Source organism: Effusibacillus sp. SKA8 (assembly GCF_058273125.1).
On the sequence record NZ_JBZCSF010000002.1, the window covers coordinates 112,665 to 169,350 of the forward strand.

The 56,686-nt window shown below is 54.4% G+C and carries 56 protein-coding genes, 1 other RNA gene, 3 pseudogenes, 1 CRISPR repeat array and 1 other annotated feature (2 of these 62 only partly in view); of the genes and pseudogenes, 24 read left to right on the forward strand and 36 right to left on the reverse strand.

From position 1 onward, the window contains the following. Positions 1-156: the 5' portion of a spore germination protein gene (locus tag AC4ED1_RS02825; RefSeq protein WP_490935889.1), read on the reverse strand. The gene continues 63 nt to the left of window position 1, outside the view; only the first 156 of its 219 coding nucleotides appear in the window; the start codon lies at positions 154-156; the stop codon falls past the left edge of the window. 119 nt (positions 157-275) lie between these two features. Between AC4ED1_RS02825 and AC4ED1_RS02830 the strand changes: the two genes are divergently transcribed. The 4 genes from AC4ED1_RS02830 to AC4ED1_RS02845 all read left to right on the forward strand — a co-directional run bounded on the left by AC4ED1_RS02830 (position 276) and on the right by AC4ED1_RS02845 (position 1,250). After that, positions 276-497 carry a spore germination protein gene (locus AC4ED1_RS02830; RefSeq protein WP_490935890.1) on the forward strand — a complete coding sequence of 74 codons (222 nt, stop codon included), beginning with the start codon at positions 276-278 and terminating at the stop codon, positions 495-497. A gap of 4 nt (positions 498-501) precedes the next feature. Beyond that, complete coding sequence (locus tag AC4ED1_RS02835; RefSeq protein WP_490935891.1) at positions 502-846, forward strand: hypothetical protein; 345 nt, start codon at positions 502-504, stop codon at positions 844-846. Then, positions 788-997 carry a hypothetical protein gene (locus AC4ED1_RS02840; RefSeq protein WP_490935892.1) on the forward strand — a complete coding sequence of 70 codons (210 nt, stop codon included), beginning with the start codon at positions 788-790 and terminating at the stop codon, positions 995-997. Before AC4ED1_RS02835 ends, AC4ED1_RS02840 begins: the two co-directional genes overlap by 59 nt. A 124-nt stretch (positions 998-1,121) precedes the next feature. Continuing rightward, positions 1,122-1,250, forward strand: a complete 129-nt coding sequence (locus AC4ED1_RS02845; RefSeq protein ID WP_490935893.1) for a hypothetical protein — start codon at positions 1,122-1,124, stop codon at positions 1,248-1,250. Positions 1,251-1,387: 137 nt separating this feature from the next. Here AC4ED1_RS02845 and AC4ED1_RS02850 read toward each other — a convergent pair whose 3' ends face one another. Further along, entirely contained in the window at positions 1,388-2,146 is a 759-nt protein-coding gene (locus AC4ED1_RS02850) for a class I SAM-dependent methyltransferase (RefSeq protein WP_490935894.1), read from the reverse strand. 389 nt (positions 2,147-2,535) lie between these two features. Here AC4ED1_RS02850 and AC4ED1_RS02855 point away from each other — a divergent pair, with 389 nt between their 5' ends. Further along, a complete protein-coding gene (locus tag AC4ED1_RS02855) occupies positions 2,536-2,835 on the forward strand; it encodes a hypothetical protein (RefSeq protein ID WP_490935895.1) in 300 nt (99 codons plus the stop codon). 70 nt (positions 2,836-2,905) lie between these two features. Here the strand turns inward: AC4ED1_RS02855 and AC4ED1_RS02860 are convergent, their stop codons facing one another. Together AC4ED1_RS02860 and AC4ED1_RS02865 are read right to left on the reverse strand one after the other, a co-directional pair. Beyond that, positions 2,906-3,085 (reverse strand): hypothetical protein, encoded by a 180-nt coding sequence (locus AC4ED1_RS02860; RefSeq protein ID WP_490935896.1) that lies wholly within the window; start codon positions 3,083-3,085, stop codon positions 2,906-2,908. A 12-nt stretch (positions 3,086-3,097) separates the two neighbouring features. Beyond that, positions 3,098-3,973: a diacylglycerol/lipid kinase family protein gene (locus AC4ED1_RS02865; protein ID WP_490935897.1), complete on the reverse strand. Its 876-nt coding sequence runs from the start codon at positions 3,971-3,973 to the stop codon at positions 3,098-3,100. A gap of 240 nt (positions 3,974-4,213) precedes the next feature. On the opposite strand from AC4ED1_RS02865, the gene AC4ED1_RS02870 reads away from it, so the two are divergent. Next, on the forward strand, positions 4,214-5,302 hold the full coding sequence (locus AC4ED1_RS02870; protein WP_490935898.1) for a class II aldolase/adducin family protein: 1,089 nt from the start codon (positions 4,214-4,216) through the stop codon (positions 5,300-5,302). 52 nt (positions 5,303-5,354) lie between these two features. On the opposite strand, the gene mnmH is transcribed toward AC4ED1_RS02870, so the two are convergent. Next, on the reverse strand, positions 5,355-6,413 hold the full coding sequence (mnmH, locus tag AC4ED1_RS02875; protein ID WP_490935899.1) for a tRNA 2-selenouridine(34) synthase MnmH: 1,059 nt from the start codon (positions 6,411-6,413) through the stop codon (positions 5,355-5,357). Between the two features lie 132 nt (positions 6,414-6,545). On the opposite strand from mnmH, the gene AC4ED1_RS02880 reads away from it, so the two are divergent. The 4 genes from AC4ED1_RS02880 to AC4ED1_RS02895 all read left to right on the forward strand — a co-directional run bounded on the left by AC4ED1_RS02880 (position 6,546) and on the right by AC4ED1_RS02895 (position 8,279). Next, positions 6,546-7,121, forward strand: coding sequence for a hypothetical protein (locus AC4ED1_RS02880; protein WP_490935900.1), 576 nt, complete (start codon positions 6,546-6,548; stop codon positions 7,119-7,121). 108 nt (positions 7,122-7,229) lie between these two features. Next, complete coding sequence (locus tag AC4ED1_RS02885; RefSeq protein WP_490935901.1) at positions 7,230-7,535, forward strand: YqkE family protein; 306 nt, start codon at positions 7,230-7,232, stop codon at positions 7,533-7,535. A 58-nt stretch (positions 7,536-7,593) separates the two neighbouring features. Then, the gene (locus AC4ED1_RS02890; RefSeq protein WP_490935902.1) at positions 7,594-7,932 is read left to right on the forward strand and encodes a histidine triad nucleotide-binding protein; all 339 of its coding nucleotides are present in this window, start codon (positions 7,594-7,596) and stop codon (positions 7,930-7,932) included. Next, entirely contained in the window at positions 7,920-8,279 is a 360-nt protein-coding gene (locus tag AC4ED1_RS02895) for a DUF1811 family protein (protein WP_490935903.1), read from the forward strand. Before AC4ED1_RS02890 ends, AC4ED1_RS02895 begins: the two co-directional genes overlap by 13 nt. A 124-nt stretch (positions 8,280-8,403) precedes the next feature. Here the strand turns inward: AC4ED1_RS02895 and AC4ED1_RS02900 are convergent, their stop codons facing one another. Beyond that, positions 8,404-9,285 carry a fumarylacetoacetate hydrolase family protein gene (locus AC4ED1_RS02900; protein WP_490935904.1) on the reverse strand — a complete coding sequence of 294 codons (882 nt, stop codon included), beginning with the start codon at positions 9,283-9,285 and terminating at the stop codon, positions 8,404-8,406. Between the two features lie 112 nt (positions 9,286-9,397). After that, complete coding sequence (locus tag AC4ED1_RS02905) at positions 9,398-10,825, reverse strand: hypothetical protein (RefSeq protein ID WP_490935905.1); 1,428 nt, start codon at positions 10,823-10,825, stop codon at positions 9,398-9,400. Between the two features lie 242 nt (positions 10,826-11,067). Between AC4ED1_RS02905 and AC4ED1_RS02910 the strand changes: the two genes are divergently transcribed. From AC4ED1_RS02910 to AC4ED1_RS02925, 4 genes and pseudogenes are all read left to right on the forward strand, one after another. After that, positions 11,068-11,220 (forward strand): peptidoglycan DD-metalloendopeptidase family protein, encoded by a 153-nt coding sequence (locus tag AC4ED1_RS02910; protein ID WP_490935906.1) that lies wholly within the window; start codon positions 11,068-11,070, stop codon positions 11,218-11,220. 21 nt (positions 11,221-11,241) lie between these two features. Beyond that, positions 11,242-11,499: a DNA alkylation repair protein gene (locus AC4ED1_RS02915; protein WP_490935907.1), complete on the forward strand. Its 258-nt coding sequence runs from the start codon at positions 11,242-11,244 to the stop codon at positions 11,497-11,499. 32 nt (positions 11,500-11,531) lie between these two features. After that, positions 11,532-11,783: pseudogene (locus tag AC4ED1_RS02920) on the forward strand (enolase C-terminal domain-like protein); the annotation flags it as partial. A 179-nt stretch (positions 11,784-11,962) separates the two neighbouring features. Further along, positions 11,963-13,008 (forward strand): annotated as a pseudogene (locus AC4ED1_RS02925) (YeiH family protein). Here the strand turns inward: AC4ED1_RS02925 and AC4ED1_RS02930 are convergent. The 6 genes from AC4ED1_RS02930 to AC4ED1_RS02955 all read right to left on the reverse strand — a co-directional run bounded on the left by AC4ED1_RS02930 (position 12,989) and on the right by AC4ED1_RS02955 (position 19,003). Then, on the reverse strand, positions 12,989-14,773 hold the full coding sequence (locus AC4ED1_RS02930; protein WP_490935908.1) for an adenine deaminase C-terminal domain-containing protein: 1,785 nt from the start codon (positions 14,771-14,773) through the stop codon (positions 12,989-12,991). The pseudogene AC4ED1_RS02925 and the gene AC4ED1_RS02930 sit on opposite strands and share 20 nt — an antisense overlap. Positions 14,774-14,890: 117 nt before the next feature. After that, the gene (locus AC4ED1_RS02935; protein WP_490935909.1) at positions 14,891-16,276 is read right to left on the reverse strand and encodes a sensor histidine kinase; all 1,386 of its coding nucleotides are present in this window, start codon (positions 16,274-16,276) and stop codon (positions 14,891-14,893) included. A gap of 5 nt (positions 16,277-16,281) precedes the next feature. Further along, positions 16,282-16,965, reverse strand: a complete 684-nt coding sequence (locus tag AC4ED1_RS02940; protein ID WP_490935910.1) for a response regulator — start codon at positions 16,963-16,965, stop codon at positions 16,282-16,284. Continuing rightward, entirely contained in the window at positions 16,962-17,672 is a 711-nt protein-coding gene (locus tag AC4ED1_RS02945) for a hypothetical protein (RefSeq protein ID WP_490935911.1), read from the reverse strand. The genes AC4ED1_RS02940 and AC4ED1_RS02945 overlap by 4 nt, the downstream gene beginning before the upstream one ends. A 9-nt stretch (positions 17,673-17,681) precedes the next feature. Continuing rightward, positions 17,682-18,248 (reverse strand): TlpA family protein disulfide reductase, encoded by a 567-nt coding sequence (locus tag AC4ED1_RS02950; RefSeq protein WP_490935912.1) that lies wholly within the window; start codon positions 18,246-18,248, stop codon positions 17,682-17,684. A gap of 32 nt (positions 18,249-18,280) precedes the next feature. Continuing rightward, entirely contained in the window at positions 18,281-19,003 is a 723-nt protein-coding gene (locus AC4ED1_RS02955) for a cytochrome c biogenesis CcdA family protein (RefSeq protein ID WP_490935913.1), read from the reverse strand. Between the two features lie 152 nt (positions 19,004-19,155). Between AC4ED1_RS02955 and AC4ED1_RS02960 the strand changes: the two genes are divergently transcribed. The 4 genes from AC4ED1_RS02960 to AC4ED1_RS02975 all read left to right on the forward strand — a co-directional run bounded on the left by AC4ED1_RS02960 (position 19,156) and on the right by AC4ED1_RS02975 (position 23,029). Next, complete coding sequence (locus AC4ED1_RS02960; protein ID WP_490935914.1) at positions 19,156-20,694, forward strand: multicopper oxidase family protein; 1,539 nt, start codon at positions 19,156-19,158, stop codon at positions 20,692-20,694. A 168-nt stretch (positions 20,695-20,862) separates the two neighbouring features. After that, entirely contained in the window at positions 20,863-21,270 is a 408-nt protein-coding gene (mntA, locus tag AC4ED1_RS02965) for a type VII toxin-antitoxin system MntA family adenylyltransferase antitoxin (protein ID WP_490935915.1), read from the forward strand. Next, entirely contained in the window at positions 21,267-21,674 is a 408-nt protein-coding gene (gene hepT / locus AC4ED1_RS02970; RefSeq protein ID WP_490935916.1) for a type VII toxin-antitoxin system HepT family RNase toxin, read from the forward strand. Before mntA ends, hepT begins: the two co-directional genes overlap by 4 nt. Positions 21,675-21,754: 80 nt before the next feature. Next, on the forward strand, positions 21,755-23,029 hold the full coding sequence (locus AC4ED1_RS02975) for an MDR family MFS transporter (protein ID WP_490935917.1): 1,275 nt from the start codon (positions 21,755-21,757) through the stop codon (positions 23,027-23,029). Positions 23,030-23,075: 46 nt separating this feature from the next. Here the strand turns inward: AC4ED1_RS02975 and AC4ED1_RS02980 are convergent, their stop codons facing one another. The 6 genes from AC4ED1_RS02980 to trxA form a co-directional block, all read right to left on the reverse strand. Then, positions 23,076-24,344 carry a (Fe-S)-binding protein gene (locus AC4ED1_RS02980; protein WP_490936088.1) on the reverse strand — a complete coding sequence of 423 codons (1,269 nt, stop codon included), beginning with the start codon at positions 24,342-24,344 and terminating at the stop codon, positions 23,076-23,078. An 88-nt stretch (positions 24,345-24,432) separates the two neighbouring features. After that, a complete protein-coding gene (locus tag AC4ED1_RS02985; RefSeq protein ID WP_490935918.1) occupies positions 24,433-25,902 on the reverse strand; it encodes an FAD-binding oxidoreductase in 1,470 nt (489 codons plus the stop codon). Between the two features lie 143 nt (positions 25,903-26,045). Then, entirely contained in the window at positions 26,046-26,753 is a 708-nt protein-coding gene (locus AC4ED1_RS02990; RefSeq protein WP_490935919.1) for a FadR/GntR family transcriptional regulator, read from the reverse strand. Positions 26,754-26,884: 131 nt separating this feature from the next. Further along, positions 26,885-27,751, reverse strand: coding sequence for an S-layer homology domain-containing protein (locus tag AC4ED1_RS02995; RefSeq protein ID WP_490935920.1), 867 nt, complete (start codon positions 27,749-27,751; stop codon positions 26,885-26,887). Between the two features lie 105 nt (positions 27,752-27,856). Further along, positions 27,857-28,801: a 4-hydroxy-3-methylbut-2-enyl diphosphate reductase gene (locus AC4ED1_RS03000; RefSeq protein WP_490935921.1), complete on the reverse strand. Its 945-nt coding sequence runs from the start codon at positions 28,799-28,801 to the stop codon at positions 27,857-27,859. A gap of 86 nt (positions 28,802-28,887) precedes the next feature. Continuing rightward, positions 28,888-29,193, reverse strand: coding sequence for a thioredoxin (gene trxA, locus AC4ED1_RS03005; protein ID WP_490935922.1), 306 nt, complete (start codon positions 29,191-29,193; stop codon positions 28,888-28,890). 192 nt (positions 29,194-29,385) lie between these two features. Here trxA and cls point away from each other — a divergent pair, with 192 nt between their 5' ends. Next, positions 29,386-30,828, forward strand: coding sequence for a cardiolipin synthase (cls, locus tag AC4ED1_RS03010; RefSeq protein WP_490935923.1), 1,443 nt, complete (start codon positions 29,386-29,388; stop codon positions 30,826-30,828). A 34-nt stretch (positions 30,829-30,862) separates the two neighbouring features. Here cls and ytvI read toward each other — a convergent pair whose 3' ends face one another. From ytvI to AC4ED1_RS03025, 3 genes are all read right to left on the reverse strand, one after another. Further along, positions 30,863-31,966: a sporulation integral membrane protein YtvI gene (ytvI, locus tag AC4ED1_RS03015; RefSeq protein ID WP_490935924.1), complete on the reverse strand. Its 1,104-nt coding sequence runs from the start codon at positions 31,964-31,966 to the stop codon at positions 30,863-30,865. 164 nt (positions 31,967-32,130) lie between these two features. After that, positions 32,131-32,958, reverse strand: coding sequence for an inositol monophosphatase family protein (locus tag AC4ED1_RS03020; RefSeq protein ID WP_490935925.1), 828 nt, complete (start codon positions 32,956-32,958; stop codon positions 32,131-32,133). A 120-nt stretch (positions 32,959-33,078) separates the two neighbouring features. Further along, positions 33,079-33,582 carry a low molecular weight protein-tyrosine-phosphatase gene (locus AC4ED1_RS03025; protein WP_490935926.1) on the reverse strand — a complete coding sequence of 168 codons (504 nt, stop codon included), beginning with the start codon at positions 33,580-33,582 and terminating at the stop codon, positions 33,079-33,081. 110 nt (positions 33,583-33,692) lie between these two features. On the opposite strand from AC4ED1_RS03025, the gene AC4ED1_RS03030 reads away from it, so the two are divergent. Then, positions 33,693-34,400 (forward strand): peptidylprolyl isomerase, encoded by a 708-nt coding sequence (locus AC4ED1_RS03030; protein WP_490935927.1) that lies wholly within the window; start codon positions 33,693-33,695, stop codon positions 34,398-34,400. A 56-nt stretch (positions 34,401-34,456) separates the two neighbouring features. On the opposite strand, the gene AC4ED1_RS03035 is transcribed toward AC4ED1_RS03030, so the two are convergent. From AC4ED1_RS03035 to AC4ED1_RS03055, 5 genes are all read right to left on the reverse strand, one after another. Continuing rightward, positions 34,457-34,927: a hypothetical protein gene (locus AC4ED1_RS03035; protein ID WP_490935928.1), complete on the reverse strand. Its 471-nt coding sequence runs from the start codon at positions 34,925-34,927 to the stop codon at positions 34,457-34,459. A gap of 71 nt (positions 34,928-34,998) precedes the next feature. After that, the gene (locus tag AC4ED1_RS03040) at positions 34,999-35,976 is read right to left on the reverse strand and encodes an electron transfer flavoprotein subunit alpha/FixB family protein (protein WP_490935929.1); all 978 of its coding nucleotides are present in this window, start codon (positions 35,974-35,976) and stop codon (positions 34,999-35,001) included. A gap of 47 nt (positions 35,977-36,023) precedes the next feature. Beyond that, positions 36,024-36,782, reverse strand: coding sequence for an electron transfer flavoprotein subunit beta/FixA family protein (locus AC4ED1_RS03045; RefSeq protein ID WP_490935930.1), 759 nt, complete (start codon positions 36,780-36,782; stop codon positions 36,024-36,026). A 64-nt stretch (positions 36,783-36,846) separates the two neighbouring features. Next, positions 36,847-37,440 (reverse strand): fatty acid metabolism transcriptional regulator FadR, encoded by a 594-nt coding sequence (gene fadR / locus AC4ED1_RS03050; RefSeq protein WP_490935931.1) that lies wholly within the window; start codon positions 37,438-37,440, stop codon positions 36,847-36,849. A 210-nt stretch (positions 37,441-37,650) separates the two neighbouring features. Then, entirely contained in the window at positions 37,651-39,141 is a 1,491-nt protein-coding gene (locus tag AC4ED1_RS03055) for an alkaline phosphatase PhoX (protein ID WP_490935932.1), read from the reverse strand. Between the two features lie 191 nt (positions 39,142-39,332). Here AC4ED1_RS03055 and AC4ED1_RS03060 point away from each other — a divergent pair, with 191 nt between their 5' ends. Next, positions 39,333-39,917, forward strand: coding sequence for a beta-class carbonic anhydrase (locus tag AC4ED1_RS03060; protein ID WP_490935933.1), 585 nt, complete (start codon positions 39,333-39,335; stop codon positions 39,915-39,917). Positions 39,918-40,171: 254 nt separating this feature from the next. Next, positions 40,172-40,858: a zinc metallopeptidase gene (locus tag AC4ED1_RS03065; protein ID WP_490935934.1), complete on the forward strand. Its 687-nt coding sequence runs from the start codon at positions 40,172-40,174 to the stop codon at positions 40,856-40,858. Between the two features lie 93 nt (positions 40,859-40,951). Here AC4ED1_RS03065 and AC4ED1_RS03070 read toward each other — a convergent pair whose 3' ends face one another. Continuing rightward, positions 40,952-42,256 (reverse strand): protoglobin domain-containing protein, encoded by a 1,305-nt coding sequence (locus tag AC4ED1_RS03070; RefSeq protein ID WP_490935935.1) that lies wholly within the window; start codon positions 42,254-42,256, stop codon positions 40,952-40,954. 306 nt (positions 42,257-42,562) lie between these two features. After that, positions 42,563-42,757, reverse strand: a non-coding RNA gene (gene ssrS / locus AC4ED1_RS03075) — 6S RNA. 222 nt (positions 42,758-42,979) lie between these two features. Between ssrS and AC4ED1_RS03080 the strand changes: the two genes are divergently transcribed. Next, positions 42,980-43,828, forward strand: coding sequence for a polysaccharide deacetylase family protein (locus AC4ED1_RS03080; protein ID WP_490935936.1), 849 nt, complete (start codon positions 42,980-42,982; stop codon positions 43,826-43,828). 8 nt (positions 43,829-43,836) lie between these two features. Here AC4ED1_RS03080 and AC4ED1_RS03085 read toward each other — a convergent pair whose 3' ends face one another. From AC4ED1_RS03085 to proB, 6 genes are all read right to left on the reverse strand, one after another. After that, complete coding sequence (locus AC4ED1_RS03085) at positions 43,837-44,616, reverse strand: HD-GYP domain-containing protein (RefSeq protein WP_490935937.1); 780 nt, start codon at positions 44,614-44,616, stop codon at positions 43,837-43,839. Positions 44,617-44,911: 295 nt separating this feature from the next. Further along, positions 44,912-46,975, reverse strand: coding sequence for an ATP-binding protein (locus AC4ED1_RS03090; protein WP_490935938.1), 2,064 nt, complete (start codon positions 46,973-46,975; stop codon positions 44,912-44,914). Between the two features lie 344 nt (positions 46,976-47,319). Further along, positions 47,320-50,379 (reverse strand): phosphodiester glycosidase family protein, encoded by a 3,060-nt coding sequence (locus AC4ED1_RS03095; protein ID WP_490935939.1) that lies wholly within the window; start codon positions 50,377-50,379, stop codon positions 47,320-47,322. A gap of 150 nt (positions 50,380-50,529) precedes the next feature. Next, a complete protein-coding gene (gene proC / locus AC4ED1_RS03100; RefSeq protein ID WP_490935940.1) occupies positions 50,530-51,390 on the reverse strand; it encodes a pyrroline-5-carboxylate reductase in 861 nt (286 codons plus the stop codon). Positions 51,391-51,405: 15 nt separating this feature from the next. Continuing rightward, positions 51,406-52,695: a glutamate-5-semialdehyde dehydrogenase gene (locus AC4ED1_RS03105; RefSeq protein WP_490935941.1), complete on the reverse strand. Its 1,290-nt coding sequence runs from the start codon at positions 52,693-52,695 to the stop codon at positions 51,406-51,408. Then, the gene (gene proB / locus AC4ED1_RS03110) at positions 52,692-53,804 is read right to left on the reverse strand and encodes a glutamate 5-kinase (protein WP_490935942.1); all 1,113 of its coding nucleotides are present in this window, start codon (positions 53,802-53,804) and stop codon (positions 52,692-52,694) included. Before proB ends, AC4ED1_RS03105 begins: the two co-directional genes overlap by 4 nt. Positions 53,805-53,840: 36 nt before the next feature. Beyond that, positions 53,841-54,072 (reverse strand) — a binding site (T-box leader). A gap of 132 nt (positions 54,073-54,204) precedes the next feature. Here proB and AC4ED1_RS03115 point away from each other — a divergent pair. Then, positions 54,205-54,414: pseudogene (locus AC4ED1_RS03115) on the forward strand (helix-turn-helix domain-containing protein); the annotation flags it as partial. 49 nt (positions 54,415-54,463) lie between these two features. Continuing rightward, positions 54,464-56,162: a CRISPR direct-repeat array (repeat unit 36 nt; unit sequence GTGCCAATCATCTTCATTTCCGCAACTTGTTCAAAC). 359 nt (positions 56,163-56,521) lie between these two features. On the opposite strand, the gene cas2 reads toward AC4ED1_RS03115, so the two are convergent. Then, a protein-coding gene (gene cas2, locus AC4ED1_RS03120; protein WP_490935943.1) for a CRISPR-associated endonuclease Cas2 crosses the window boundary here: on the reverse strand, positions 56,522-56,686 show its 3' portion. Its footprint extends 129 nt past the window's final position; the window shows 165 of its 294 coding nt (coding positions 130-294); its start codon lies off the right edge, out of view; the stop codon is at positions 56,522-56,524.

Sequence of the window (56,686 nt, forward strand, 5' to 3'; positions counted from 1 at the left end):
GTTATATGTGGACGGAAAATCCCCCGTGTTGAAGGAGCCGGATCCGGCGTATGTCTTGGTCGCCGTTTTTGGGGCAATGATTACCACATCACCGACATGGACCACTCCGCCGCTACCTACGCTGACGACTTTCAGAGCGCCGACAATTGCTGGCATGCGGGCCCCCCTTTCGGGCAGGATGGTTCTCTTCTACTGTACGTAGGCAACCCGGTTTTGGGCACCATTTTCTGTTTCTTTCCATAAAATGTCTAGCAAACGAAAGGAAGGTGCCATTCATGTCTGCTGTTATCGGAGGGATCCGCTTCGTCAGTGTAGGAACGGGCGGACAGTTTCAGGCCGGTGATGCGGCGGCGATTCTGCCGAAAACCGCGACAAAAACCTATGCCGGGTCGGGCAATTTCAATACGGGGGATGCCGGCCGCACGGTGAACCTGTTCAATGCCACCAATACCAACGATCAGGATGCGTTGGACAGCAACATCAACACGTTGCTGTGATTCTATGGCGATCTATCGGAATCGTCAAAAAGTCGTACGCGTGAAGGCGATGAAAGTCAACCTGGTATTGATAGGCGGGGTCCTGCAGGTTGGCGACGTGCGGCAGGTGTTGCCGTTTGCCCGCTCCTATTCCGCCGGAGGACCGCGGGGAGCCGCCAGTTTTATCACGCGGGCGCGGCATATTTTTTCCGCAACCCGGCTTCATTACGCGGAACAGGAGGATTCGCAGGCGGTCGACTTCAATTTTGTCGGCGGCCAATTGCTGGTGCAGAAACAAAAGGAGGATTCGGATGACGATCCAGATTCACATGCAAGTCCAGAACGGGGATCTTCACCTCGGTTATTTTAAGATCAACGCGGTTTCCAACTCGGCCGTCGTCATACTCGGCGATGCCGAAACGGTTCGCGCCGAATCGGTATCGACGTCAAGAGGTGTGGTGGGGCCTTTGATTGCTCCTGTAGTCGCTCCCGCTCTCGGCGCATTGGGGGCGGTCAGCTAACGGGCCTATTTTTCACGCAAACGGGGCATGTGCGGAAAAATCCCCGGAACTAGACGGGTGTACGTTGCTTCCGTTCACCTATCCGCATTTACTGGAGTGAGACTATCACAAAGGAGGAACTCGCATGGACGGATATGTGGGCGCTTTTGGGGGTTACACCCGTTGGGCGGTCGTGTTCCTGATCATCTTTGTCTTGTTCATCCTGCTCGTTCCTGCCGCAACCACCGTTTGCACCACGACTCCTGTCTACTAGTCGGCTGGAAGAAATCAGCCTGTTTGTGCCCGGGTATAGGCCAGTGGCGGGAGCGGTGGCAGATCCTTGATCATAATGCGGCAAAAAGCCCGGACGAAATCCGGGCTTTTTGCTTTTCGCTTAGAATTGTTGGCCCGTCAGTTGCCGGTTTTCACATTTCTTCGGCCTTGCTGCTTTGTGCCAAGAAGGACTCCATACCCGAGATATTCCGCATAACGCGTCATAACCGCCGCATTCCGCTCCATTAAAGCTCGAACACGGGGATCGGTATACACATCTTCATCGATCTGCTGGCAGGGGTCCGGATGGGCCCATTCGTCCGCCATCACCCCGGCAAGCGGAACCGCCGTCGGCTTCCACACCCCTACCTCTTGAAAATTCGCGGTACGCAGCAGTGTGATCCACTCGTCCAAACTGGGCACCTGTTTGGCTCCATAAAGTTTTCGGATCGCTTCGCCCGCTTTTCGGGGAAGGCATTTGATCGCCATCATCTCACGGTCGTACAAACGGCCTCCCGACCGCAAAACCCGGTAGTATTCGGATATGGCCCGCATGGCGTCAACAAAAACGGTCACCGATTCCGCCAGTACAACATCAAACTGATCGGCAGCAAAAGGAAGCCGGCATGCGTCCCCTTCCACCCACCGAACCTGGACTCCTTCAAGTTCCGCCCTTCTTCGCGCTTTCGCCAACATCAAAGGACGGATGTCCAGCCCCGTCACATCACACCCCTTACGTGCCAGATAACAGGCCGTTCTCCCCGTTCCGCATCCGACTTCCAGCACGCGTTTGCCCCGCCGGATTGAAAAATGGGAGAGAAACTCCAAGGTCGCCGCAAACCCGCCCGGATGGGCGCTGCCAACACCTTGCCGGGCCAACATGTCTTGATAATTCATAACTTCCTCCCTTTGCAACAAACATTTTTCTTTTCGCAAACGAATAAAAGAGGCCGGCATGCCACCGACCTGCTTGCTGTTTGTTAATATACGGGAACTGTCTTGCATACCCTGGCGTAACCGGGCACCAGCAGAAAGAACAAGACAAAGATAATCAGGAACACCACCGCCCACCGGGTATAGCCCCCGAAAACACCATACATCCGGTTTCCTCCTTTCCCTGTTCTCTGTTTATAGTTAATTCCGATTTAAGGGCTGCCGCCACGGACGGATGTCACGGACCACGGATCTATTTTTTGATTGATTCCCTGCAAAATCAACAGGAGCGGAACGCTTGCACACCGGATCTTACGTAGGATGTAAGTGAGAATTCAAAAGGAGGGACACAAATGCCTGTTACTTATGAGTACGCGCTTCAATTTGTGGGACAGCCGGTGGTTGCACATTGCAACAATGGCAAATATTACGGCATTGTCCGCAGAGTGGCGCGGGACGGAATCTGGTTGGAACCTCTGCCGCGAACAGTCGTGCCAACCAGCGCGGAATCAAAAGAAGCAGACGCGACCCCGGCTGACCGGCCAGGACCGCCACAAGGGGAAAATGTGTTTTTCGCCAGACCGTTCTTGCCGTTTTTCTTCCTTCCTTTCTTTGTTTTGCTTGCATTGACGCCGTTTTTCTTTTGGTGGTAAAAAACGCCTTCCACCCCAAAAACGGCAAAACACCAGCGAAGCAAATTCCTTCGTTGGTGTTTTCATTTCGTCACTTTGCCATAAAAGCCGCCAGAATCGGCAGACCGATCGTGATAATCGCCGCCAATATCTGCAGCCATATCCCCCGGCGCCGGACTCCTTTCAGTTGAAACGTCACGCCTTTTCGCAAAAGCCAGTCCCCCACTACCGCACAGACAATTGCCCATAAAGTAAGCAGCATCAGCCGCATGTTCTTCGCCCCCTACCGCATGACATTCAACGCTTGCGATCGAATGGCAATTCGAACCGGAGTTTTGCCCAGAATCTCCCCGTCCCCGTGAATGGGAACTGCCGGGTCTGTCCAAACGCGAACCGCTTTTCCCTTTAAACATAAAACGTTGGGATGGAGTACATGTTTTCCCGAGAACACGGAGGGAAACAGCTTTAACAGTTCCAGACCGGACATGTTATGGACGACGCAAACATCAAGCAAACCGTCGTCAGGTCTCGCGTCAGGGCAAATGATCATCCCTCCGGCGTAAAACTTTCCGTTTCCGACAGCAACCAGCCAGCAATTCCGAAAGACGATCGTCCGGTCATCAATATCCAAACATAAAGTGAAGGGAGGAAACCTAAAAATGAGCTTCAGCATACCAAGTACATACGCGAACGCACCGGCCCTTTTCTTCCAGGGCAACCGATTGAGATCCTCCGCCACCGCCCCGTCAAATCCAATTCCGATGACCCCGGCAATATAGGCTCCGTCCAATTCCAGAAGATCAACAGGTTTTTGGGTTCCGGCCGACAGGCGCCTCACCGCCAGAAAAGGATCGCGCGGAATATTCAATATTCTTGCCAGATCATTGCCCGTTCCCGCAGGCAGCACCCCGAAAACGGCACTTTGGCCGGCAATGCCATTCACCACTTCATTGGCGGTTCCGTCACCTCCCACCGCGACCACCCGCGAATATTGATTCTCTGCGGCTTGCCTCGCCACTTCAATCGCTTCCTTGGGGCGTGATGTGAAGTGAACATCATAGCGGATTCCGAAGATTTGCAGATACCGCTGAAACTGTGGCCAGCGTTTCTTCGTCCTGCCTTTTCCAGCACACTCGTTGACAATCAACAATGTTTTCATCGGCTTTGTTCCTTTATTCCTTATGTGGATACTAGGAGCAGTTATTTCCCGATAAGGCAAATCTCATACCATCAGGAATTTTCTGACGGCCATCCACACGGGCTGTTCACCGATTTGCCCGAAGATTGAAAATGATTGCGAGAAAACACGGCTGAATTTTTGCATTCTGTTTTTTTCGCCGCTGAACGGGAAATACTGTTATTTGTTGACAAACGATTGGAATTCAGCAGGAGGTACCCAATGGCGTTTTATTCTTTTTCAGGAGAATTGCGCAGCGACTTTCAGAAATGGTTCGCAGACCGGCTCAACCGGAAACTTGCCGCGAAAGGATACCGTTTGGCCGAAACTTCACAAGACAATATCCGTCTGGTGCTGAACTTCACAGATCCGTACTCCCCGCGACCCTATCGGCGAAAAGCGCAAGCCACATATGTCGTGACAATCGTGGAAACCGCCGAGCTGCCGGACAGTGTTCTCAAGCACGGATACCCGATTTTGATTCGGTCATTGTCAAACTTGTTGATTTACATTGTGCGTACGCCCGAAATGCTTGAGACATATTTTGTGACACTTGAGCAAGGATACTACAGGATTCCTTACCAAGAAGGCCAGGAAGAAGCGTATTTCGATAAAATTTTCGAACGGTTGGAACCCCTTGCTTCTTCCAATTTGATTATTGACAACGACTTTTACCCGGATCTTCCGGAAGAACTGTGGGAAGGCGACGAAATCACCGAACGGATTCGGCAGGCGGGACGGAAAATTGAAGCGATGAACCTCTGGCCCGCTCCTTTCCCGATCCAGGAAATCCTGCCGCCCGAAGACTTCCGGCATGTCAAGCGGTTGTACGGGATTGGCGGGCTTAGCTACGGGAATCTGAGTGCCCGCAAGGACGAAACCCGTTTTTGGATGAGCGGAAGCGGTGTGAACAAAGGCGATCTGAAAAAAATCGGTCAGGACACCCTCTTGATTAAAGGGTTTGATGCGGAACGGAACACCATGCTGTTAAGCGTCCCGCCAAACGTGCAGCCGCGCCGCGTATCGGTGGATGCGATCGAACACTGGATGATCTATACGGAACATCCGCAAGTCGGGGCCATCGTTCATATTCACGCGTGGATGGAAGGAATCCCGTCCACTCAAATCAATTACCCCTGCGGCACGGTTGAACTCGCCAAAGCGGTAGCAGAACTCGTTCGTCAATCGGAAAACCCGGCACGGGCGATTGTCGGGTTGAAAAATCACGGATTGACAATCACGGGCACAGATCTTGACGATATTTTCGAACGCATCGAGGGCCGCATTATCCCCCAGGTTCCAATGACATAAATTTCCACCCATCGAACAAACACCCGGACATCGATCCGGGTGTTTTGGCACCTCACCCGGTTGGCACGATCTCCAGGCCCAATTTCTCGCGAATGGTCCGCTTGACCGCTGCCTTGCACTTGTCCAGATCCGTTGCGTCCAATGTCACAAAATCTTTTGCGTACCGCTCCATGGTATATTTGTAACGGGGATCGTAGTACTTGACCAGAAGCATTTCCGTTAAATCCGCAAACCGGTTCCCGGCAATCGCCTCCCAGCCGAGTCTGCGGTCTTCTGGCGACAATTTTTTCTCGATCGAGCAGAGCGCCCCGCTGACTTTCTCCTTGAAATCCGGGTCTGCGACGATATATTGGTCGAGCGTTCGTTTTACCCGAACGTCAAGCGGCGCCTCAAGCAGGATATGCAGCCCCTTTTCTTTCGCTTCCAACAGAAACTCCGGCAAATTGACGCGGCCAACCCGCTTGCTTTCCGCCTCGATGATGATGTAGGGGCTGTGTTCCAACTCTTCAAGCCGTTCCAGCAGCAACGAATCAAACATCCGCTGATTGCGCGGTTTTTCCCCGATCGAACCGAAAGCGGACCCTTTATGCCCCGCCATCCCTTCCAAATCGACCACCGGTTCCCCGTCTTCGGCGAGGCGCCTTAACAATTCCGTTTTTCCGACTCCGGTCATTCCGTGAATGACAACACACTCCGCCTTTAATTGAAAATGGGCCAACCGCGCCGTGACGCTCTCCCGGTATCCCCGGTAACCGCCATCCAGCCGGCACACCGGCATCCCCATCAAATCGAGCACCGTTGCAACGCTCTTGCTGCGCATGCCACCCCGCCAGCAGTATACTACCGGTTGCTTGTCGCCCGCGGCTTCTTCGACCGCTTTGACCAAATCCGGCAATTTGGCCGACGCTATGCGCAGTCCAAGATCTTTCGCCTGCCGCTGGCCGATCTGTTTGTACACCGTGCCCACTTGGGCCCGCTCTTCATCGTTGAAAATCGGAATGTTCACCGCGCCCGGAATGTGGGACTCCGCGTACTCCCCTTCCGAGCGGACGTCGATCAACACCACGTCTTTACGTTTTTTTATGTCGTCAAATCGCACGTCTTGAAACATGTTGCTCATCCTTTGAACGAAATCGTGTGAATCATCGCTGATCCCATTATACACGAAAATGACCGACCACCCTGAAACACCCCCCGGCGGTTCGCATACAATGTTGTACTTCACGGATCGGTGGTGGCGAAAGTGACGGAACGCCGGTTGAAAGCGCTTGTGCTGCTGTATCTTTTGTTGTCGTTTGTCGGAAGCTTTCTATGTATGGCCTTTTTAAAAAGCGGAGCGTTAAACGGCATCATCCCGAATTCCTTCAATCTTTCCCGCGTCGGGTATTACCCGTATTACGCGTTCGCCGGCGCGATAGGCGGCACGTTGTACTGCCTGCGCCTGTTTTACTGGCATAACATCCGGGGGAATTTGAACATCCACAAATGGTGGATCTGGTACTTGCTGCGCCCCGTCATGAGCGCGGGAACCGCCGTCATGACCATAATTCTGTTTCGGAGCGGAATCCTCTTGCTCGACATCCGGCAAGACCCGCTGGCGGTGATCGGTCTTTCCTTTTTGATCGGATACGGGTTCGGTAAAGTGATGGATAAATTGGACGGACTGGTTGAAACGTTGTTTAACGGACAGCCGGATCCCGGCAAACGACCGGGAGAACCGGTCAAAGGACAGCCGGCGGAACCCTCGGGTTCCGGCCGATCGAAAGGGGCCAACGGATCAAACGACCCCGACCAGCCGATCCGGCAGTTGAAACCATAAACGCCCTCGGATAAGCAGGCACCGCATCCCTCCTTCGGATTCCGATTCTCCTAGAATACCTCCCGTGAAACTGCTATAATGTGGGATAGCAATAACGAGGTGACGATCATGGCGAAGAAAAACCGACCCCGCACCGGCCGGAGTCCCGCTTCTCCCCGGGATGTCCGGGCGGAACACGGCCCTCTCGGCCCCCAACCGGCGGCAAAACCGGCAACGCTGGAGGAAAGGCTGCGCCCGGAAATCCTGGAGAAACTGAAGTCCCGGCAAGCGGAACTGGAAGCGGAAGAAAACCGCCGCAAAGAGGAGCAGAGGCGGCGGGAGGAAGAGTTGCGCAAAGCGGAGCGGAAGCGATTGGAAAACGATTTTGAGCATCTGTTGAACAACAGCGATCTGGATTGGCGGAAGTTTAAATGATGGAAACCCTGTAAATAATGGAAATCCTTCATAACTACATAACGAGGAAGTGATGCGCGTGGACTGTATTTTTTGCAAGATTGTGAAAGGAGAAATTCCTGCAAAGAAGGTGTATGAGGACGACCGGGTGGTGGCGTTTCACGACATCAAACCGATCGCCCCGGTGCATGTGCTCGTGATTCCGAAGAAACATATCCCCTCCGTTCTGGACATTCAGGAAGAGGACAAGGAACTGATCGGCCACCTGCATCTGTGCCTGCAGAAAGTGGCAAAGGAAATGCAGGTGGATCAGTCCGGTTTCCGTGTCGTCACCAACACGGGAAAGCACGGCCAACAGACGGTGTTCCATCTGCACTACCACGTGATTGGCGGACGCCAGCTCGAGTGGAAAATGTAACCAGTTTGACGGGGCCTATGGAAGCAAAAAAACGGTTAAGCGAAATGACGCCCGAAGAATTACGGGAAGAAATGGAGCGGTTGAAACGGCGGGGACTCGAACTGTTTGACGCGGGAGATTTTGCAGAAGCGATGGCGCTTCGCACCCGCTGGTATCTGGCCGCTTCTTATCTGATGGACCCGAAAACGATCGAAATCGGCGGCCAATATTTTATCGAAGGGGAACCGGGCGGCGTGTTTACCATCACGCATCTTGAGGGAGTGATGGCGCACGGAACCATGTCCAACAATCCGCTGCCCGCCGCTTATCCGATTGCAATGCTGACGAAAGATCCGCCAATCGACTGAAATCCGCTGAATTCCGTTGAAAGAATCGAGTAGGAGGGGGCGGCACAAAACCGCGGGCTTTTGATTGTCCGCCTCTTCCATTCCGGCGGCATGAATCTCAGCGACATGCCGGACGCCCTTCTTCTTACTTCACCCGGTTCCGCAGAACCCCGATTCCCTCGATCTCAACCTCAACCACATCGCCGGCTTTCAACAGACGCGGCGGCTGGAAGCCCATTCCCACTCCGGCCGGCGTGCCCGTTGCGACGATATCGCCCGGCTCCAGCGTGGTCCCTTCCGTAATCGTCGCGATCAGCGTCGGAATATCAAAGATCATCAGCGACGTATTGGCGGACTGCCGCACTTCGCCGTTCACCCGCGTCCACAAATTCAGATTTTGCGGGTTCGGCAGTTCGCTTTTATAAACGAGCGCCGGTCCCATCGGGCAGAACGTGTCGAGGCTCTTGCCGAGCAGCCACTGGGTATGGCGGAACTGTTTGTCTCTGGCGGACACGTCGTTAATGATCGTATAACCGAAGATATAATCGTATGCGTCCTCTTTCCTGACGGATTTTGCCCGCTTGCCGATGACAACCGCCAATTCGCCCTCATAATCCACCTGTTCGGTGACGCCGGGATGACTGTCGATCTCCTCTTCCGGACCGATGACCGACGTCGGGGCTTTTGAGAACAGGATCGGATGCTGCGGCAGGTCGCCCGTTTTCATTTCCTTCACATGCTCAACGTAGTTCTTCCCGACGCAGAAAATATTTTTGCGCGGGCGCGGAATCGGAGCTAGCAGACGGACGCCGGACAAAGGCAACCGGTACCCGCCGCCAGCCGCTTTTTCAATCTCCCGTACCACCGCAAGCGCCTCGTCCCCCGCCTCTATCAATTCAACAAGAGTGTCCGGCAGCCGGCCTTCGATACCCAGGGCCTGTTTGGCCGCATGGAGATCCAGCACGCTTTCGCCAACCAGAAGCCCGATTTTTGCCAACCCGTTTTGTTCAAAAGTGACAAATCGCATAAAACATCCCCTATTCCAGTTGAGTTTCATCGGTTTGAAACCATACGCTTTAAAGTTCGTGCAAGCGAGTCATGATTCCTCTCCGTTCCGTCCAATTTCCGCCAAAAAGTTGCTAAACGCCGCTCAGGAACAGGTAAACCGGCAGCAGCACGCTTAAGGCGATCGCATAGGCGAGATTCCACTTGACGGACACCTGCAGCAGATCCTTTTGCAAAAAATTTGCCGTCAGATTGCTTACCGCGCTGGCGGGTGAGATCGCAATCGAAATACCCCAGCTTCCCAACAGCAGCAGTGCAAAAAACAGAGAAGACATGCCGATGGCCGCCGGATGGATTCCCGTCACCAGAACCGTAACCGGGATCATCGGATGCAGCCCGATAACCGCACCGATCGTCACGATAAGGATGGTAATAACGGAAAACCACAACACCAACGACCCGTGCGGCAGCCCCAACATTTTCACAACGTACTCCCCGAGACGCGCTTCCCCGACGGCCCCGCTGAAAAAGCCGGCCGTCAAAAACAACACCAGTTCTTTTTTTAAAGCCGGAAGCGAGGTGGAAACATGCATCTTCAAGCCTTGCCGGTAGGTTGCCAGCGAACGGGCTCCCATGCACCACAGCAGCGGGTAAAGGACAGCAGCCAAGCAGATAATCAGGACAACCGGAAGCGCGAGCCATTTTTCCAGGATCAGTATGATGGCAACCGCCGATGACAGATAGAATCCCAACTGCCGGACGGAAGCTGCAGCCGCATTCGGGTTGCAGGCATGTTCGGACTTTCCGGCCGAACCGGCCTCGCCGCTTGTTTGAGACTCGCTGCCCGCTTTAAACTCGCCGGCCGAATCCCTCGCTACCGGCGCAAGCTGGCGAAAACGCGGTCGCTCAACCAAAAAGCTGACGACAAAACTGACCAGAACGAATCCGATGGCATACGGCGCCAGCCGTGTCCATTCAACCCCTGACTGCGAAACCACCAGAGCGACGGAGAAGAAGTAAGGCGACCAATAATTCGCCGTCGCAAATCCCCGGATCAGGGACACGCCCAACAAGCGTTCCGACCGGACAACCGGATGCAAGGACGCAAGCTGATACACAATTGCCACCGAACCGATGTTCACCACCACGCCCAACAAATGCGTCAGCAGTTGCGTTCCCAGAAAAAATGACGACGCACTGCGCACATGCCGCTTGTAAACGCTTGTCAAAGCCTCTACATACCGTTCCGATTTGACGGGAATTCCAAACAGCGGGGCAAATACAAACAATGTCACTAAAGCCGCGTTTAGCGAGGCTGCCGTCAGCCAGACCGAAACGCTTGCGCCGGTGCGGAGCAGGATGAAAGCCCCCAGCAGCAGAAACGCCACCGAAAAATAAAGCGTGGCACCCTTTATCTGCGGCAACACCTTTGCAATAAAAAGGACGACAAGAACACCCAGCCCCATTTTTAAAAATTGCAGATCCGTCAACTGGACGGCAATGTACCCCAAAGCCAAAACAACAATCATGAACAGGTCAATCCGGTTCCCCACGGTTTCCATTAACTCATCCGCTTCTTCATAAAAATCCCATATTCTTCACATACTTGATGATGTTTTAGTTCGCGCAAACGCTTGGCAATTCCTTTATCGGCGGATTGGCAAAGCCAATCCGGACACGCGCTCCCCGACCGCACAAAGTGAACAGCCCCTGAAAACGGCTGTTTTCAAGGCTGTTTTCCAATACGGCATTTTGGGTTTGCCGGTGGTGCTGGCATCGAACCGACCCGTTTGGTCGTGGGCGGATGACCATCTACGGTCACATGTACACAAGCGGCGTGAAGGTAAAGCCCGGACAAACCGTGCGGAAAGGAGAACTGATTGGCAGGGTGGGTGCTGCCGGACCGTCCCTCCGTCAAGTCGACCATAATCTTCCGAAACATTGGAAATCATATTGAAAAAAGAAGGGAAGCTGCAAAATGAACACCCCTTATCTGTGTCCGTCATGCAGAAGCAACAGGACCCGTTTTGCGATACTGGAGCAAATTCCGGTCTATGTCAAATTGGATCCCGACACCGGAGCCCTGCTGCAACAGTACGACAGGGAGCATTTGGAACCGTTCCATCTGCCGTATCAAGGAACCCCGCGCCGTGTGCAGTGTGGAGTCTGCGGCCTGATTGAAGACGAGCAGACGTTTGTGACCATGGCGCAAAGCCAGCCGAAAATTCCGCAATAGTGGTTTGAGGAACCGCTGCCGATGAACCGCCCGGCGGTATTGATATCCTAAACCTGGACGTGATGCACCACACCGGGATCGACGGTTACCGGGACACGCTGCAGTTCGGGCGGCATTTCGGAATCAGGGTGTCGCCGCACTCTTTCGACGGCGGGTTGAGCCGCTTGTATACGCTGTTTGCCCAGGCCTGCCTGCCGCCCTGGAGCAAAATGGACGGCAACGGCATCGAGCCGGACCGGGAGATCCTGAAGGCATACCGATGGGATGGAAATACTTATGTCTGACTGCCGTTATCTTCCTTTTCCGGGTACACTTTTCAAAGTAAACCGATTTGAAAATATTTAAATAAGCTCCTTGAATCATCAGAATAACAGATTGCAATTTCTCTTTCCCGCAGTTCCTGTTGTACCCTTAAGACACGCAACCGCAACTTTCGGTCAAGAATGGAAAGGGGACGTGTCGAATGGAACATGCAGGGAATTCGGCAAAAAAGAAAAAAACGGGATCGACCGGATGGTGGCAGGGTGTGTACTTAACCCTGATTTTGGCGCTCGCAGCCAATATGATCGCCACTCTGCCGCCGTTTACAATGCTCGGTCCGATGCTGACCGCAATTTTGCTTGGGATCGCCTGGCGTTCCGTGCTGGGGATTCCCGGTACCGCAGCAGCTGGAATCTCGTTTTCCGGCAAAACTCTGCTGCGTCTCGGGATCGTTCTGCTCGGGGTTCGGTTCAATCTGGCGGATATTTTTCATGGCGGGCCAAAGATATTGGCCATCGCCGCCGCCAATCTCGCCTTCGCACTTGTCGTCGTATATTGGATCGCCAGATGGTTTCATGTCGAAAAAAGACTGGCCATGCTGACAGCGGCAGGCACAGCCATTTGCGGGGCCGCAGCCGTGGCGGCCATCGCCCCCAGGTGAAAAGCAAAGACGAGGAAACGGCGGTCGGGGTTGCCGCCATTGCCATCTTGGGGACGATTTTTACCGTTGCGTATACGCTTTTGTTCCCGGCATTCGGGCTGAACGACACGGCGTTCGGAGTGTTTGCCGGGGCAACCCTGCATGAAGTGGCACACGTAATTGCCGCCGCAGCTCCGGCCGGTTCCACCGCTACCGACATGGCTGTCATCGTGAAACTGATTCGCGTGATCCTGCTCATTCCGGCGGCACTCATCATCGGGTTCCTGATGAACCGTTCAGAACAAAAACCGGAACCAAAAAAAGAAGGAGCGGTCCAAATATCGAACCGCCTCCCCGTTCCCTGGTTCATCTTCGGTTTTTTGGCGATGGGTGCGATTCACACCCTGGGGATTACGCCGGCGACTGTCATCCCGCCGCTTGTAAATGTCGCAGGTCTTTTGATGGCTATGGCAATGGCCGGCATCGGGCTGAACGTGGACATTGCCGTTTTCCGGCATCTGGGGGCAAGGACGCTTGCCGGCGGGTTTATCGGCTCCGTTTTGCTCTCCCTGCTAGGATTCGTTCTGGTCAAGACCTTCGGCTTTTAGGCTCTTTTAGAATCTTCCCGTCCTTGACATGCAGGACGCCATCCGGCGTCAGGCGGACCTCTGGAAGATGTGTGGACGACACAAACAGCAGCGTATAAATCGGGTCGTAATGCGTATGTCCGCGCTCCTGCAAGAGTTTTTCGAAGACCTTGACCTGGCGGATTATTTCCTCCATTTCCACCGCCGTCATGCTACCCGCGATCGGCAGTGCCAGCTCGAAAAGCACATTTCCGTCTTCGATCATGACGATCCCGCCACCGATTTGCAAGACGCGGTTCACAGCCTGCGCCATCGCGGCCCGATTCTGCCCAGTCACAAAGATTCCTCGCGAAGCGGTGTAAGAACTGGCCAGACCCTCTAGGCGGTCCGCCATCCCCGTCAATTTCGCCTCGACAATCCAGCTTCCGTCCCGCCCCAGCAAAGCGGCATGCAGCAGTCCGGCCCCCTCCGGTTCCGAAGCGGCAATCTCACTTCCGGCGCCACTTTTGATGCCGTTTCCGACACCGATCCCGCTTCCGGCCTGCAAACGCGTAATCGCCGGATTTTCCAGGCGAATGACAGGCAAATCTTCTGTATCTGAAAAATCGGTTGCCGACATGCGCCATGTTTCTCCAATCCTGCGAAGTCCATATCCTTCCCAATCCAGCCGCGGCCACGCTTCGAGCAGCCGGCCGCCGCACGCCATCCACCGCCCTTCCGCCAAAACCCTGACGGGAGTGGGACGATCCAAGTCCTCAAGGACCAGAATGTCAGCCAGTCTCCCGGGCCCGATCCCCCCGATCTCCCCGTCCAGCCCGTAATAAGTTGCCGGATTGATGGTCACCAGTTGATAAGCGGTAACGGGGTTCATGCCCGCTTCCATGGCAATTTGCAGCATGTGATCCGTATATCCGTCTTCCAAAAAAGCAGGGGTCGACCCGTCCGTTGTCATCATCATCCGCTTCATATCGCCCTTGTAATCGGCAAGCCCCTTTACAATCTCCGGCAAATCGGGGCGCAGCGAACTGTAACGAAGCGTTGTCCACAAACCGATTCGCAAGCGCCGCAGCGCCTCCTCCGCCGTCGTTGCCTCATGATCGGCCGTCACTCCGCCTGCGGCCAGCATGGAAAGCGTTTCAAGGGAAGCCCCCGGCAGATGTCCTTCCAACCGTTTTCCGACGCGCTGGGTTTCCCATATGTTTTCCGCCATTTCCACGTCACCGTTCAACAGTTGGGGCCAGGCGGTCAATTCCCCCGCCTGTACGACCAGCGGGTGGGACAGCAGACGCTGCATCCGGTTCGGCTCGAAAAAACGCTTGAATTCCTCGGAATGCGTCTGCGGGTCCAATCTTGCGCTCCAAAGCATTTTGATGGGCCATCTTCCCATTTCTTCGATCATCCGGATAAAAATCTCCTCTTCCGTCAGCAAGTACAGGCCCATATTGTCGTTGACCAGCGTGGTGGTCCCGTGCGGCAGCACAAACCGCGCGAGCGAGTCCGGGTTGTAGATTTGGAACGGGTGACAATGCGGTTCGATATATCCCGGGCAGAGGTAGTATCCTGTCAAATCCGCAATTTCTGTCTCCGGCCCCACCATCCGGTCGGATGCCCCGATATAGGCGATATGCCGGCCTTTGACCGCCACATTCGCTTTCTGCAATTCTCCCGTGTACACATTGATGACCGTCGCTCCCTGCAGATACAGATCCGCTTTTACTTTTCCCTTTGCGACTCCCAATAACGAAAAATATGTATCCCGGTCAAACGGCCGTACTCTTCTTTGCATCCGTAATCCCCCTTTACAATAGATTACCAGGAAACCCGGCGGCTGGCGAATTGTCCGGCGGCAAAAAAGGCCGGAAACATTGACCGAGTGCTGCCCGACCGGTTGAAATGACCGGAATCAGTTCTTCCGCTCCCCGGGCAGCCGGATGAAAAACGAGGTTCCTTTCCCCGGTTCGCTTTCCGCTTCAATCGTTCCGCCGTGCGCTTCGACCAATTTTTTCACGATGGCAAGGCCGATTCCCGCCCCGCCCGTCGAGCGGGCACGCGACGGGTCGACCCGGTAAAACCGCTCAAAAATATAAGGCAAATGTTCGGGCGGAATCCCGCGTCCGGTGTCCGCAACGGTGATGAGGATCTGATCTCGCCCTTCCCGTCCGATCCGGACAGTGACCTCGCCGCCCGTATCCGTGTATTTGAGTGCGTTTTCCAACAGGTTCAGCAAGATCTGTTTCCATTTGTCCCGGTCGATCATGGCGCAGAAGGAACCCTCCGCTTGCAGCCGGAGCGCGACGCCTTTTTGCGAAAACGTGGCTTCCATCAATTGCAGAACAGAACGGGTGGTTTCGGTGATCTCCTCCCGCCGCCGGTTCAGCTGCAAACTGCCGCTCTCCGCCCGGGAAAGCGATTCCAAACCCGCGACCAAGCCAATCAGCCGTTCCACCTCTTCGTGACAATCCTGAAACTTTTCCGGCGTTGGTTCCCACACGCCGTCGATCAAAGCTTCCAGATGGCTTTTCAGAGTCGCAAGCGGAGTGCGGAGTTCATGCGCCACATCGGCCGTCAGATTCTTCCGGAGTTTGTCCTGTTTTTGCAGTTCCTCCGCCAGATGGTTCAGGGACCGGGCCAACTGCGCCAGTTCGTCGTTACCCCGCTCCGGCTGTACGCGAACATCGAGACGGCCCTCCCGCATCTCGCGGGCCAGAGCGATCATGTCGGTTAAAGGCCGCGTGATCAGGCGGGACAGCCACCAACTGACAGCCAGCGACAACAGGATCACCGGTATGATCGCGCTGAATCCGCCCTGGGTCATCGCCTGCCAGTAATGATAGTCCAACGCCGTATAAGATTCAGGATCGACATACGATATTTCCGCGTAGCCGACCGTTGCCCCGTTGCTGACGATTTCAATCCAATCGGTCGAAATCGGTTGTTTGGGAACAGGTTCGGGATGGCGGACGCCGTGTAAATCCCCGGGAAACCGGGGGCTGACAGCGGAACTTTGCCAGACCGTTTGCTTGTTCGCGTCAAGCAAACGGATGCTCATGCCTTCCCTCGCGCAGTATTCCCCCACTTCCGTTCCGGTCGTTTTCGTCCAGCCTCCTTCCCGTTCGTAGGAGCGGGCTAGAACATAGGCGATCCGTTCGTTTCGCAAACGCTTGTTTTGGTCGATATACTCCCGAAAATGATAACGGTCAAACGCGGTGAGAATCCAGGTCGCCAGCAAAACCGCCAAGACCGCAAGGCCTGTTAAAATCAGCGCCAGCTTTTTCTGCAACGACCGCAACCCCATCACCCTCCCAGGCGGTACCCGTGTCCGTAGACCGAGATCACGATTTGCGGGTGTTTCGGGTCGTCTTCAATTTTTTTGCGAAGGTTTTTAATATGCGTGTCGATCACCCGTTCATCCCCCTCGTAGTCGTACCCGAGAATTTTTTCGATCAATTCCGGGCGGGAGAAGGTCCGGAGCGGGTGCCTGGCCAACAAGGCGAGTATCTTATATTCGGTAGGGGTGACGGGAACCGCTTCCCCATTTTTTAAAATCCGCTTGGCAACATCGTCAAGGACAACATCCCCCGGCAGAAAAATGCGGTCCGCCAGCGGTTCATGCTCCGACGTGCGCCGCAGAACCGCTTTCACCCGCGCCACAAGTTCCCGCGGGCTGAACGGTTTTGCGATATAGTCGTCCGCCCCGATCGACAATCCCTCTATCCGGTCCGATTCGGCGGTCTTGGCGGTTACCATGATAACCGGGACGGAGGAGACGGCTCGAATCTTTTTGCATGTGTCTTCGCCCGACAGGCCGGGCAGCATCAAATCGAGCAGCACCAGATCGACATCTCCCCGCTTCACCCGTTCCACCGCCACTTCGCCACGGTCCGTCAGTTCGACCCGATATCCTTCCTTCTGCAGATAGTCGCGGACCACTCCGGCGATTTTCGCCTCGTCTTCCACAATCAGAATGGTATACGTCACGGCTGTGTCCTCCCCAAAATAAGCAGGCCCGTCCCCGATGCGACAAGCGCTGCCCACTGTACCGCAGTCAACCCCAGCCAGGCCGTTTCCGGAAAGCGGACAAACGATGTCATCATCATAACCACACCGCTCCCCAACAAAGCCCATCCGGCACGGGATTCCAACGCCACCCGCTTCCGGCGCAAAACGGCCCCCAGTAACAGGAAACCCACCCCTTGGTACAGGTGGGCCGGATGGTACGACCGCTGTCCGAGTTCAATCCCCCAAGGCAGCACTGTGGCCCGTCCGATTTCGGGAACCGCCAGCTGATACAAACCGACACCCAGCAGAATGCCCGGCGCCGCCGCGTTCACTGTCCGAACCCATGCCGCCCGCGTATCGATTCCCGCGCGGAAAAGTTTCCACACCGCATACGCCCATCCCGCGCCAAATCCAATCCCTTTCATATACGGACCCGGTACAGCCATCAGGGTTTGGATGGAATCCCGCAACAGTTCGCCCGGATTGGCCGCCGCGCCTCCCAGCCGGTAAACGAGAACTCCGATCAAAGCCGCCCCCCATCCAATATCAACCACTTGCGTCCCGTTCATCCCAATCCGGTCCAGATCCCGCCGCATCACCCAGGTTGCCACGAAAAAGCCCGCCAGCAAGGCGAGCCAATCGGAAGGAATCATGACCGGCCCAAGCCGAAGGATCGGGTCGAGCATCGGTTCCACCTACTTTTTCAACAGATTCTGAATGAAACGTTCCATGGTGTCTTCCGTCATGGCGCCGGTAAACCGGTCGACGATGACACCGTTCGGAGCGACGGTTACGGTGGTCGGAATGCCGAGCGCCTGGTAAAGGTTCGCCGCTTCCCCTTTTTCATCCAGGAGCGTCGGAAATTGGACATTATATTTTTCGATGAATTTCTTTGGTCCTTCCGCTTCACTTTCCGTTTGAGTCAAATTGACGCCAAGGAATACGATCTGATCTTTATAAGCTTGCGATTTCTTGACCAAATCCGGCATTTCCGCATTGCACGGAGGACACCAGGACGCCCAGAAATTGATCAATACCGGCTTGCCCTTGAAATCGCTAAGGCGAACCGTTTTCCCTTCCATATCCTGGAGTTTGAAATCGGGCGCGGGATACCCTGGCTGCGGAAGGGCAGGTTTTTCCCCGGCGGGAGCCGTGGCTCCCTGATCGGATTCCTTGCCGCGCGTCCCCAAATTGCCAACTACGGCAGCCAGCGCCAACCCCGCCACCACAAGTATTCCCAAAGCCGTTTGCCACTTTTTCATCGCCAACCTCCGTCAAAATGGTTTTAGGTGTATCAGAAGCCCGTAAACCCGCCAAACAATCGGATCAGATAGACGGTGATCACCGTCATCGCATTCGTATACAGCAAAATCCCCATGATGACCATCACGATGCCGCCAATCCGGGCAATTGTCCCGGCATATCGGATCAGCCAGCGAACCGAACCGAGGCTGTACGCCAAGACGAGAAACGGAATGGCAAATCCGAGGGAATAAGCGACCATCAGCCATGCCCCGTTTGCCGGATCCGTCGCCGCAATCGCCAGTACGGCGGTTAAAATCGGCCCGATACAGGGCGTCCATCCGGCGGAAAAACTGACGCCGACGAGCATCGAACCGAGATATCCGGCCGGCTTGTTCCGCAAATGCCATTTTCGCTCTTTCATCAAGTATTCCCACTTGATTACACCCGCCAGAAACAACCCCATTACAATAATGACGATCCCGCCGATCTGGCGGATCACATCTTTATATTGCACAAAGAATCTGCCAATCAATCCCGCGCTGGCGCCCAAAGCGACAAATATGACGGAAAAACCGAGCACAAAGAAAACGGAATGCATGAGCGCGGCCCGGCGAATCTGCAGTTTGTCCCGTTCCCCTTGCATTTTGTCATAGGAAATCCCGGTTATGTAAGAAATGTAGGAAGGGTATAACGGCAGGCAGCAAGGAGACAAAAACGACAAAATCCCTGCCGCAAACGCCACCCAAAAATTCGGATTCGCCGTATCGAACAAAACCCAATCCCCCTCTTTTTCGGATAAGCCCCTTCATTCATTATATACGATACAAAGTTGAAGTTTCTGTGAAGAAGAATACATTACACAAGATCTTCACATTTCGATTGTACATTGTGGTTAACACCTGCTCAAAGGGGGATGAATCCGCAATGAACAAACGATATAAATGGATTGCCGGCGGCACCGTTGCGGTTCTCGCGATCATCGGAGCCGTCTACGCGACACCCGGCCTCTTTTCCGACAAAGAAACGAAGTCCGTATTCGGCAAACAAATTCAGGAAAACGGCAGGACGATCAAAGAATTCGAAATTACGGCAAAAACAGCCAAACACGAATTGAAAAACGGCGTCAAATTTGAAGCCTACACCTACAACGGAAGCGTCCCCGGCACCCAAATCCGGGTGACCGAAGGGGACCGGGTTCGCATCAAATTCAAAAACGAACTGCCCGAATCAACCGCCATCCACTGGCACGGCATACCCGTTCCGAACGCGATGGACGGAGTGCCCGGCGTCACGATGAACGCCTTGAAAACAGGGGAGTCGTTCACCTATGAATTCGACGCCACCGTGCCCGGCACCTATATGTACCATTCCCACCAAAACAGCGCGGACCAAATCGACAAGGGGTTATACGGAACCCTGATTATCGAGCCGAAAAATCCGTCTGTCAAATATGACCAAGATTTTACGCTGGTGCTTGACGAATGGTCGACCATGCTGCTCGGAGTGGGCGGCAACATGAGCGGCAGCGGCATGGCGGGCATGAACCACGGCAGTATGAACCATGACGCCATGCAGCAGCAAATGAACCAAACCGGCATGTCCCACGACGCGATGATGAAACAAATGTACGACATCTTCACTGTGAACGGCAAAGCGGGAGATCAAATCAAGCCCTTGGAAGTGAAAGCCGGAGAGCGCGTCAAACTGCGTTTTGTGAACGTCGGCTACCAGTCGCACAAACTGCATCTGCCGGGGCAACCGTTCAAGGTCACCCATACGGACGGGCAGCCGATCGACAATGGGGGCGAAGTGACAGACCAACTGCTGGTCATTGCGCCGGGCGAACGCTATGACATCGAATTTGTCGCGGGCAGTTCCGGGTTCGTGATCGACGACCACAACGATTCCGCGGCTTCCGCAGACATCCGGATTCCGGTTCGAGTACAGGGCGGAGCTGCCATGAACAATCCGAACGACCGCAAGCAAAATTTGCCCGAGCTCAACATCGCGGCTTACGCGAAAGCGAGCAAGCCGATTGGCGACAAGAAACCGACCCTTGAATACACGATGAACCTGAACAACGAGCCACTTGGCGGCATGGAAGAGAAATTCACCATCAATGGCAAGACCTTCCCGAACACCGATCCGATCCAAGTGAAAAAAGGCGACATCGTAAAAGTGAAACTGGTGAACAAAGGAACGGCAGACCACCCAATGCACCTGCACGGCCACTTCTTCCAGGTGATCTCGAAAAACGGCCAGCCGATTCCGCCGCTGACCAAAGACACTCTTAACGTCAAACCGAACGAGGAATACGAAGTGGTGTTCGAAGCGAACAACGACGGGAACTGGGTCTTCCACTGCCACGACCTGCATCACGCTGCCGGCGGCATGGTGACCGTTGTAAAATACGAAGGATTCAAACCGAACTTTACGCCGGATCCGAACGACAAACCGGAATAGTCGGCCATAACAAACCTTTCCAAATCTCCGCAGGGCACCTGTCGGAACCAACAATTGGTACCGGCAGGTGCCCCTTTCATCAAGAACGAATTCCGCCCGCTCTGACAAAATCGTTGACAAAATGTGGTATACTCCACTTAAAGAAACTGATACGGGGTTGCATGCGTTGTGAATGAAATCCGCCAATCGGAAATTGAACTGATCAAAAACTTTCTGATCGATAAAATCTCGCCCTATCTGATCATCCTCTTCGGTTCCGCCGCCAAAGGCACGATGAATCGTGACAGCGATATCGACATCGCTTTTTTGGCAGACCGGCCGTTGGATGATTATGAAACTTTTTTGCTCGCTCAAGAATTGGCCGATCAATTGGGCAGAGAGGTCGATCTCGTCAATTTGCAACATGCGAGCACAGTCTTTAAAGCGCAAGTGGTGGGAACGGGAAAGATTGTTTACGATAGCGATCCTTACCGGAGAATGGTGTTTCAGATGAATTCCCTGAAAGAATACGCCAAGTTAAATGAAGAACGGAAATACATATTTGACAAAATTAAAGAGAGGGGGACCCTATTTTGACAAACGATGTAGTGTACAACAAAATCCAAACGATCCGACGATGTATAAAGCGGATCGAAGAAGAATACGACAATAACCCCGAAAACCTGGAAAATTACACAAAACAGGACGCAATTGTTTTGAATATCCAGCGTGCCTGCGAGGCTTGCATCGATTTGGCAATGCATGTCATTTCCGAGAAGAAACTGGGGATTCCGCAAAACAGCCGGGATGCGTTTGAACTTTTGCATCAAAACAACTTGATCGACAAAGAGACGAATGCAAAACTGAAAGCGATGGTGGGTTTTCGGAATATCGCCGTTCACGATTACCAATCGCTGAATCTTGCCATCGTCAGAGCCATCATCGAAAAGAATCTGGCGGACTTTCAAGAGTTTGCCGATCTTGTTTTGAAGCTGCAATAGCGTGCCGTCGGGAATCTCATACGCAAGAAAACTTGTAAAGAACCGGAAAAAAGGGGATGCTATTTCGCGGGGTGAATCTCGTGAAAGCAGCATCCTTTTCCTTTGGCCGTCCGTTATGGGTGTTACTCGGCGGCATCTTGTTCACGCACTTGGGATATTATCTGGTCTTGCCGCTGTTGACGATCATTCTCAGCACGGAAAAAGGGCTGACGGCAGGGCAGGCGGGAATGGTTCTCGGGGTCGGCTCCATCTCGTATCTGGCCGGGAGCCTGTTGGGGGGATGGCTGACAGACCGGCTCGGCCAGCGCCGCACCCTGGTGCTGGGTCTGTTGCTGCGCGGAGCGGGACTCCTCGGATACGGATTTGCAACGACTCTTCCCTGCTTGTTTGTCGCCTCGCTGGTAACCGGCACCGGAGGGGGGATTTACACTCCTCCCGCAAAAGCGGGCATCGCAACATTCGCCACCGAGCGGAACAAATCGACCGCCTTTTCGTTTCGCGGGATTGCCGCCAATATCGGCGTCACCGCCGGCCCTTTGCTCGGCGCCTTCCTTGTGACCGGCTCTTCCCTGAATCTGTTTGTTGCCGCATTTTTCATCTACACGGGCCTGGCGGTCGCACATCGGTTTTTGCTGCCGCCGGACTGCACGCACCCGGCCGCCGGAAGAGCGGCCAACGGGTTCGCGCCCGACATTTTGAGAGACCGGCCGTTTCTGGTTTTTAGTCTTGTCACTGTCTTTATTTGGGCGCTTTATACTCAATTCACGTTTTCAATCCCGCTGCACGCCGCCGATATCCTGCCCAATCCAAAAAACGTCGGGCTTTTATGGTCGATTACAAGCGTGATGGTCATTTTCCTGCAAGCCCCGGTTACCCGCTACACTTCCGCCTTTTGGCATCCGCTCGCGATACTTGCGTCCGGCACGGTCCTGATGGGGATTGGCCTTGGCAGCGTGATGTGGTCCAGCCGCTTTTTCCACTTGTTGATCAGCGTGACCGTCTTTACACTCGGGGAAATGCTGGTAATGCCGACCGTCGACACGATCGTCTCGCAGCTTGCCAAACCGCGGCTGGTCGGGAGCTATTTTGGTATCGCATCCTTTGTCTGGGGGATGGGGGAGTCGCTTGGAAACGTAGGAGGCGGACAATTGCTCAGCCTCGCGAAAAATTGGGACACGCCCGACCTCCCGTGGCTGGTGTTTGCGATCGCTGGCGGATTGTTGGGGATCGTGCTGTTCAGCCTGCGAAGATGGTCCGCCCTGGCTTCGCCCCTGGCGGGAACCCTTGCGGAGCGGGCGGAAAAAACACTTTCCCCAACGGTACCATGGCGCGGAACAAAGGGCAAAATCAAATAGACGCCCAAGATTTTCGGTTGCCGCTTTGCCGCTGCGGACGCCGCACTCACTCCACCGCTTCGTACAAAAGATCCGCGATATGGACCGCCCGCACGGAATCCTCCAGCCCGGCGCGTCGGATGCCCGCTCTCATTTGCAACAGACAGCCGGGATTGGACGTAACGACAACATTCGCCTTTGTCCCTTCCACATGTTTCATCTTGCCGTCCAAGATCCGCATCGACATGTCAAAATTCGTAATGTTGTAAATCCCGGCCGACCCGCAGCAACGGTCCGCTTCCGGCAGTTCCACATACTCTACGCCGGGGATGATTTTCAGCAGTTCGCGCGGTTGAAAACGGATTTTCTGCCCATGCGCCAGATGACAGGAATCCTGATAGGTGACCCGATAGGGCAGCGGGCGCATGTTCGGTGTCGGTAAGCTGGCGAGCAATTCATTAACATCCCGCTGCGCCGCCGCAAAGTTCTTGGCGCGTTCCTCCCACCTGGCGTCTCCCTGAAACCAGTGGTGATATTCCTTCAACGCGGCCCCGCAACCGCCCGCATTGTTGACCAAAACTTCCACGCCGGAACGTTCAAACGCTTCGATGTTTTGCTTGGCCAGCTCTTTCGCAGACTGCTTGTCACCCGCGTGCGCATGGAGGGCGCCGCAGCAGGTTTGCCCCTCGATATACACGACATCGCAACCGAAAGCGGATAACAGCTTGGCAGTCGCCTCGTTGGTGCCAAAAAACATCACGTCCATCACGCAGCCGGTGAACAAGCCGACAGTCATGCGTTTCTCACCTTTCGCCGGCAAAAAGCGCTTGCGCTCTTTGCGGGCGGACGGAGCCGCCACTTCCGGGACGGCCTTTTCCATCTCCGCCACGCTCTTCGGAAAGAGGTTCATAATGCCGGATTTGCGTGCCAAAGCGCGCAGACCCGATTTTTGATAAAAGTAGAGCAGGCTGCCGAGCTTCCGCATTCGGTTGGGATGCGGGAACAACCGCTTCATCGTGACATGGCGAAGGAAACGTGTGAACAGCGGGCGTTTGCGATGGGTCTCCACCGCTTCCCGCGCCCCTTCGATCAGGGTTCCGTATGGCACTCCCGCCGGACATGCGGTTTCGCAAGCCCTGCACCCCAGGCACAGGTACATGTCCGAATCAAATTTTTCCGAGATCTCAAGCTGGCCGGCGGCAACCGCCTTCATCATGGCGATCCGCCCCCGCGGGGAAGCGGTTTCTTTTCCGGTTTCCCGGTACGTCGGACAAGCGGACAGACAAAAACCGCAGCGCATGCAGTTCAAAATCTCGTCGTAGTGCATCGTTTCCATCAGCCGCAGAATGCCGTTTTGGGAATCGTTTTGCGTAGCGGCGGGAATTGCCGATTCCAAAGCGGCTCTCCCCGGGTTGACGGACAGGTTAGCTTGCTGTGTGTTCATTGCATTCACATCCGTTTCCGCGATGGTTCATGTTCCCTCCGCCGTTGATCACGACCCGGCGCCTCGTATCTTTGGCGAACAGTTTGCCCGGGTTCATGATGTTTTGCGGATCGATCGCTTGTTTGATCGCCTTCATCACTTCAATGCCCGTCTCCCCGACCTTCAGGGACAAATAATCCATCTTCGCCATGCCGACTCCATGCTCGCCGGTGATCGTGCCCCCCAGCTTGATCGCGGCATGGAAAATCTCTTCAAACGCCCGCTCGACACGGTGAAGCTCTTCCTTGTCCCGTTCGTCCGTCATGCAGGTCGGGTGCAGGTTGCCGTCGCCCGCATGCCCGAACGTACAGATCTGCACATCGTATTTCTTCGCAATCGCGTTGATTCTTTCCACCATTTCCGCCAAACGGGCACGCGGCACGGTTGCGTCTTCGAGAATCGTCGTCGGACGGACACGCGCCAGGGCCGACAGGGCGAAACGCCGCGCTTCCATCAGCTTGGCTCCCGCTTCGGGCGAATCGGCCACTTTCACTTCAACTGCGCCTTCTTTGCAGCAGATTTCGGCGATTTTCCCGATATCCCGTTCCACCACCGCTTCCGGACCGTCCTGCTCGATCATCAGGATCGCTCCCATGTCGGTCGGCAATCCGATACGGGCAAAATCCTCCACGACCCGAAGCGTCGGATTGTCCAAAAATTCCAGTGTCGCAGGGATGATCCGCTCCGCGATGATCCGTGATACCGCACGGGCCGATCCCGTCAGATCCCGGAACATCGCAAGCATCGTCCGCTTTGTCTCCGGCAGCGGAATCAGTTTCGCAGTCGCCTCGGTAATGACGGCAAGCGTCCCTTCCGAACCGACCAAAAGCCTCGTCAGATCGTAGCCAGCCACGTCCTTGGCCGATTTGCCCCCCGTGCGCAGGATCTCGCCATTCGGGAGAACCGCCTGCAAGCCCATAATATAATCTTTGGTCACACCGTATTTCAGGCCGCGCAAACCGCCTGCGCATTCCGCAATGTTGCCGCCAAGCGTTGAGATGTTCATGCTGCCGGGGTCGGGCGGATAGAACAACCCGCATTTTTCCACTTCGCGGTGCAGATTCGCCGTAATCACACCGGGTTCAAAGGTGACCGTCAGATTGTCCCGGTCGATTTCCAAAATCCGGTTCATCCGCGTCAACACCATCACAATCCCCCCTTCCACAGGGACCGTACCGGCAGACAAGTTCGAACCGGAGCCGCGGGATACGATTTTGATGTTTTCCCGTGCACACACCTTCACGATCGCGGCCACTTCTTCAGTCGATCCCGGAACCACCACTCCGTCCGGGAGACTCTGGTACAGAGGGGTCGCGTCATACGAATAAGCCAAACAGTCTTCCGGGGTGTCCATCACCCAATTGTCTCCGACAATCGCACGCAATTCCTTTGCTATATGCGGCTTGAGCATACAGGGCCCTCCTCCGTAATCGCTTTCATATCCGTCCACTTCAATGTTATGGAACGCTTTTGCCCATTGGGCGTACAATTCCCTACCAGTATACCACAGTCATCTGATGACCTGAAGACTAATTTTTAAAAAAATCCGGGAGCTCATGACTCCGGATCTTTTTTCCTACGCCGGCTGGCCTCCAGCCCTCGCATGGTGCTTTGAATATGATCGTACATCGCTTTGCGTGCTTTTTCCTGGTCCTTCGCTTCCACCGCCCGGTAAACCAGAATATGTTGGTAAAGCAAATCCCGCGACGTGCCGGCAACCGCCCGCATGCGGCTCATCATGCTTTGCATCGTGGGGGCGATCGTCTGGATCAAGGAATGCAGCATCGAGTTGCCGGCCGCTTTCGCAATCGCCATATGGAACCGGAAATCGGCTTCCACACTTTCCGGTTCGGACTCCTGGTAGGCCCCCATCACGTCAAGAGCGGCGCGGAGCTCCTCCAAATCCTTCTCCGTGCGGTTGCGAGCCGCCATTTCCGCCGCGCCAACTTCGAGGATTTTGCGGACTTCCAGCAATTCGACCAGATCGTCGCTTTTCAGCAAAGCGATATTCATCGGTTCCTGCAGATTTTCAAGATCGATGCTCCTGACATAGGTGCCTTCCCCGTGGCGGATATCGATCAACCCTTTGGCCTGCAAGGCGGAAAACGCTTCCCGGACAGTGGCCCTGCCCACATTCAGCATCTCGGCCATCTCCACCAAAGTGGGAAGCCTGTCCCCCGGCTTGTAAATCCCCTGCTCGATTTGGCGCTGAATGTGGTTGGCTACCTGCTCGTACACTTTCTGTGTTTTGAGTTTTTGCATGTCTCCACCCCATTACTCGGATAGCGGGTTCTCCCCCTATCTCAACTATAACACTATATCATGACAAAATCGAACCCCCAAAAACAGCGGCCTGCCCGAAACAGGCACGCCGCCATGAGTCTTGCTGTATTTTAATTGATCGCGTTTTGTAGTTCGATCGGCTTGTCTGTCCGCCGCATCTCCACAAGGTCAACCGGCGTTGTGATGACGGTGAGATACACCACTCCCGGCTGCGGATCGCGAAGTTCCGCGTGTGCCAAAATCCGGTCCGGCTGCTCGACGATCCCGTTGATGGAGATTCCATAACCGGAGTTCGGTTTTTCCCCGCGGGAGACAAGAATATAGGTTTTATCCCCGACGGTGGTGGAATGAATGCCCGCACTTCCCTGTTTTTCGGAAACCCACTCCCGGACCGCCGGGTCGGCTGTGGCAAGATCGACTTTTTTGAATTCCACCTTTTGCCCTTCCGCGCCGTTTCGAATCCGGTTCAGCAAGCGCTCGGCGGCAGCCGCCGCCTCGCCTCTGGTCAGCAGGTCGTCGGGACGAAACCGCGTGCCGTCGCCCACCATAATGCCCAAATGATAGACGAGAGAAATTGCCGCTTGTTCCTCATCCGTCAGCCCTGCCAGATCGGAAAAAGGGGCTTTCAGGCCGCCGGCAATTCCGGTGTTCATCGCGGGTACCACGCGTGCGATCCACAGTGCCGCTTCCTTTCGTTGAACCGGCACATCCGGAAATGTGACAACCGGCGTATCCTGTGCTGCGGTTGCCGCCGCCTTGACGATCATCGCCGCCGTCTGTTGGCGTGTGGCAAGCTCATCCGGCGCAAATCTGCCGTTCCCGACTCCCTTTACAATCCCCGCTTCGTACAACTTGAGAATCGAAGGTGCAGCCCAATGCGATTCAATATCGGAAAAAATGGGCTCCGCTTGCACGCTCCACAAAGCGCCGAACGCGGCGCAGCCCGCCGTCAACCCAGCGATCGTTTTTACCTTCACCGTTCTTCCCCCCGTTTGAATCCCGTATGCTGCCGTGTTCGGATTCCCTATGAGGGGTCCGTTGTGCAGAAAATTAGACCGGTTAAAAGGAGGAATCGTTACATTTTATTGCTGGACCCGATAGGCCGGCAGCAATTTGTCCATATTGGCGGTGCGCTTTTTCTCCCAGGTGGCGGGGTTCTCGGGATCAAACCGTTCCAGCCAGTCGATCACTTCCTTGGTGATGGGCGTTGGCGTAGACGCACCCGAGGTAACACCGACCACCTTTTTGCCGATCAGCCATTGCGGGTCGATTTCAGTCACGTCTTCCACGCGATATGCCGGCACACCGGCCAATTCCTGGGCCACCTGCGCCAGACGGTTCGAGTTGTTGCTGCGGGGGTCACCCACCACAATCACCACATCCGCCCGCTTGGCCTGCTCCGCAACCGCTTCCTGCCGCACCTGCGTCGCGAGGCAGATTTCGTTGTGAATCTCCGCGTGGGGATAGATTTCCAGAATCCTGTTCATCAGGTCCTTGACATCCCACTGGCTCATCGTCGTTTGATTGGTCACCAAAATTTTGTCGCTCTTCAGACGGATGTTTTGTAGATCCTCGATTTTCCCGATCAGATGCACGCGATCCGGCGCCACTCCGATTGCCCCTTCCGGCTCGGGATGACCTTGTTTGCCGATATACAGCACCTCATATCCCTCGGCTGTTTTCTCACGGATCAGATCATGCGTTTTTGTCACATCGGGGCAGGTGGCATCGACAATCGTCAACCCTTTCTCGGCGGCACGGCGGCGGACTTCCGGCGACACGCCGTGAGCCGTAAATACCACGGTGCCTTTGTCGATCTTTTCAAGCAATGCCAGACGGTCGTCTCCGTCAAGGGTGATGATGCCCTCCCGCTCAAACGCCTCGACGACATGCCGGTTGTGAACAATCATGCCGAGAATATGGATCGGACGGGGCAGGTTAAGGTCCTTTACCGCCTGCTGGGCAAGCACCATCGCGTCAACCACCCCATGACAGTATCCGCGGGGCGTAATTTTCAACACTTCCACATCAAGACCCCCCTGAATACAAACTCGGCATTCACCAAGCCATTTGGCATGGATGAATGCCTGCGGAAGTCAACGGTTGACGCCTTTTACGACAGCGCTGCCTTCAATTGCGCTTCGCCGTGGAAGCCGACCAAAGTTTTCTCGACCGCGCCGTTGTTGAACACGATCAGCGTCGGTATGCTCATGACGCCATAACGCTGTGCCAACTCCGGTTCTTCATCGACGTTTACTTTTGCAAAAGTCACGTTTGGCATCTCCGTCGCCAATTTGTCGATGACCGGTGCCTGCATGCGACACGGACCACACCAAGTGGCCCAGAAATCGACGAGCACCTTGCCGCTGCGAATGGTTTCGTCAAACGTCGTGTTTGTCAAATTGCGCACATTTGCCATTGCAATCACCTCATCCTATGATTCTTAGTATTTAGTATACACCTGCAACCTGTCGGAATTCTGTAACGAAGTTTACAAAATCAGGACATCTTTTCGACTCTTGATCGGGGCATCCGTGATAAAATAATGCCAACAAAATCGGCGCACGGCGTCTGTGGTGCATGTTACCGGGAAAAGGTGCAAGAATAGCATATGGAAAATCTCTTTCAAGAATACCTCTGGACGATTCTCTACGTATTGTGGGTTCCGATGCTTGCGGTTTTGCTGGTGATGGAAAAGCGCAATCCCGCCAAAACGCTGGCGTGGCTGTTGGTTTTGGCCGCATTCCCGATCCTCGGGTTTGTGCTGTACCTTTTTTTCGGCCAAAAATACCGCAAGCACAAGCGGCTTCAAGCCAAATCGCTGCCGCAGGAATTTTCTAACGCCCTGCGGGTTTACGCATCCCGACACGTTCGCCGGACGGACCAGCTTGCCGCCGGCTCCGCCAACAGGAAAAAATGGATGCGCCTGCTGCTGGCCAATTCGCAGGCGCCCGTCTCGGAAAACAACCGGATCACGGCGTTTCATGACGGCAAGGAAGCGTTCGATTCGATTCTTGCTGCCCTGTCGCAAGCGAAACATCATATCCACCTCGAATTTTACATCGTCCGGGACGACGAAATCGGGCGGCGCATCCAACAAGTATTGATCCAAAAAGCGCAGGAAGGCGTACAGGTACGGGTCATTTACGACGGCATGGGAAGCCGCAAGCTCAAAAAAGCTTATATCGCCGAACTGCGCCAAGCCGGGGTTGAGATCACCGCCTTTCTCCCGGTCTACTTTCCCTGGTTTACAAGCCGCATCAATTTCCGCAATCACCGCAAGATACTCGTCATTGACGGAGCGGTCGGATTTACGGGCGGATTAAACATCGGGGACGAATATTTGGGGAAAGGCCCGCTCGGTTACTGGCGGGACACCATGCTGCAGATTGAAGGCGACGCGGTGTATTATCTGCAGTTTATCTTCCTGAAAGACTGGTATGTGGCTTATAACCGGTACATTCACGAACCGGAATATTTTCCCGTGCAAAAATCCTGCGGGAATCAGCTCGTCCAGATTGCCGCCAGCGGACCCGACAGCGACTGGGAGGCGATCTGGCAAGCCCATTTTTCACTGATCGCGTCGGCGCGGCAAAAAATTTACCTGGTTTCTCCCTACCTGATTCCCGACGAAAGCATTCTGATGGGACTCAAAACCGCAGCGTTAAGCGGCCTGGACGTTCGCATCATGCTTCCATCAAAACCGGAATATTACATCGTCTACTACGCCACCCGCTCTTACTACGAAGAACTGTTGCGGGCCGGAGTCCGAATTTACGCCTACAACAAAGGTTTTATTCATGCCAAGATGATCCTGGCAGACGGGGAAGTGGCTTCCGTCGGCACCGCCAACCTCGACATGCGGAGCTTCCAGTACAATTTCGAAGTCAACGCGCTGATTTACGACAAAAAAGTGGCAAACGATCTGGAAACGGTATTTTACAGGGATATCGCCGACTGCGAGGAGATCACGCTGGACACGTACCTGCAGCGGCGCGGAGTTGGCAGCAAACTGCTGGAATCGGGAGCACGCCTGTTCTCGCCGTTGTTATAAGACAAACGGTCACGGCTTTGCCCACGGTGCCGGATCATCTCCCGGCCGGCGGCCGCTTCCTGTTCCCGGTTCCGACGATAAAATCAAAAGCGCGCACCTTAATCAAGGATTGAAGCGCGATTAGGATAAAAGGAGCCAGCACCAAACCGATAAATCCCGCCGCCGTATAGCCGGCGTACATGACCACGATCATCGCCAGCGGATCGATTCCGATCGTACCGGCCAAGACGCGCGGTTCCAGCACTTGCCGGACGACGACGATCAAGCCGTATACGATCAACAATCCCACGCCCAAACGGATATCTCCGGTGATCAGGGAGTAGAAAGCCCACGGCACAAACAGGGTGCCAGTGCCCAACAGCGGCAGGATATCGAGAAAAGCGGCCAGCAGTGCCAAAGAAAACGCGTACGGCACCCGCAGAATGAGCAGCCCCAAAAGGACCTGCAGCGCCGTAATCGTGATCAGAATCGTTTGCCCCCGAACGTAGCCGCCGATGGCCGCCGACAAATCCGTGTAGACCACTTGCCCTTTTTCCCGGATGTCAACCGGCACCCAAGCGCCAATCTTCCGTTTGAAAAGGAGAAAGTCTTTGCTGACAAAGTAGCTGATAAACAGGGACAACAGCAAAATCACGACCATATTCGGAACCGAACTGATCCCGTGCAAAGCGGCCTGCACAAGGGATACGCCCAACTTGCCGACAGATTCTCCGAGTGTCATCAAATTTTTGTTAATGTTGGTTTTCAGTTCATCGCTCAAATTGGTGTTATAGAGTTCGATCAGACGCGTAACATCCCCGTAAAAACGGTTGACGACCGCCTGCGACCACGCCGGAATGTTGCGGGCCAGATCTGCCAGCTCGATCACCAGCTTGGCGCTCAGAACAACGAGCAAGCCGAGGCCACCCCCGAACACGAGCAGCAGCGCAACCATCGCGGCAGCCCAACGGGGCAGCCTCCCTCTGCCGCTTAAAAACCGCACCAGCGGCTCGATCAACAAAGCGATGACGATCCCGATCAGCAAAGGCACGACAAAGGGCAGCAGCCATTTTAAGATCAGATAGATCAAGCAAACGGCGGCGGCAAACAACACGATGTTCAATAATTCTTTGCGGTATTTCAGGATAAAATCCAGCATGACAGCCTCCAGGTGCCGAATATCCGAAGTCGTATATCCGAAAATGCACGGATTCGCCTATCATTCTATTGTTGCCCAAACGGAACGAAACAAACTCTACTTGTACTATACTATACGAAGCGAAAAACTCCGGTAGAATACCGGAGCCACCCAATATTGCGAACTTAATGTCCGGTTGCGTCTGCCTGTTTGAGCACCCGAACCAATTCATCGTGAATATGCCCGTTGGTGGCCGCGATATGCCGTACATCCAACGAATACGTTTCGCCTTCCGTATCCGTCACGGCGCCGCCCGCTTCCTGCACCAGCAGGCTTCCGGCCGCCAGATCCCAGGCATTCAGGTCGATCTCCCAAAAGCCGCTCAGTCTCCCGCACGCCACATAAGCCAGGTGCAAGGCGGCCGACCCCGCCGCGCGGATATTCCGGCAGATGGGGCTTAACGCGGCGATGCCGCGAAGATTGATTTCCCGCGCCCATTCCTTGTCGCCGGGAAACCCGGTGGCAAGAAGGCTGGTCTGGAGACTGTCCTCCTGCGAGACCGCAATGCGGTTGCCGTTCAGGTAAGCGCCTTGGTTCCGGCTGGCCGAGAACATCTCGTCCCGCAGCGGATCGTAGATCACGCCGACAATCACTTCACCCCGGTGCGCCAGGGCGATGGACACCGTGCAGGCGGGAAACCCGTGCACAAAATTGGTTGTACCGTCAATCGGGTCGACAATCCACAAGTATTCGGCGGAAAGCGCCTTCGACAATGCTTCCGCGGATGCTTGCGATCCCGGTGCCACACCTTCTTCGCCAAGAATTTTGTGCTCCGGAAAAGCGGCCAAGAGTTCGGTGCGAATCACCGCTTCCGATTGTTTGTCCACTTCCGTCACCAAGTCGACGTTTGACGTCTTCTCCCCAATCTCTCTCGCTTGACCGATGCGTTCCCGGATCAACTGCCCCGCTTCCCGGGCAGCCGCCTCCGCCACACCGGCGAACCTGTCGTACATCCCGTTTCCTCCCGAACCGTTTCCTGTTTCTTCTAATGTATCGAAGTTCGCGTTTTTTATCAACAAAAACGGCTCCCGGCGTTTCCGTTGTCCGCCGGCAAGCCGTTTCTCCGTTTTCTGTCATCTATCCGCTTGCAGTTGATGCTGCTTGCTGAGATAGTCGAGAAATTCCCTGCACGACCGCTCGATGATCGTACAGGTCTCCTCGAACGCGTCGTCTTCCAACCCCCACGGGTCCGGCACGTCAAGTTTCTCCGCGCCGTTTTTTTGCGGGTCGAAGTCCCGCATCAGAAACACTTTCGCCTTTCCCTCTCCCAACCTCTCGATGTTGCGTCGGTTCGACGCGTCCATCGCGATAATGTAATCGAACGTTTGCAAATCGGTCTTTGTAAGCTGACGCCCGCGCTGGTCATCAATGGAAAATCCCCTCCGCCTGGCCGCCCGCCGCGACCCCGGGTGCGGCGGCTCTCCGACATGATAGCCGGCCGTTCCCGCCGAATCGACTTCAAACCGGTCGGCCAGTCCCTTTTCGCGGATCAATTCCTTAAAAATCCCTTCTCCCAGCGGAGAGCGGCAAATGTTGCCCAAGCAAACAAACAACACGCGGATCGGCTGATGCGCCATCACACTTTCACCTGCCTGTAAATCCTGTTGAAAATGATACCCCCGCAAAACGGTGTAAAAAGTTTTGCCCGCCGCCGATTTGTGGTATTGTTGTACGGGGAGGTAGTTTTATGCGCAAAAAATGGGCAATTCTCACACTCGGCACTTTATTCGCAACCAGCCTGATCAGCGGGTGCGGCAGCGGCGCAAACGAAAAGCCGGCCTCCGATCAAGGCAAACAGGGGCAGCCCCAGCAGGGACAAGCTCCGCAACAGCAGCAGGCTCCCACCGCGGCAAAAAACAACAAATACAAAGAAGCGCCGAAAATGGCGATCGATCCCGCCAAATCCTACACGGCCACGCTTCACACCAGCAAAGGCGACATCAAAATCCAGCTTTACGCCAAAGATGCTCCAAAAACGGTGAACAGTTTTGTTTTTCTCGCACGGGACAAATTCTTTGACGGAATTCGCTTCCATCGCATCGTAAAAGATTTTATGATCCAGACGGGCGACCCGCTCGGCAACGGAACCGGCGGTCCGGGCTATGAATTTGAGGACGAACTGCCGCCCAAACACCCCTATGAGCCGGGAGTCGTCGCCATGGCCAATCACGGCCCCAACACGAACGGCAGCCAGTTTTTCATCGGAAACGGAGAGGGGGTCCGGCAGTTGGAACAGACCCCCAACTACACCGTATTCGGAAAAGTGATCGACGGAATGGATGTCGTGCAGGCCATCTCCTCCGTCCCGGTCGGCCCCAACCCGGCAATGCGCAGCGAGATGAGCGTTCCGAAAGAAGAAGTGATCATCAGGTCGGTCACCATTGAAGAAAAGTGATGATGCGGCAAATCGGCGGCATTCCTCATACGGGAATGCCGCTTCGATTTTGTTTTTTAGCGATGCGTTTTATTTTCAAACCGAACGTAACCGACCGGCTTGTGCGTGAAATGGATGATTGCGCGTTTGTCGTTTCCCGCGTTTTTGTCTTTCGGTATATAGTTGCCCCGCACCTCGATCCGCTCGCCTGCCGCGTGGTCGAACGCGTTGATCCTCTGCGGAAAGCCGTCCCTGTCGCCATACCGCATGACCACCAAAACGTCCTGCTTCATGTCGATATCGGCGTTTTCCGGATTGTCCAGGACTTTCGTTACGCGCATAAACAGCCGCTGATGTTTGCCACCCCGTGCATCCGTGTCGTCATCCAGCACTTTTGTCACCGTTCCTTCCACCGTGACCAAATACTCTTTCTGTTCCGTCTGCGCCGCCTTTTCCTTCGTCTGAGCCGGGGCGCATGCAGCCAGCGCGATCGCGATCACCAGCGCCAAAAGGAAAAGCGCCCATCCGTTCCCCCAAGCCCCTTGCATGCAACCACCTCACCGATTTAGCTTCGCATGCCCGTCGGCGCGTGTCAATGGGTATATCAGGCAAGTGTATATCAGGCAAGCACTTTCTTCAATTCTTCCGTCAACACCGGGACCACTTCAAACAGATCGCCGACGATGCCGTAGTCGGCCACCTTGAAGATCGGAGCTTCCGGATCTTTGTTGATCGCAACGATCACCTTCGAGTTCGACATCCCGGCCAAATGCTGGATTGCTCCGGAAATTCCGCAGGCGATGTACAAGTCCGGGGTCACCACCTTACCGGTCTGTCCGATCTGCAGCGAATAATCGCAATATTCCGCGTCGCACGCGCCGCGGGAAGCGCCCACGGCGGCACCCAATACGTCCGCCAGTTCCTGCAGCGGCTTGAAGCCTTCCGCGCTTTTGACGCCGCGGCCGCCCGCCACGATGATTTTCGCTTCGGACAAGTCGATGCCGCCGGTGCTTTTCTTGACGACTTCCTTGATGAACGTGCGGAGCGAATCGGGGGGCAGATCAACCGCGACCGTTACCGTATCCGCACTGCGGGATGTGTCCGGCTCCCCGGCGGGCAGGTTGTTCGGGCGAACGGTCGCAAACACCATCCCGTCGGCAATCACGTTCTTGGTGAACGCTTTCCCCGCATAGATCGGCCGTGTGAACACGATTTTGCCGGCCTCGACCTGCACGTCGATCACATCCGACACCTGCCCCGCTTCAAAGCGGGCCGCCAGCTTCGGAGCGAGGTCGCGTCCAATGGCGGAGTGGGCCATCAGCACGACTTCCGCGCCGCTCTCCCGAATCACCGTTTCCAACGCCTTCGCATACGCGTCCGGCACGTAATTGGCCAATACTTCGTTATCCGCGACGAATACCTTATCCGCCCCATAATGCGCCAGCGCATCCGCCATGCCGGTAACGTTCTTTCCAAGCAGCACGCCGTATACGACTCCTCCGTCCGCGATTTTGCGGGCTGCAGCCAATGATTCAAACGTCACGTTCCGCAGCTTATCGTTTCGAATATCTGCCAGCACAAGCACATTGCGTCCCATTTTTTCCATCCTCTCTTCCCGCAGTTTTTACAAGTTTTTCGGGTCTTTTATATCACTTTGTCTTCATTGCGCAGCAGGGCTACCAGTTCCTTCACGCGGGTCGGGGTGTCCCCTTCGAGAATCCGTCCACCCGTCTTTTCCTTCGGCAGGAAGGTTTCGACGATCTCGTTCTTCGACGGTGCCGTTACATTGAGATCGCCGGCACCCACCGTTTGCAGCGGCATTTTGTTCGCTTTGCGGATCCCGAGCAGGGACGGGTAACGCGGCTCGTTCAACCCTTGCTGGGCGGTTACAAGCACGGGCAACCGGGCTTCCACCACTTCCAGGTCGCCCTCCGCATCGCGGTGGGCCGTCACCTTCCCGCCCTCTACCTGCAGCTTGGTAATCGTCGAGATATGGGGGACTCCCAACAGTTCGGCAACACGGACCGCCACCTGGCCGGACCCGTCGTCCACTGCCTGATTGCCGCCAAGAATGATGTCGTATTCCTGGGTCTTGACAAATTCGGCCAAGACCTTCGCCGCTTTGTATTCGTCGCCAAAAAGGGACTCGTCATTGATGTGAACCGCATGATCCGCTCCCATCGCCAGCGCTTTCCGCAACGCTTCTTCCGCCCGTGCAGGCCCGAGGGTAATGACGGTAACTTCCCCGCCATGGGTTTCCCGCAAGACGAGCGCTTCTTCAATCGCGTACTCGTCATACGGGTTGATAATGAACTGAACCCCTTCCTCCTTGACCTTTCCGCCTTCCAGGACGATCTTTTCTTCCGTGTCAAACGTTTGTTTCATCAAAACCAGAATCTTCATACCGGAATCCCCTTTCTGGAAATCTATTAAAAGTCTGGTGCAAACCTGCTTTTCCGGTCCAAACCTACTTTTTCATACCGTGCACCAGCAGATCCACAACCTGGTCGATCAGGCCCAACAGATCGTATTTGGTCCCGGTCAGCACCCAGGCGGTGATTGTCTCGTCCATCGTCCCGAACACCATTCTCCGCGCGATCCGAGGATCGATCGTTGCGCGGAAAACCCCTTTTTCGATGCCGTCCCGGAGAATATGATCGATCAACCCGTAATAAGGTCGGATGATGTCGCCAATTTGCCGCCGCATCGCTTCATCCGCCTGCCGCAGGTGAATCTGCGTCACAAGCGCAAGGTTCTTGTTGCAGCCCAGAGTTTCAAAATAAACGGTTACCAGATGGTGCAATTTGCGGACCGGGTCCGTCTCGGTTGCGAAGAGCTCCTCGATCCTTGACGAGATTTGACCGATCGTTTCCCGCAAGATCGAGATCAGCACATCTTCCTTGTTCTTGAAGTACAGATAGACCGTTCCGTCCGCCACCCCCGCTTCCCTGGCGATGCGAGAGATCGGCGCGTTGTGGTACCCGAACTGACCGATCACGTTGATGGCGGCAGTCAGGATCGCGTCGTATTTCTCAGGGTTTTTCTTCTGTGCGATCGTCAATCACCCCCGACAAAAATGAATGGTCATTCATTTTTCTCCATTGTACGACGAGGCTACCCGTCTGTCAACCAGTCGGTTGAGAAGAACGTCAAATTGCACAAAACGGAAAGCCCCCAGGCGGAGGGAAGCCGCAAAAGCGGCTTCCCTCAAACTCCAAGGGGCTTTTTCCGACAGGCGTGGGAACGCAATTCATAAGAACGGTCTTATTTTTTATTTGTTGAAACCTTTTATCATAATCAACTGGTCTTTGTTGGGGGATGCGGGATGCTGCATATTGACAAACATCACTTTGCCGTCCGGGGTAAACGTACCGCCCGTCACCTCGGCTCCTAAAGCGACCGTTGCGAATTTTTCCAGCTTCTTGTCTTTCAACGAGTATTTCCACAATGCGTTATTGTCCTGTCCGATCGTCGGCAGCATAAATTGCTCGTAATTGTCTTCGTGGATGTACAAATCGCCTGTTACGGGATCGATTGCGATATTGTCCGGGTTGGCAAATTTGTCGGGTCCGCCTTCCACAACGACTTTCAATTCGTTTGTTTGCGGATTCAATTGGTAAACCCGGCCGTATTTCAGATTTCCCGCTTTTTTGTCGTCACCGGTTTCCGCCCAGTAAATCATGCCGTCGACCGGATTGTATTCGATGTCTTCCGGGCGGTCAAAGCCGGTTGCGCCATGGGCGATCGCATATTCACGGGCATTGTTGAGTTGGTCGTCCGGGATTTCGATCCACTCTTTGGTATCGCGCTTGTAGGCGTACAGCGTTCCGGAAGAGAGGTCTCCCGCTTTGTCCGCCACAAATTTCGCCAAGATGCCGCCCCGCGTGTCATCGGTGGTAAAAGCCGTTTTCTTGTCGGGCAATACGATCGCGCCTTCATGGGAGAGGCGGCCCAGGGAACGATGTTTTTTCACCTCGCCCGTATTCGGGTTGATTTCTACAACCATACCGAAATTGAGCGGGTCGCTGCTGAATGGGATTCCCATTTGTTTCGCTGTTTGTTGGGCATCGAGGAAACTTTTGTCGCTTGCGTCTTTCGGAGCGTATTCCTCGCCGCTGAGAATGGTTCCCCAGGGAGTGACGTTCCCGGCGCAGTTGTTCCACGTGCCGCCGACTGAGTCGAAGCTGATGCGCTTGGAATCGATCACTTTGTAGAAACCGTCGGCGTCCTTTTTCACCCGCTGCAAAAATCCTCCGCCGGGGCGCGTTTCATTGCTAGTATACAACCACCCTTCGTTCGATCCGTCGATCGGAACATACGCGTTCAGGTCAAAAATCTTTTGGGTGGAACTGCCGTCTTTCAGCCTTTCTTCGCCTTGCGTCAACACTTTCGCCTCATATCCTTTTTGATGAAGCACGAACTTCGCAAGATCTTTCGTTTTCAATACGTCGATCATCTCTTTCGGAACGTAGGTCTTCTCGTTTTTTAACACAACCGCCGCGGGAAGAGCCGCCTTTTCACCGCCGAGCTCAAATTCTTTCGCCCCGATGACTACGGAACCCTGTACGCCGTTTTTCAAAGTGAAAGCAACTTTTTGCGCCGCCGGGTCCCAGGTCACGGACGCCCCTTCGTTTTCCAATCCCGCCCGCAGCGGTACCAGGGCTTCATCCGCCGCGTTTGCAACGGTAACGGACAACGCACCGAACAGCAAGCTTCCGGCAACGGTAGCCGCAACCGTTTTTGCAGTTTTCCTCTTGGCCATGATCTCCCCTCCAAGCATGAATCCGGTAAATCGTACAAAAATAGTTTACCTATTTGATAGGAACGAAGGATTGAGTTTTCGTTAACTTCGCGTAAACATATGGTAAAACGCGACCTCAAGAATTTTGTTTTTCTTTTGCCGTTGTTTCGGGTACTATACTAGGGAAAGGATTGGAAAGGGGAGTTTTCCGGATGACTGAACGGACCAGTTTGTACCAAATTCTCCAGGCCAACGAAGAGTTTGTCAAAAATCAGGCTTATAAAGCCTACCAGACTGACAAGTTCCCCGCCAAACGCATGGTCATCCTCACCTGCATGGATACCCGCCTCGTCGAACTGCTGGAAAAAGCGATGGGAATCTCACAAGGACAAGCCAAAATCATCCGGGTGGCAGGAGCGCAGGTCCACCATCCGTTCGGTTCCGTGATGCATTCGATCCTGATTGCGGTGCATATGCTGGGAGCGGATGAAGTGATCGTGGTAGGACACCATGATTGCGGGATGCAAAGCGTTGAGCGGGACGCGTTTGTGGAAAAATTGATCCAACGGGGAATCTCGCCGAAAACGGTCAACATGATGGAACATGCCGGCGTGGACCTTGAGCGGTGGCTGCACAAATTCGACAACGTGTATGACAGCGTACGGGATACGGTTTCGATTATAGAAAATCACCCGTTTCTGGCGGAAGCGGGCATTCCCGTCCACGGACTGGTAATCGATCCCCATACCGGCAAATTGGAACTGGTTGTGGACGGTTACAAGGAAACAGGCAAATAATTTGACACATTTTCTATCGATTTTTTGCAAAAAATCCTTCTCGCGCATTTTCATTTTTGTGGCAACATATAGTATAATAGTGGACGTAAGGGGAGTAGCAACCGGATTTTCTTTTTCCGGTCGGCATATCGTCACTCCAGCAGCTCGCCTGCTCGGTATGTCGGACCCGTGACACGGGTTATGCAAGACCTTCATGCACCTGGTTGCGTGAAGGTCTTTTTTAATACTTTTGGTTTAGGGGAGGATTCGCACAAATGACTTTCCTGTACGTTCTGATCATTCTCGCCTTCGGACTATCGCTTTGGGCTCAGTTCAAAGTCAGGGGCAATTTTAACAGATGGGCGGAAGTGCCGGCTTCATCCGGTATGACAGGCGCCCAAGCCGCCCGCGTCCTGCTTGACCGTCAGGGACTCTATGACGTGCCGGTGGAACCGGTGCCCGGCCAACTGACGGACCATTACGATCCGATTTCCCGGGTTGTACGTTTGTCGGAACCGGTCTATTACGGGACTTCGATCGCGTCGCTGTCGGTTGCCTGCCACGAAGTCGGACACGCAATCCAGCACAAGGTTCACTATCCGATGCTGGTTCTGCGCCACCGGATGTTCCCGATCGTCAACTTCGCGTCGGGCGTCGCCCCGTTTTTGCTGATGGCCGGCTTTTTGTTCCACGCGCTCAACCTGATCGGCCTCGGAATCCTCTTCTTCTCGGCTGCGGTGGCGTTCCAGGTGGTCACCCTGCCGGTGGAGTTCAACGCAAGCGCCCGCGCGAAAGCGTTAATGGTGTCGGAAGGATTCATCCGCAATCAGGAAGAGCGGGGCGTCAATAAAGTGCTTGGCGCCGCGGCCCTGACCTACGTGGCGGCCGCGTTGCTCTCCCTGCTGGAGCTGATCCGGTACATCCTGCTGTTTGTCGGCCAAGGACAAAGCGACGAAGAGTAAGGCACAAACGCTCCCAACGATGGGATGCAGACGGCAAAAAGCCGCCCGGTTCACACCACACGGTTTGACCGGGCGCTTTTTGGCGCTTTTGGATCATAATGTCTCCATCGTGTTCATCAATTCGTCCGCCGAGAGGGCAATTGCATTGGAAGCGTTGGCAATTTCGCGAATCGCGGTCCGGAACGCGTTCAGCCGCGCCTCGATTTCCGTGTTTTGCCGTTTGGTTGCCTGCATGGCGTCGAGGATTTCTTCGAATACTCGATCGGTTTCCCGCATCTTGTTCATGCTTTCGGACACAATGGTTTCCACCTGATGAATCGAAGCGACGCTCCGTTTGATCTGCGAATTGTTTTTCCCGATCAGTTCCGTCACGCCTGTGACCGACGCTTTTGTCCGTTCCGCCAGTTTGCGCACTTCGCCGGCGACGACCGCAAACCCTCTTCCCGACTCTCCCGCGCGTGCCGCTTCGATGGCCGCATTCAGCGCGAGCAAGTTGGTTTGATCGGCAATCGATTTGACGATGCCAATGACTTCTTCGATTTGATGCGACGCTTGTTCCAGTTCTCTTATATCGGCGGAAATCAGCCGGGTGCTCTCCGACACTTCGGCCAGAAGCGCTTCGAGTTTTTCCAGCTGCCGTTTTCCTTCATTCGCCTTTTCCGCCGAGAGGTTGGCCAGTTGTGTCCCGTTTTTCGATTGTCCCGCGATTTCTTCCGTCTGCGCCGTCATTTCCTCAATGGTAGCGCTCGTCTCTTCCGCAAGGGTTGCCAGATTGCCGGTAGCCGCCTCGATCTCAGCCCTTATCTTTGCTTTTGCCTTGTTTTGTTCTTCCATCCGGATCTTTTTTTCTTCCTCGTAGGCTTCCAGTACAATCTGTTGCTCAAAACTGATCAGTTTGGTAATCACTTCGACCGCCAACAGCAGATCTTGCGGATCTTGCAAATGCTGCCGCATGATTCGAATCAGGCCGACTTGCAAATCTTGAAACGCACACATGTACCATTTTTCCAAAAGTCCAATCATCACGTGCACACGAGCGATCCGTTTCCGTTTTTCCAAAAACCAGTCGTCAATCACCCCGTCAAACATCTCCGCCAAATGCGCCCGCAAGGTCTGCTGCAAGCGGCTCACCGTGCTGTTTTGTCTGATAATTTCGATCAGAGCCGGCGCATGTTCCATATTTTTGTAAAAATGGCCGACTAAACGGTCGATGTTGACTTGTACGATCGGCTGCAAAACTTTGGCGATTTTCAGGTCTCGTTCGGTAAAATCGATCATCTTCAGTTGTTTTTCCAGATCGGACCCCGGCCGAATCCGCAATTGGACCTGGACTTCCTTGCTTTTATCCAGCAATGAATTTGTCTGGGTCACCTTTTTGGACATCCAAACCCGAAACACCCTTGTTCCTCCCTTTCATCAGGCTTATGCCTGACCCAAATTCCGCAAACAATCGTTCTAATCTATGCGCATCTTTTTTACCGATTCCGTCAAGAAAGAATCGGTCGAATCTTTCGATACTTTTTCCACTTCCCTAAATCAGTAAATGAGGAAAAACAGAAATTTGGAACTCGACAAGCATCCAAATTGCAAATGTATTTTCTCAAGCCGCCATCTCATCCCTTGATGATGACGCTCCTGCCGGATGTACCACCGATAATGGAACGGGCGGTCCTTGTTCAGACCGCCCGTTTGTATCCACATTATGTAAATCCCGCCTATGCCGTCGATCCCGGATTGTTTTCTGAACCCGCTCCCAGCAGGTGGGCGACCCGTCGATGCTTCTTGCCTTCCCATTCGTCCCGCAGGAGGTGGGCATGGCATCCACATCGAGTTCCGTCTCCCCGAAAACACTTATCGGTTCAAAACAAGTTACCGATCTGACGGACATCGCAGGATTTGTTGCTTTGTGATACTTATTATACCCGAAAACCGCGCAAACTCAATCCCCAACTCTTTCCAGGGAACGAATTTTTTTGAACGGCGAAGCGTGAAAACAGATTCAGAATCAGGCTTTTGGGATACGCCTCGGCACCCGTTAGCGGATAAAACCGGGCAAAATTCACAAAATAGAAAGGTATGCCCCTTCCGGCCCGGACATCAACAAGCGGGAGGCGAAAACACATGAAAAAATGGATCATGCTGCTGACAGTTTGGGCTGTCATCACATCGGGCTGCACAGCCAGACAGGGGCAGCCAAAACCGAATCCCTCAGCGGAAGAACAAAAAATTCCTGCCGCCGCACGATCCGTCAACAACGCCCGAACGCCAAATCTACAGGACGGAAAAGAGAGGGAGGTGCGGGAACCGTATCCGTTATCACTGGCCGATTTGAGGAGAAAATATCCAAGTACCTTCATACTCAGCGGTTCCCCCACAAAGCGCCAGGTCGCACTGACGTTCGACGACGGTCCCGACACGGTGTTTACCCCTCAAGTTTTGGACGTCCTGCAGCAACATAACGTGAAGGCCACGTTTTTCGTAGTGGGAAACAGAGCGGAGGCACATCCCGAACTGGTTAGGCGAATGGCTCGCGAAGGGCATGCGATCGGCAACCATTCGTACAATCATTCCAATCTGCCCAAACTGTCGGATGCGAACTTCCATTATCAGATTCAACATACGGATGACATTTTGCGCCGATTGGTCGGATACAGCCCGAAATTTGTCCGCCCGCCTTACGGAGCAATCAGCGAAGGGCAGATTTTATGGCTGGCCGGCCAACACTTCAAAGTGATCAACTGGAATGTGGATTCATTGGACTGGAAAGGGCTGAAAGCGGATCAAGTTTTCAACAACGTGCTGGCGAACGTACATCCCGGATCGATTATTCTCCAGCACTGTGCAGGCGGACACGGAGAAGATTTAAGCGGAACCGTCCAGGCGCTGCCGCGAATCATTCAGAAGTTGCGGGCTGACGGCGTTGAGCTTGTCACCGTGCCGGAACTGCTAAATCTCCCAAAAACCAAATGATGTTGCCACTAAAGGATTTTGCAGTACATCGATTCGCAGCCGACAATCATAACGGACAGATGGGAGGACAGATCCAATTCGACAGGCGTAACGTCCTCCCCTCTTTCGTTCCTCAAAATCCGAACAACCGGACGGTGTGGATGATTCGTGTTCACATCCACCACAACCCCCGTTTCCCCCGTGTTTAAAGATACCAGCATGCCAACGGAGTAGATCACCGTACGATTGCGAAACGCAGTCATCATGCCAATATCGAATTTGTCGGCAAAAGTGTACATGATTTCCAGAGCCTCATGCGGCAAAAACCGTTTGCGATAGGAACGGTTGGAAACAAGAGCGTCATACACGTCGACAAGTCCCACAATCTTGGCGTACTTGTGAATCTCGTTGCCCATAAGTCCAAACGGGTACCCGGACCCGTCGATCCGCTCGTGGTGCAGCAGAGCGCAATAAGCAGAAGACAACGGAATGTTGGCTTGGTCGTGCAGCATCGTATAGCCGATAACCGTATGCTTTTTTATTTCGTCAAATTCTTCGGGTGTCAATTTTCCTGGTTTCTCCAAAATCTTGGAAGACACCCCAACTTTTCCAATATCGTGAAGCAGTGCCCCGATCCCCAAATCAACCAATTGCTGCCGGGTAAGTCCGAGAGTCATCCCAAGAGCCACCGCGTAAATCCCGACATTCACCGAATGTGAACAAAGATATTCGCGGTGGGAAAGAGTATCAGACAAATTGATAATCAGCCGTTTTTTGTTTTCTAAATCGTGCAGGATCTGATCAACCACCGTACGAAACTCGTTGCCCAACCTGGAAGTAAACCGGTCTCTCTTTCCGGCTCCTTCCATGGCGGATAAAGCGTCAGATACAGCTCGTGTGGCACGCTGTCGGGTTTCATCGGATACGCTGTCTTCTATAACAAGATCGTCCGTTCGCGAATCTTCGACAAATTAAAGCTCTGAATCCGAAGATAACGAAAAACAACTATCACTTTCAATTTCAAAAAACTCCAATTTAGAGGACAGGCCTCGGTGCCGACATGCAAACCGCGAAAGTCCGCGCTGCACCCTTGACTCGATTGGTTTAGCGCAGAAAATAGATCGCCAGCCTGTCAAAACTTTTTTTCAGATACCGATAGTACGTGCTGATTGGCAGTTTCAGGCGAAAGGCTACTGTTTCATGGGTACCTATTTTTTGAATGTATGCGAGCCGGATGATTCGTTCCAAGATCCGGTCTTCCTCGCCTCCTTCCGCCATGGAATCGAGCGATTCCAAAATCAGGCGCCGGACGGCGGAGGCGGAAGATTCCCCTGCCAACAAAATATCTTTCAATCTCCCTGTTTTCGAAAACGAATGAAGCAATTGGGGATTCAATTCCAAGGTGTAGAAATGCATCATTACCTTTTTCAAAAGCGCCGAGGTCTCTTTATGGCTATCCGCTTCGTTTGCAGCGGTTTCTCGTACGGAACCCGCCACGGAATCGAAAAGATCCGTGTCCCGCAAGTCCAATTGGAACGCCTGATAAACCATTCCGTTCGGAGCCCTGTAATCCGCCCACGGAATCCGCTTAAAGCCGATGGAAAGAAAGATTTCCGCCACATATGTCAAGGGCGTGACAGCCGTAATCAGCTTGTCAAAAGCGATTTGGGAAAACAGATGGCGGAAGACGATGCCCAATGCTTCAGGTTCAAGCTCCGGCACCGTCGCTCCGATCCAGATCAGATATTCTTTTTCTTGTGTAGGAGTCTGCTTGACATAGGACGCAAACGCGGGGTTTTTTTCAAACAGGGGCCTGGTCGCTTCATTCAGCGCAGTCAGCGAATAGAAGGAGGCAAGTTCGTCCCCCGCCCAAAAAGCGAAGATGGAGGACGGTTCGGCCTCCCAAACGGAACGGAGATATTTTTCCTGGTGTGTAACATCAGGCAGATAGGGCGGCGTTGTCAAAACCCAGTCTTGCCACATCTTCTCCAGAACGGGCAAGTCGACTTCACGCACTGGCCGGATTTGAAAGCCCGCTCCTTGACCGCGAAACCCATAACTGTGCAAAAACTCGTTTTCGTTCAAATGAAGGATTTCCACGATCCATTGCGCCTTTTGGTCTGCCGGAGCCGAAGCCAGCCGCCCTTGCAGTATGATGAAAGCCTTGCGTTTGTAAGAAGCGTACGTCTCCGGCGCACGATGCAACAAATCGGTTTTGATCCATTGCCGGACGGCGTCAATCACGCTCCAGCCGCCTTCGGCGCATACGCCGATAAACGGCAACCGGCAAAATTCCTCGAAGGTTTCGTTGGAAATGTCTTGGCCCAAAACCTCTCTCAGCATGTCTTGGTCAAACCGCCAGAAGAGGGAAGCAATATCCAACAATTGTTTTTGCAAAAAGGATCGATTGATATCCAGCAACAATACGTCACACAGGGATTGAATGATTTTCCTTTGGGACGAACCTTCCTGCAGGGTCTCAAGACCGTGTTCCATCACGCTGTCACAGGCCAGTGAGAGCGCCAGAGGAACCCCATTGGAAAAACGTTCGATGGCGTCTCTTGTTCGATAATCGGTGATACCACGGCAACAGATGTACTCATGGATGGCATTCCTGTCCAGCGGACCGATGCTCACGTTACGGACGAGTCCGTTCCACCCCGGAGCGCGGAGCCAATCACCCTTCAACGGGTAACGGCCCGCCGTGCAAACACGCACATTTGTGGACAGCATGGGCAACCAAACTTCCCGCAACCATTTCTCAATGCCGTTGCATTTGTCAAACGAATCGAGAAACAAAACCACCCCTTTCCTCAGGGCAGCCGTTTTGTTCAGGAACTCCGCAAGAACAAGCGCCGCGTTTGCCTTTTTTCCGTCCGGAACCGCACATCCTCTGGCCACTAGCTGTTTTTGCAACTGTATAAGAAAGTCTTCAGGAGTCTGAAAACGGTCCTCCCCGTCAAGGAAGAACGCTTCCAAACATTCCGCCTCTCGAACAAAATTTCGAATCAAAGTGGTTTTGCCGATACCGCCGAGGCCGTGCAAATGCAGCAGTCGCCATTTCATATTGTCATTGGCCAATTCTTGCCGCATAATGTCTAGTTCGCGTTTACGGCCTACAAATAATTGTTTTTCAGTCTCGGCCAAAAGATCGCGAATCTGTCGCATGCATTCAAACCTCCAGACGCTATTTTTGCACGATTCGATAACCCGTATTTATATTTGTGATGACGGAAACCCATATGACAATCTGAAGAATAATAAGAAGAAACTCCCATTTTCAATATCAAAATACTATCAATAGCTGTTCCATTCTGAAATCTGCTCCATTTCTGAATTCTCCATATGCGATGAGCATTCCCGGCGAAAAATTGCAAAGTGTCCGTTCAAAGTGTCCGCTCAAAAAATTGACGGGCAGAGGATTATAGACCTGCCCGTCTTAACTGGCTTTTTGAATTGTTTTGCCCAGCCTGATTGCCACTTCCCGACCGTCTTGGCATAGGCGGTTTGTTTTAAGGCCGTTCATTGGTGGCGGTCTCCGGAACCGGCCGAATTTCGGCGCGGATCCAATCGACTTCCTTGCCCTTCCGGCTCTGCGGATCGATTCCGAACAAACTCCAGGCGTAGGCTCCGCCGTGGTCGCCGGACCCATAGATTCTGCCGGCCGGTCCGAGCACCACACAAGGAACGCCGTCAATCCGTTCCACGCTGACTGTCTGCGGGTGGCCGCCGATGTAGACAGCGCCTTTTCCGCCGGAGGTCTGCCGGAATTCGGCCAACCACCGCTCCAACAACCTTGCTTCCTTCCCGTCGCTCAGTTGATGATGTTTGACCGGAAGCGGGTCCCGCGTCGGATAGCAAGCGATTACCGCCACATTTTTGACGGCCGGGTTTTTTGCCGCATCGTCGAGGGACGCTTTCAGTTCGACCAACTGCTGGAAATCGGAAGTTCTGAAGCTTCCGCTTGAAGAGTCCAGCAAAATGAAACGGGTTCCCTTGTGATCGAATGTATAGCGGTTTCTTTGAAACCTGGCCAAAAAGTTGTTCAAATTGCCGCTGCCCACCGTTTCGCGGCTGCCCGGAACGTAATAGACCGGGAATCGGCTGCCGATTTCTTCCGCCAGGAGTTGCTCGGCCAGAGCAAAATCCTCCGGATTCGCCGAATTGACGAAATTTCCGTTTATGACAAGGAATTCCGGCTTGGTCGCCGCAATCTGCTTAAGCGTCTCGCGAATCCGCTTTGTTCTCTCCCCGTCCGGAGATGTTCCGGCAGGGCGGCTGTCGTTCAATACGGCAAATTTCCAGCGTTCCGGCTCCAATTTGGAGTTCTCTGCAAGCAGCGGGTCCGGCGGTGCCGGTTGGTTTTCCGGCGCCGTTATGCTTGGCGTCACTTTGACCGCAAGCTCGTCGTAAACCAGTTCGCCTTGGTACTGCTTGTCTCCGTTTGTCTCAATCGCGCCGATGGTCGTCAGTTGAACCGGATATTCCAGCCCTTTGGGAATCGGAACTTCCACATACTGCCAGCCTGACCAGTTGACATGCGGCCCGTAAACGTTATGATAGTTGCCCGCCGCGTCACGCAGGGTGAAAGCGAGCCATTCTCCTTTGGCGGCGCCCTTCACTTTCAGGCCGATGCGCGACGACTGACCCGGAAGTTCGATGGGCGTCGCCGGATGGACATTCGCGGTCCGGGTGCCGGTCGATTGGGCAAAATCATACGAGATTTTCAGTCCTTGGCCCTGCTCGCCCGGCGCCGCTTCAACCGCAACCGTGGAGCGGGCGCCCGACAGCCTCCATTGGGAAAGATCTTCAAAGCCGGAGACCGCAACGGTAGCGAGGCCGACTGTAACCGGCAGGAACGCCCTGCGCCCGTTGACGCTGACCGCAACAATCGTGGAGCCTGCAGCCGCTTTCGGCACCACAGTGAACGCACCTTTGGCGGTCCCGACAATATCGACCAGGGTTCTGTCGTACTCCAATGTCACATCGCGCGGTTCAATCGGCGCGGAGTATCCGTTCGCATCGTATCCGACAACCGTAAACACGCCCGTCTCGCCGGAAACCAGGCTGAGGCGGTCGGTGTCGGTGTCAACCCGCGACAAATCTCCCAACACTTCCAGGTCACAGGTTCCTTTAACCCCTTCCGCCTCAACTTGCACAACCGCCTGCCCGGATTTTGCCGCACGGAACACGCCGTTTCCTTCAATCGTTCCGCTGTCTCCCGGAATCGGCTGCCATGCGATATTCACCGCCGCAACCGGCGCGTAGGTTTCATCATACCCTTTTACCGTCAATGATCTCGACAACCTCGGGAACACCCGGTGGGCGTTTGGGTGATCGGAAGCTGGCGCCGCCGCCAGACCAGTTAACTTGCCGCTGCCGGCAGCCGCAAAAACGCCGATTCCGTTCGGCACCGGGCGCTGGGTTCCGTCCGACGGATTGTTGACGACCTCAGCCCTTTTCTCTCCCGGCTTTCTGGCAACAAGCGTCGCCGAGCCGCCGCCGTCGAGATGAAGCGCGTTCGCGGCTCCCAATCCTTGCATGAACTCGGCCAGTTCCCGCATGGTCATGCCGCGGCTGTCGCTTTGACGGCCGTCCACCGTAACCAGAAACATCGTTTTGCCGTCCGCCGAGTAGCCAACCGCTGTGCGCGGCTCGGAGTTTTGATCGGCGGATTCCTGCACTTGCCCGTTTTTCAACAAAACCGCGTTCCCGCCGACGGCGAAACGGAACGGCACCGCCGCATCGGTTTTCGGCGTGTATTGAACCGAAATCGGGTCCCCGACTTTCAAATCGTAAAACCACGTGGTGGCGATATCGCGTGCCACGATGACAAACGAACCCTCCGGAATTTTCCCGCTGCCCGGCTGATTCGCAATCGCCGCCACTTTCCCGTCACGGACCAGAATCTCGGTGACGGCCCACGCGCCTTCGGTAGCTCTGCCGCGGGACGCCGCGCCCCATACCGGCGTATACACTCCGATTCCGTCATAAGGGATGTAGCTTTGGTTGAGCGCCGACAGCGGCTTTTTCCCGCCGGGCCACGCCACGGTTCCCTCCAGCATGACATCGGCCAGGCGGCCCAAACCGTCTTTTCCGATCCCCGCGACTTTGGTCCACGCCGGAACCGGACCTTTCAGCAATTCCCCGTTTTGAATCTGAGCACCAAGGGGCGCCTTGCTTCCGCTGATATCGAAATAGTCGCCGTTTACTCCCGCAATCGCGCCGCTGCGATTGACCGTTTCCGCCAGCGGCTCCGCAGCTGAAACCCTGCCGGGAAACAACAGATCGGCGGTGACCGCTTTGTTCCCGAGATCGACTTTCAACACCTGTCCGCGCACCCATCCGAACCTGTCAAAGCGCTCAAACTCGGTTAACTGGACCCCCGGTCCGATCGGAGTGGTTTTCATCCCGGTCATCAATTGGCCGGGCTGCCCCAGAATCAACTTCGCTTCCGCCGTCTTCGCCGACACGGCCGTGGAAGCGGCCCAAGCGTGCGGAAACGCCGGAACGAACAAGCCGAGTGCCGCAGCCGGCGCCAATATCGAAATGAAAATCCGTATCCGCCGCAATGTTTCTCCCTCCCGCAATGCGCTTTCAAAGCTTGTCCCAAAGCTTGCCCTGATTTTTATTCTAAAAAGCCCCCGGAATCTCCGGGGGCACTGGCAGTGGGATTTCGGTGTTGACTTCATTGAATCAAAACTGTCATGACCCTCCGCCAATCAACGGATCAGCGAAGCCTGTTGTTCTCCCAGCTCCCTGCTGCGTTCGGTGGCGCGGGTGATCACGCGCTCCACCAACTCTTTAAAATTCGCTTCCTCGAACACGCGAATTCCCGCCATTGTCGTCCCGTTGGGCGATGTGATCTGACGCCGCAGCTCGCGCGGGTCAAGACCGGTTTCCTGCAGCATTTTGCCCGCTCCAAACAAGGTCTGCAGGATCAACGTTCTCGCCGTCTCCGCCGGCATTCCCAAAGACTCGGCCGCCTGCTGCATCGCTTCCACCATATAGTAAAAATAGGCCGGCCCGCTGCCCGACAGTCCTGTTACCGCATCCATCAGCTTTTCCTCGACCACCGACACCGTCCCCAACACGGACAGGATCGATTCCGCCAACTGTTTCGTTTCCTCTGTGCAGTGCTTGCCATAGGAGACCGCCGTGGCCGACTCCAGTACCATGCAGGAAGTGTTCGGCATCGCACGCACCACTTGGACATTGTTGCCGAGTATCGACTCCATCAAATCGGTCGAAATGCCCGCCGCCACGGACAGGATCACCGGGTCCACAATTTTTTCGCGGATTTCCTGAAGCACCTTCGGCACATCGTGCGGTTTGCACGCAAGCAAAATCACGTCTGCCGCAGCAAGCGCCTCTTCCTTTGACTCGTCATCGTCATGCGGCAAAACGGATACGCCGTACATGTCCTGAAGATCTCGCAGACGCTCCAGATTGCTTTTGTTGGTGACGACGATTTGCGCAGCGTTGACGGCGTTCGCTTCCGTCAAGCCGCGAATCATCGCCTCCGCGATCGCCCCCGCTCCCAGCAGCAAAATCTTTTTTCCCTGAAGTACGGTCTCGCTCATCGCCCACACTCCCCCTTATTCCCTGATTTGACCGGTTCCCCTGACCACATATTTGTAGCTCGTCATCTCCCGGAGTCCCATCGGCCCGCGAGCGTGCAGTTTCTGGGTCGAGATGCCGATCTCGGCCCCAAACCCGAATTCAAAACCGTCGGTAAAGCGGGTCGAAGCGTTATGGTAAACGGCCGCCGCGTCCACCTGCGCGAGGAATTTCTCCGCCGCAGCGGCGTCTTCCGTCACAATCGCCTCGGAATGGCGGGTGCCGTATTGCCCGATATGGTCGATCGCCTCGTCCACATCCGCCACAACCTTAACGGCCAGAATCAGATCGAGAAACTCGGTTGCGTAATCCGCTTCTTCCGCAAGCGGCAAATCCAATCCGGCTGCCGCTTTGACGATCTCCCGCGTGCGGGGACAGCCCCGGACTTCCACTCCCCGCTCGCGCAGCCGATTCACAATTCCAGGCAGCCAACCGGCCGCGGCCCGTTCGTGCACAAGCAGCGTCTCCATCGCGTTGCAGACGGAAGGCCGCTGTGTTTTGGCGTTGACGACGATCTTTGACGCCTTGTCAAAATCGGCCTTTGCATCCACGTACACATGGCAGTTGCCGACACCGGTCTCGATCACCGGCACCAACGAATTTTCGATCACCCGTTGAATCAGGCCGGCGCCGCCGCGCGGGATCGCCAAATCGACGAGATCTTTCGCGCGGATCAAAATGTCGACCGACTCCCGTTCCGTGCGGTCGATCAACTGGATCGAGTCGAGCGGGACGCGGGTCCCCGCAAGTCCCTCGCGCAGCGCCCCGACAAGGGCGATGTTGGAACGCAGCGCTTCCCTGCCGCCGCGCAGCACCACCGCATTGCCGGTTTTTATCGTCAATCCAGCCGCATCGACGGTCACGTTCGGACGGGACTCGTAAACCATGGCAATCACGCCGAACGGCACCCGCACTTTTTCGATATAGAGCCCGTTCGGCCGCCGAATCGTCTCAAGCGTTTCCCCGACCGGGTCCGGCAGTGCGGCGACCTGCCGCAACCCTTCCATCATCTCCAGTAGGCGCTTCTCCGTTAACACAAGCCGGTCAATCCGGCTTTCCGGGATGCCGCTCTCCCGCGCTTCCCGAACATCCTCCGCGTTCGCGGCAAAAATCGACTCCCGATTGTTCCACAGCGACTCCGCCATCGCCAACAGCGCCTCGTTTTTTTCGTCAGTCGCAAGCGTACCCAGGACGCGGGCCGCCCGTTTGGCCGCCTTCGCTTTCGCAAGGACAGCGTCTTTCAGATCCTCCGTTGCGATAGAATTCACAGGATATTCCCCTCCCTTTCGTGGATCACCATGTTATCCCGGTGGATGACTTCATGGTAGTTGTGCAGTTTTTCCCCCGCGAGGCGGCGTTCAATCAACAGGCGCAGGTCACGGCCGGAAAAACTGGCCGCCCCCTTGCCGATCACCCGGCCGTCCTGCGCGGCCACGTCCACGATCGCCCCTTCCTGAAAATCGCCTTCAACCCGGACAACTCCCGGCACCAGCAGGCTGCCCGCCCGCTCGACGAGAGCCTTGACTGCGCCTTCGTCGATGGTGATTTGTCCTTCGGTTCGCGTACCGTACGCGATCCACGATTTTTTGCCCGACAGGCGGTGCCGGGAATGGAAACGGGTGCCGACAGGCTCCCCTTCCACAATTCTTTGCAGCACATCCGGCTCCACACTGGATGCGACCACGACGTCGATGCCGGAATCCACAGCGATACGGGCTGCCGCCAGTTTCGTCCGCATCCCGCCGGTGCCCACGGAGCTTCCGTTGCCGCCCGCCGCCTTTTCCAATTCGGGCGTAATCTCCCAGACATCCGGGATCCTTTGCGCATCGGGATCCACCTGTGGATTCGCATCGTACAGACCGTCGATATCGGTCAGCAGAATCAGCAGATCCGCCTCCGTGACAAGAGCCACCAAGCTTCCCAGCGTGTCGTTGTCGCCAAACCGGATCTCCTCCACCGCAACGGTGTCGTTTTCGTTGACGACCGGCAGGATGCCGTGACGCAGCAGCGTCTCCACCGTATTTCGAATATGGATGAACCGCCTGCGGTCTTCAATGTCGGACCGCGTGAGAAGAAGCTGCGCGATCACGATTCCCCGTTTGGCAAACAGCTTCTGGTACAACTCGATCAGAAGTCCCTGTCCGACTGCGGCAGCCGCCTGTTTTTCCGGCATCGTGATGTTTGGCCGCGGCCATCCCAACTTCGCCAGTCCCGCCGCCACGGCACCGGAGGATACCAGAATCATTTGGCACTCCCGTTCCGTTTGGAGAGTGGCGATTTGGTCGGCCAGCCGGCTCATTTTCTCGTGCGACAACCGGCCTTGTTCGTCCGTCAGACTGCTGGAACCGATTTTGACAACGATCCGCTTCGCGCTCATACCCTCACCCTCCAAAAAGCAAAAACCTTTCGCCCTGAGAAGGACGAAAGGCTTCTTTCGCGGTACCACCTTCATTGACGTGTCACCCTGCACATGACAAAACGTGGGAACGCACGTCCACTCGATCCGATAACGGTCGGCAGCCGTCCCGCTTTTCACGGGAAGTTCAGGAGGCGGGTTCGGTCTGCTTCACGGCGGGATCTCACAGCCGCTGAATCCCGCTCTCTGGACGTCTCCACAGACGTACTCACTCCGTCATCACACGTGCCAATTATCTTCATTTTCGCAACTTGTTCAAATATAATACCACTATAGCATTACCACGTCAATACCTGTTTGCGTGCCTGTGTTGTTGTTCTGTGATATTGTCACTATGTAACTCACCTGTGAAAATGTCACTATGGGACAGGAGAAGATTACATTGACAAAAGCAGAACTCAAAAAGGTGTTGGTTGTGGAAAAACTGGTTGCTCGCCAGATCAAAGTGGTGGAAGCCGCTGAATTGCTAGGGCTTTCTACCCGCCAGGTGTTGCGCCTCAAAAAAACATACATCACGGAAGGAGCTGAGGGATTTGCTCATAAGAACCGAGGCCGCAAACCTGCGCATGCCATTCCGGATGATGTGAAGGAGCTGGTTACAGAGCTGTATCGGACGATCTGTGCCAATCATCTTCATTTCCGCAACTTGTTCAAACCAAATGGAACAGGGTATAGTTTCCCGCTGATACTGAGTGCCAATCATCTTCATTTCCGCAACTTGTTCAAACCCTCCCCCACACGCACAGTCAGCGGCGTCTTACCCAGTGCCAATCATCTTCATTTCCGCAACTTGTTCAAACCGTATCCAATGACCGCATCTGACTTCTTCTGTTCAGTGCCAATCATCTTCATTTCCGCAACTTGTTCAAACGGAAACTGGAGGGGTGGTTCTCACGATTCTGAGAGGTGCCAATCATCTTCATTTCCGCAACTTGTTCAAACGGGACCGGATCAGCGAGGTGTTTGCGGATGCCAAGGGGTGCCAATCATCTTCATTTCCGCAACTTGTTCAAACTCCGAGTACTCCAGGTGATTGGCTGCGAAGGAATAGTGCCAATCATCTTCATTTCCGCAACTTGTTCAAACCCAGCACCCCGTCAGTGCGGTGCAGTGGATACCATCTGGTGCCAATCATCTTCATTTCCGCAACTTGTTCAAACGATTCAAGGCGAACAAGCGCACAAACGGCGATTTGTGCCAATCATCTTCATTTCCGCAACTTGTTCAAACTACGACTTTATCGCCGATTACGTGCGTCAACACAGCGGTGCCAATCATCTTCATTTCCGCAACTTGTTCAAACTAAAAAGAAGTTGGCTCCAAAACAGATTCAATTTGGTGCCAATCATCTTCATTTCCGCAACTTGTTCAAACGAATCTGATGAAACGTTCAGCAACCTTTGTTGAATCGTGCCAATCATCTTCATTTCCGCAACTTGTTCAAACGGTCTAAATTCGAGTTTGCGAGGGAAATTTCGAGTGCCAATCATCTTCATTTCCGCAACTTGTTCAAACTAATGCTGGACGGTGCTCCACCCGTGTAAATGCCGTGAAATTTCGAGTGCCAATCATCTTCATTTCCGCAACTTGTTCAAACGACATGCTGGCCGACGGTTGGTTGGGAACCGAGCCGGTGCCAATCATCTTCATTTCCGCAACTTGTTCAAACGGTGAGCGAATAGATGACAGAGACGATCTTGACGATCACACGTGCCAATCATCTTCATTTCCGCAACTTGTTCAAACGTAGGACAGGCTCGTTTTGTATCGAGTTTGATAGGTGCCAATCATCTTCATTTCCGCAACTTGTTCAAACAACGCATCCGCCCAAGACGAGCTCAGTTGCGAACATAGTGCCAATCATCTTCATTTCCGCAACTTGTTCAAACTTTTCACGCGGGCGACAGTTCCGGAAGCCGGGTACGTGCCAATCATCTTCATTTCCGCAACTTGTTCAAACACATATTTTCGGTTGATTGCTATTGCGGTGCTGGATAGTGCCAATCATCTTCATTTCCGCAACTTGTTCAAACACTATGTGACGAACAAATCCGACATCGTTGGAAAAGTGCCAATCATCTTCATTTCCGCAACTTGTTCAAACCGTAGGTTCCGTCCAAGACTCCGTTACCTCCATTTCGTGCCAATCATCTTCATTTCCGCAACTTGTTCAAACCGGTACCCGTTATGAATCAATTGGAAGCCATTCAAGGTGCCAATCATCTTCATTTCCGCAACTTGTTCAAACGAACTGTCCGATGCTCTTGGTATCGAAGAAGAAATGTGCCAATCATCTTCATTTCCGCAACTTGTTCAAACCGCTGCTCGCTGGAACGCTTGAGCGAGTGAATGTTCAGGTGTATATTTCGAGCAAGGAGAGATATATGCCAAAAACTGCTCGCATGAGATGGCACTCATTTGGATACGACAAGGACAACCTCTTTGATTTGTAAGGATTTCGAGCACCCTTTAAGCATTTCGCCATACAAGGGTGCTCGCCCTTCAAAACGCTTAAACAAATAGCGGAAAGAAGATAATCTCTGTGGATGCACGAGTTTTACCTCACCGCGTGACACACGCACAGATTTATATGTACCCTATAGGCACACTTTCATAATACCAATATTCCCGCTGGACAGCAAGACAATCGTTGCATTCGTTGTAAGGATCGCTAACGGTTAGTAGATTAGCTTTGCCAGATCTCTTGGTAAATAAGCCCGGCCTACTGTCGAAATGCGTTTTTCCAATTGGCTTCGAGTGACAGGCCCTATTTTTACGAACATTACCTGATCTTCGCGCGAATGCACGATTTCATCCAGTTTGGCTTTTAATTCGGCTTCCTG

Bases quoted from the DNA above. Each gene is read 5' to 3' on its own strand.
- AC4ED1_RS02830 (WP_490935890.1), top strand. From the start codon at position 276: ATGTCTGCTGTTATCGGAGGGATCCGCTTCGTCAGTGTAGGAACGGGC.
- AC4ED1_RS02835 (WP_490935891.1), top strand. From the start codon at position 502: ATGGCGATCTATCGGAATCGTCAAAAAGTCGTACGCGTGAAGGCGATG.
- AC4ED1_RS02840 (WP_490935892.1), top strand. From the start codon at position 788: ATGACGATCCAGATTCACATGCAAGTCCAGAACGGGGATCTTCACCTC.
- AC4ED1_RS02845 (WP_490935893.1), top strand. From the start codon at position 1,122: ATGGACGGATATGTGGGCGCTTTTGGGGGTTACACCCGTTGGGCGGTC.
- AC4ED1_RS02850 (WP_490935894.1), bottom strand. From the start codon at position 2,146: ATGAATTATCAAGACATGTTGGCCCGGCAAGGTGTTGGCAGCGCCCAT.
- AC4ED1_RS02855 (WP_490935895.1), top strand. From the start codon at position 2,536: ATGCCTGTTACTTATGAGTACGCGCTTCAATTTGTGGGACAGCCGGTG.
- AC4ED1_RS02860 (WP_490935896.1), bottom strand. From the start codon at position 3,085: ATGCGGCTGATGCTGCTTACTTTATGGGCAATTGTCTGTGCGGTAGTG.
- AC4ED1_RS02865 (WP_490935897.1), bottom strand. From the start codon at position 3,973: ATGAAAACATTGTTGATTGTCAACGAGTGTGCTGGAAAAGGCAGGACG.
- AC4ED1_RS02870 (WP_490935898.1), top strand. From the start codon at position 4,214: ATGGCGTTTTATTCTTTTTCAGGAGAATTGCGCAGCGACTTTCAGAAA.
- mnmH (WP_490935899.1), bottom strand. From the start codon at position 6,413: ATGTTTCAAGACGTGCGATTTGACGACATAAAAAAACGTAAAGACGTG.
- AC4ED1_RS02885 (WP_490935901.1), top strand. From the start codon at position 7,230: ATGGCGAAGAAAAACCGACCCCGCACCGGCCGGAGTCCCGCTTCTCCC.
- AC4ED1_RS02900 (WP_490935904.1), bottom strand. From the start codon at position 9,285: ATGCGATTTGTCACTTTTGAACAAAACGGGTTGGCAAAAATCGGGCTT.
- AC4ED1_RS02905 (WP_490935905.1), bottom strand. From the start codon at position 10,825: ATGGAAACCGTGGGGAACCGGATTGACCTGTTCATGATTGTTGTTTTG.
- AC4ED1_RS02910 (WP_490935906.1), top strand. From the start codon at position 11,068: ATGACCATCTACGGTCACATGTACACAAGCGGCGTGAAGGTAAAGCCC.
- AC4ED1_RS02915 (WP_490935907.1), top strand. From the start codon at position 11,242: ATGAACACCCCTTATCTGTGTCCGTCATGCAGAAGCAACAGGACCCGT.
- AC4ED1_RS02930 (WP_490935908.1), bottom strand. From the start codon at position 14,773: ATGCAAAGAAGAGTACGGCCGTTTGACCGGGATACATATTTTTCGTTA.
- AC4ED1_RS02945 (WP_490935911.1), bottom strand. From the start codon at position 17,672: ATGCTCGACCCGATCCTTCGGCTTGGGCCGGTCATGATTCCTTCCGAT.
- AC4ED1_RS02950 (WP_490935912.1), bottom strand. From the start codon at position 18,248: ATGAAAAAGTGGCAAACGGCTTTGGGAATACTTGTGGTGGCGGGGTTG.
- AC4ED1_RS02960 (WP_490935914.1), top strand. From the start codon at position 19,156: ATGAACAAACGATATAAATGGATTGCCGGCGGCACCGTTGCGGTTCTC.
- AC4ED1_RS02980 (WP_490936088.1), bottom strand. From the start codon at position 24,344: ATGGAAACGATGCACTACGACGAGATTTTGAACTGCATGCGCTGCGGT.
- AC4ED1_RS02985 (WP_490935918.1), bottom strand. From the start codon at position 25,902: ATGCTCAAGCCGCATATAGCAAAGGAATTGCGTGCGATTGTCGGAGAC.
- AC4ED1_RS02990 (WP_490935919.1), bottom strand. From the start codon at position 26,753: ATGCAAAAACTCAAAACACAGAAAGTGTACGAGCAGGTAGCCAACCAC.
- trxA (WP_490935922.1), bottom strand. From the start codon at position 29,193: ATGGCAAATGTGCGCAATTTGACAAACACGACGTTTGACGAAACCATT.
- cls (WP_490935923.1), top strand. From the start codon at position 29,386: ATGGAAAATCTCTTTCAAGAATACCTCTGGACGATTCTCTACGTATTG.
- ytvI (WP_490935924.1), bottom strand. From the start codon at position 31,966: ATGCTGGATTTTATCCTGAAATACCGCAAAGAATTATTGAACATCGTG.
- AC4ED1_RS03020 (WP_490935925.1), bottom strand. From the start codon at position 32,958: ATGTACGACAGGTTCGCCGGTGTGGCGGAGGCGGCTGCCCGGGAAGCG.
- AC4ED1_RS03025 (WP_490935926.1), bottom strand. From the start codon at position 33,582: ATGGCGCATCAGCCGATCCGCGTGTTGTTTGTTTGCTTGGGCAACATT.
- AC4ED1_RS03030 (WP_490935927.1), top strand. From the start codon at position 33,693: ATGCGCAAAAAATGGGCAATTCTCACACTCGGCACTTTATTCGCAACC.
- AC4ED1_RS03035 (WP_490935928.1), bottom strand. From the start codon at position 34,927: ATGCAAGGGGCTTGGGGGAACGGATGGGCGCTTTTCCTTTTGGCGCTG.
- AC4ED1_RS03040 (WP_490935929.1), bottom strand. From the start codon at position 35,976: ATGGGACGCAATGTGCTTGTGCTGGCAGATATTCGAAACGATAAGCTG.
- AC4ED1_RS03045 (WP_490935930.1), bottom strand. From the start codon at position 36,782: ATGAAGATTCTGGTTTTGATGAAACAAACGTTTGACACGGAAGAAAAG.
- AC4ED1_RS03055 (WP_490935932.1), bottom strand. From the start codon at position 39,141: ATGGCCAAGAGGAAAACTGCAAAAACGGTTGCGGCTACCGTTGCCGGA.
- AC4ED1_RS03060 (WP_490935933.1), top strand. From the start codon at position 39,333: ATGACTGAACGGACCAGTTTGTACCAAATTCTCCAGGCCAACGAAGAG.
- AC4ED1_RS03065 (WP_490935934.1), top strand. From the start codon at position 40,172: ATGACTTTCCTGTACGTTCTGATCATTCTCGCCTTCGGACTATCGCTT.
- AC4ED1_RS03080 (WP_490935936.1), top strand. From the start codon at position 42,980: ATGAAAAAATGGATCATGCTGCTGACAGTTTGGGCTGTCATCACATCG.
- AC4ED1_RS03090 (WP_490935938.1), bottom strand. From the start codon at position 46,975: ATGCGACAGATTCGCGATCTTTTGGCCGAGACTGAAAAACAATTATTT.
- proC (WP_490935940.1), bottom strand. From the start codon at position 51,390: ATGAGCGAGACCGTACTTCAGGGAAAAAAGATTTTGCTGCTGGGAGCG.
- proB (WP_490935942.1), bottom strand. From the start codon at position 53,804: ATGAGCGCGAAGCGGATCGTTGTCAAAATCGGTTCCAGCAGTCTGACG.